Source organism: Corynebacterium sp. HMSC05D08, from assembly GCF_001807215.1.
In the GTDB taxonomy this organism is placed as follows: Bacteria; Actinomycetota; Actinomycetes; order Mycobacteriales; family Mycobacteriaceae; genus Corynebacterium; species Corynebacterium striatum.
On sequence record NZ_KV788323.1, the window covers coordinates 110,147 to 166,398 of the forward strand.

The 56,252-nt window shown below is 58.6% G+C and carries 40 protein-coding genes, 3 tRNA genes and 1 other RNA gene (1 of these 44 cut by a window edge); 27 read left to right on the forward strand and 17 right to left on the reverse strand.

Annotated features, from left to right (window positions below; translation table 11 throughout):
- The 6 genes in view from HMPREF3148_RS04915 to HMPREF3148_RS04940 are tightly spaced (at most 12 nt apart) and all read left to right on the forward strand, a layout consistent with a single transcriptional unit that may run on beyond the window.
- Positions 1 to 2,714, forward strand: the 3' portion of a protein-coding gene (locus HMPREF3148_RS04915; RefSeq protein WP_049151571.1) for a hypothetical protein. The gene continues 154 nt to the left of window position 1, outside the view; the window shows 2,714 of its 2,868 coding nt (coding positions 155-2,868); the start codon falls outside the window, past its left edge; its stop codon occupies positions 2,712 to 2,714.
- 12 nt (positions 2,715 to 2,726) lie between these two features.
- The gene (locus tag HMPREF3148_RS04920) at positions 2,727 to 4,967 is read left to right on the forward strand and encodes a SaeA-related protein (protein ID WP_049151572.1); all 2,241 of its coding nucleotides are present in this window, start codon (positions 2,727 to 2,729) and stop codon (positions 4,965 to 4,967) included.
- Positions 4,967 to 6,574 (forward strand): GAP1-N2 domain-containing protein, encoded by a 1,608-nt coding sequence (locus HMPREF3148_RS04925; protein WP_070508819.1) that lies wholly within the window; start codon positions 4,967 to 4,969, stop codon positions 6,572 to 6,574. Before HMPREF3148_RS04920 ends, HMPREF3148_RS04925 begins: the two co-directional genes overlap by 1 nt.
- Complete coding sequence (locus tag HMPREF3148_RS04930) at positions 6,567 to 7,526, forward strand: hypothetical protein (protein ID WP_049145448.1); 960 nt, start codon at positions 6,567 to 6,569, stop codon at positions 7,524 to 7,526. The genes HMPREF3148_RS04925 and HMPREF3148_RS04930 overlap by 8 nt, the downstream gene beginning before the upstream one ends.
- Positions 7,526 to 8,539 carry a TRAFAC clade GTPase domain-containing protein gene (locus HMPREF3148_RS04935; RefSeq protein ID WP_049151573.1) on the forward strand — a complete coding sequence of 338 codons (1,014 nt, stop codon included), beginning with the start codon at positions 7,526 to 7,528 and terminating at the stop codon, positions 8,537 to 8,539. Before HMPREF3148_RS04930 ends, HMPREF3148_RS04935 begins: the two co-directional genes overlap by 1 nt.
- Positions 8,536 to 9,063 (forward strand): hypothetical protein, encoded by a 528-nt coding sequence (locus HMPREF3148_RS04940; RefSeq protein ID WP_049062221.1) that lies wholly within the window; start codon positions 8,536 to 8,538, stop codon positions 9,061 to 9,063. Before HMPREF3148_RS04935 ends, HMPREF3148_RS04940 begins: the two co-directional genes overlap by 4 nt.
- A gap of 54 nt (positions 9,064 to 9,117) precedes the next feature.
- Here the strand turns inward: HMPREF3148_RS04940 and HMPREF3148_RS04945 are convergent, their stop codons facing one another.
- Positions 9,118 to 10,554 (reverse strand): hypothetical protein, encoded by a 1,437-nt coding sequence (locus HMPREF3148_RS04945; protein ID WP_049151574.1) that lies wholly within the window; start codon positions 10,552 to 10,554, stop codon positions 9,118 to 9,120.
- A gap of 52 nt (positions 10,555 to 10,606) precedes the next feature.
- Here HMPREF3148_RS04945 and gluQRS point away from each other — a divergent pair, with 52 nt between their 5' ends.
- The 3 genes from gluQRS to HMPREF3148_RS04960 all read left to right on the forward strand — a co-directional run bounded on the left by gluQRS (position 10,607) and on the right by HMPREF3148_RS04960 (position 13,535).
- Positions 10,607 to 11,539, forward strand: coding sequence for a tRNA glutamyl-Q(34) synthetase GluQRS (gluQRS, locus tag HMPREF3148_RS04950; RefSeq protein WP_034657261.1), 933 nt, complete (start codon positions 10,607 to 10,609; stop codon positions 11,537 to 11,539).
- A 62-nt stretch (positions 11,540 to 11,601) separates the two neighbouring features.
- Complete coding sequence (locus HMPREF3148_RS04955) at positions 11,602 to 13,158, forward strand: cation:proton antiporter (RefSeq protein WP_049062219.1); 1,557 nt, start codon at positions 11,602 to 11,604, stop codon at positions 13,156 to 13,158.
- 44 nt (positions 13,159 to 13,202) lie between these two features.
- Positions 13,203 to 13,535, forward strand: a complete 333-nt coding sequence (locus HMPREF3148_RS04960; RefSeq protein ID WP_046645736.1) for a hypothetical protein — start codon at positions 13,203 to 13,205, stop codon at positions 13,533 to 13,535.
- Positions 13,536 to 13,556: 21 nt separating this feature from the next.
- Here the strand turns inward: HMPREF3148_RS04960 and HMPREF3148_RS04965 are convergent, their stop codons facing one another.
- The gene (locus HMPREF3148_RS04965) at positions 13,557 to 15,548 is read right to left on the reverse strand and encodes an acyltransferase family protein (protein WP_049151575.1); all 1,992 of its coding nucleotides are present in this window, start codon (positions 15,546 to 15,548) and stop codon (positions 13,557 to 13,559) included.
- A 482-nt stretch (positions 15,549 to 16,030) separates the two neighbouring features.
- Between HMPREF3148_RS04965 and HMPREF3148_RS04970 the strand changes: the two genes are divergently transcribed.
- From HMPREF3148_RS04970 to HMPREF3148_RS04980, 3 genes are read left to right on the forward strand one after another with little or no spacing between them, the layout of a single operon-like run.
- Complete coding sequence (locus HMPREF3148_RS04970; protein ID WP_049151590.1) at positions 16,031 to 18,604, forward strand: YhgE/Pip domain-containing protein; 2,574 nt, start codon at positions 16,031 to 16,033, stop codon at positions 18,602 to 18,604.
- A complete protein-coding gene (locus HMPREF3148_RS04975) occupies positions 18,604 to 20,652 on the forward strand; it encodes a YhgE/Pip domain-containing protein (protein ID WP_049151576.1) in 2,049 nt (682 codons plus the stop codon). The genes HMPREF3148_RS04970 and HMPREF3148_RS04975 overlap by 1 nt, the downstream gene beginning before the upstream one ends.
- Before the next feature lie 21 nt (positions 20,653 to 20,673).
- The gene (locus tag HMPREF3148_RS04980) at positions 20,674 to 21,198 is read left to right on the forward strand and encodes a methylated-DNA--[protein]-cysteine S-methyltransferase (RefSeq protein ID WP_049151577.1); all 525 of its coding nucleotides are present in this window, start codon (positions 20,674 to 20,676) and stop codon (positions 21,196 to 21,198) included.
- Positions 21,199 to 21,280: 82 nt separating this feature from the next.
- Here the strand turns inward: HMPREF3148_RS04980 and HMPREF3148_RS04985 are convergent.
- Together HMPREF3148_RS04985 and HMPREF3148_RS04990 are read right to left on the reverse strand one after the other, a co-directional pair.
- A tRNA-Ser gene (locus tag HMPREF3148_RS04985) sits at positions 21,281 to 21,369 on the reverse strand.
- Between the two features lie 341 nt (positions 21,370 to 21,710).
- A tRNA-Ser gene (locus HMPREF3148_RS04990) sits at positions 21,711 to 21,799 on the reverse strand.
- 184 nt (positions 21,800 to 21,983) lie between these two features.
- On the opposite strand from HMPREF3148_RS04990, the gene ffs reads away from it, so the two are divergent.
- The 6 genes from ffs to recR all read left to right on the forward strand — a co-directional run bounded on the left by ffs (position 21,984) and on the right by recR (position 27,831).
- Positions 21,984 to 22,080: signal recognition particle sRNA small type (ffs, locus tag HMPREF3148_RS04995), an RNA gene on the forward strand.
- Positions 22,081 to 22,180: 100 nt separating this feature from the next.
- Positions 22,181 to 23,452, forward strand: coding sequence for an aspartate aminotransferase type Ic (locus tag HMPREF3148_RS05000; protein ID WP_049151578.1), 1,272 nt, complete (start codon positions 22,181 to 22,183; stop codon positions 23,450 to 23,452).
- A gap of 183 nt (positions 23,453 to 23,635) precedes the next feature.
- On the forward strand, positions 23,636 to 23,998 hold the full coding sequence (locus HMPREF3148_RS05005; RefSeq protein ID WP_220182252.1) for a suppressor of fused domain protein: 363 nt from the start codon (positions 23,636 to 23,638) through the stop codon (positions 23,996 to 23,998).
- Between the two features lie 56 nt (positions 23,999 to 24,054).
- On the forward strand, positions 24,055 to 26,661 hold the full coding sequence (locus tag HMPREF3148_RS05010) for a DNA polymerase III subunit gamma and tau (protein ID WP_049151579.1): 2,607 nt from the start codon (positions 24,055 to 24,057) through the stop codon (positions 26,659 to 26,661).
- Between the two features lie 64 nt (positions 26,662 to 26,725).
- Positions 26,726 to 27,076, forward strand: a complete 351-nt coding sequence (locus HMPREF3148_RS05015; protein WP_049064510.1) for a YbaB/EbfC family nucleoid-associated protein — start codon at positions 26,726 to 26,728, stop codon at positions 27,074 to 27,076.
- A gap of 98 nt (positions 27,077 to 27,174) precedes the next feature.
- Positions 27,175 to 27,831 carry a recombination mediator RecR gene (gene recR, locus HMPREF3148_RS05020; protein WP_070508821.1) on the forward strand — a complete coding sequence of 219 codons (657 nt, stop codon included), beginning with the start codon at positions 27,175 to 27,177 and terminating at the stop codon, positions 27,829 to 27,831.
- A 124-nt stretch (positions 27,832 to 27,955) separates the two neighbouring features.
- On the opposite strand, the gene HMPREF3148_RS05025 is transcribed toward recR, so the two are convergent.
- The 6 genes from HMPREF3148_RS05025 to leuA form a co-directional block, all read right to left on the reverse strand.
- Positions 27,956 to 28,735, reverse strand: a complete 780-nt coding sequence (locus HMPREF3148_RS05025) for a type 1 glutamine amidotransferase (RefSeq protein WP_049151580.1) — start codon at positions 28,733 to 28,735, stop codon at positions 27,956 to 27,958.
- On the reverse strand, positions 28,728 to 30,014 hold the full coding sequence (locus HMPREF3148_RS05030; RefSeq protein ID WP_005530352.1) for a Mur ligase family protein: 1,287 nt from the start codon (positions 30,012 to 30,014) through the stop codon (positions 28,728 to 28,730). The genes HMPREF3148_RS05025 and HMPREF3148_RS05030 overlap by 8 nt, the downstream gene beginning before the upstream one ends.
- A gap of 45 nt (positions 30,015 to 30,059) precedes the next feature.
- Positions 30,060 to 31,640, reverse strand: a complete 1,581-nt coding sequence (locus HMPREF3148_RS05035) for an exonuclease domain-containing protein (protein ID WP_049064506.1) — start codon at positions 31,638 to 31,640, stop codon at positions 30,060 to 30,062.
- Positions 31,641 to 31,696: 56 nt separating this feature from the next.
- Entirely contained in the window at positions 31,697 to 33,298 is a 1,602-nt protein-coding gene (locus HMPREF3148_RS14125) for a hypothetical protein (RefSeq protein ID WP_049064504.1), read from the reverse strand.
- A 268-nt stretch (positions 33,299 to 33,566) separates the two neighbouring features.
- Positions 33,567 to 34,448, reverse strand: coding sequence for a hypothetical protein (locus HMPREF3148_RS05045; RefSeq protein WP_005530346.1), 882 nt, complete (start codon positions 34,446 to 34,448; stop codon positions 33,567 to 33,569).
- Between the two features lie 79 nt (positions 34,449 to 34,527).
- Positions 34,528 to 36,345: a 2-isopropylmalate synthase gene (gene leuA, locus HMPREF3148_RS05050; protein WP_070508823.1), complete on the reverse strand. Its 1,818-nt coding sequence runs from the start codon at positions 36,343 to 36,345 to the stop codon at positions 34,528 to 34,530.
- A gap of 340 nt (positions 36,346 to 36,685) precedes the next feature.
- Between leuA and HMPREF3148_RS05055 the strand changes: the two genes are divergently transcribed.
- A complete protein-coding gene (locus HMPREF3148_RS05055; RefSeq protein ID WP_049064500.1) occupies positions 36,686 to 37,852 on the forward strand; it encodes a mannosyltransferase family protein in 1,167 nt (388 codons plus the stop codon).
- Between the two features lie 42 nt (positions 37,853 to 37,894).
- On the opposite strand, the gene HMPREF3148_RS05060 is transcribed toward HMPREF3148_RS05055, so the two are convergent.
- On the reverse strand, positions 37,895 to 38,752 hold the full coding sequence (locus HMPREF3148_RS05060; protein WP_049064499.1) for a DMT family transporter: 858 nt from the start codon (positions 38,750 to 38,752) through the stop codon (positions 37,895 to 37,897).
- Between the two features lie 301 nt (positions 38,753 to 39,053).
- On the opposite strand from HMPREF3148_RS05060, the gene HMPREF3148_RS05065 reads away from it, so the two are divergent.
- Positions 39,054 to 40,319 (forward strand): aspartate kinase, encoded by a 1,266-nt coding sequence (locus HMPREF3148_RS05065; protein ID WP_049064497.1) that lies wholly within the window; start codon positions 39,054 to 39,056, stop codon positions 40,317 to 40,319.
- A gap of 29 nt (positions 40,320 to 40,348) precedes the next feature.
- Positions 40,349 to 41,386: an aspartate-semialdehyde dehydrogenase gene (locus HMPREF3148_RS05070; protein ID WP_049064495.1), complete on the forward strand. Its 1,038-nt coding sequence runs from the start codon at positions 40,349 to 40,351 to the stop codon at positions 41,384 to 41,386.
- Positions 41,387 to 41,483: 97 nt separating this feature from the next.
- On the opposite strand, the gene HMPREF3148_RS05075 is transcribed toward HMPREF3148_RS05070, so the two are convergent.
- Positions 41,484 to 42,803 carry a YkvI family membrane protein gene (locus HMPREF3148_RS05075; protein ID WP_049064494.1) on the reverse strand — a complete coding sequence of 440 codons (1,320 nt, stop codon included), beginning with the start codon at positions 42,801 to 42,803 and terminating at the stop codon, positions 41,484 to 41,486.
- A gap of 376 nt (positions 42,804 to 43,179) precedes the next feature.
- On the reverse strand, positions 43,180 to 43,746 hold the full coding sequence (locus tag HMPREF3148_RS05080) for an RNA polymerase sigma factor (RefSeq protein ID WP_049064492.1): 567 nt from the start codon (positions 43,744 to 43,746) through the stop codon (positions 43,180 to 43,182).
- A 157-nt stretch (positions 43,747 to 43,903) separates the two neighbouring features.
- Here HMPREF3148_RS05080 and HMPREF3148_RS05085 point away from each other — a divergent pair, with 157 nt between their 5' ends.
- Together HMPREF3148_RS05085 and HMPREF3148_RS05095 are read left to right on the forward strand one after the other, a co-directional pair.
- Positions 43,904 to 45,451 carry a catalase gene (locus HMPREF3148_RS05085; protein ID WP_049064490.1) on the forward strand — a complete coding sequence of 516 codons (1,548 nt, stop codon included), beginning with the start codon at positions 43,904 to 43,906 and terminating at the stop codon, positions 45,449 to 45,451.
- A 335-nt stretch (positions 45,452 to 45,786) separates the two neighbouring features.
- On the forward strand, positions 45,787 to 47,214 hold the full coding sequence (locus tag HMPREF3148_RS05095; protein WP_049145413.1) for a YhgE/Pip domain-containing protein: 1,428 nt from the start codon (positions 45,787 to 45,789) through the stop codon (positions 47,212 to 47,214).
- Between the two features lie 446 nt (positions 47,215 to 47,660).
- On the opposite strand, the gene HMPREF3148_RS05100 is transcribed toward HMPREF3148_RS05095, so the two are convergent.
- Positions 47,661 to 47,737, reverse strand: a tRNA-Pro gene (locus HMPREF3148_RS05100).
- A gap of 76 nt (positions 47,738 to 47,813) precedes the next feature.
- Positions 47,814 to 48,701, reverse strand: a complete 888-nt coding sequence (locus HMPREF3148_RS05105; protein WP_049145410.1) for a metallophosphoesterase — start codon at positions 48,699 to 48,701, stop codon at positions 47,814 to 47,816.
- 33 nt (positions 48,702 to 48,734) lie between these two features.
- Here HMPREF3148_RS05105 and HMPREF3148_RS05110 point away from each other — a divergent pair, with 33 nt between their 5' ends.
- Positions 48,735 to 49,199 carry a GatB/YqeY domain-containing protein gene (locus tag HMPREF3148_RS05110; protein ID WP_049145407.1) on the forward strand — a complete coding sequence of 155 codons (465 nt, stop codon included), beginning with the start codon at positions 48,735 to 48,737 and terminating at the stop codon, positions 49,197 to 49,199.
- A 72-nt stretch (positions 49,200 to 49,271) separates the two neighbouring features.
- Here HMPREF3148_RS05110 and HMPREF3148_RS05115 read toward each other — a convergent pair whose 3' ends face one another.
- Positions 49,272 to 51,713: a transglycosylase domain-containing protein gene (locus HMPREF3148_RS05115; RefSeq protein WP_070508825.1), complete on the reverse strand. Its 2,442-nt coding sequence runs from the start codon at positions 51,711 to 51,713 to the stop codon at positions 49,272 to 49,274.
- A gap of 228 nt (positions 51,714 to 51,941) precedes the next feature.
- On the opposite strand from HMPREF3148_RS05115, the gene HMPREF3148_RS05120 reads away from it, so the two are divergent.
- Entirely contained in the window at positions 51,942 to 52,265 is a 324-nt protein-coding gene (locus tag HMPREF3148_RS05120) for a WhiB family transcriptional regulator (RefSeq protein WP_034657256.1), read from the forward strand.
- Positions 52,266 to 52,322: 57 nt separating this feature from the next.
- Positions 52,323 to 53,435 (forward strand): replication initiation protein, encoded by a 1,113-nt coding sequence (locus tag HMPREF3148_RS05125; RefSeq protein WP_246818803.1) that lies wholly within the window; start codon positions 52,323 to 52,325, stop codon positions 53,433 to 53,435.
- A gap of 102 nt (positions 53,436 to 53,537) precedes the next feature.
- Here the strand turns inward: HMPREF3148_RS05125 and HMPREF3148_RS13145 are convergent, their stop codons facing one another.
- On the reverse strand, positions 53,538 to 54,440 hold the full coding sequence (locus tag HMPREF3148_RS13145; protein WP_080548630.1) for a trypsin-like serine protease: 903 nt from the start codon (positions 54,438 to 54,440) through the stop codon (positions 53,538 to 53,540).
- 118 nt (positions 54,441 to 54,558) lie between these two features.
- On the opposite strand from HMPREF3148_RS13145, the gene HMPREF3148_RS13150 reads away from it, so the two are divergent.
- Positions 54,559 to 56,055, forward strand: coding sequence for an LGFP repeat-containing protein (locus HMPREF3148_RS13150; protein WP_083287712.1), 1,497 nt, complete (start codon positions 54,559 to 54,561; stop codon positions 56,053 to 56,055).
- Positions 56,056 to 56,252: the final 197 nt, after the last annotated feature.

Consider the following 56,252-nt stretch of genomic DNA (forward strand, 5'->3'; position numbering starts at 1 on the left):
AGGGCACGCCACGCATTTCCACGCTTGACGACGCCCTGCATCGCCACGAAGGAGACATCCTTCTGGTGGTTCTCGATTCGATGGATGAGGCGCAACCCCTGCAACCAGAGGCGTTGTCGCAGTGGGCTGCCGCGGTAGATTCCCGCATCGTGCAGGCATCCAACCAGCGAGTGCGCCTCCTGCTTTCGGCGTTGCCATTGCGCAACGTTCACATCGAGCCCTTGCAGGTGTGGGAGAACCTGGTGCTCTCCCCGGAAGAGGGCGGCACTCCTTCGTCGACGCGTATTCGCCCGATTCCGCGTTCTGAGGATGGCTTTGAACTGGCCCAGTTTGCTGCGCCTGCCGTGGCATCTATCTTCGGCCTCTGGCGCGGAATGCCGCAGGCTGCGGTGTTTGATCCAGACACCGGCCGCCTCATGGAGACGGGCAACCGCGAGAACTTCCGTTTGGTGCGTGCATTTCACCGCACCATCGACGCCAGCGCGGTTGAGAACGCGGTCAAGGATCGCGTGTTCAATCCGAACCGCCCCTTACCACGCCCGCAGCTGCGCAACAACAGCCATGCCGAGCGCGTCACTGATCCAGCGAGGCTGACTCAGTACTACTCCGACACGCTTTTCGCGATGCACGGGAGTTCGCTGCTGTCCCCTGAAATCCCGTTGGAGTCGCCTAAGACGCAGAAGGTCAGCGCATGGGCTGCCCTGCGCGATAACCTGCGCCTGTACTGGGCCATGGTCATCGGCAAGCCGCAGGATTGGGTCAACAGCCACCGTGGCACGGTCAACAGTGCCACCGCGGGCTTCCTTCAGAACCTACTCTATGGCCAGAATTCCAACATGGAAGTCGTTCTGGATGGCCACTCTGGTAAGGGCAATGCTGTGTCTATTCAGCAGATGCAGCAGAAGAACCAGCGCACCCTGGCTGAGGCGCAGAAGGTGCAATTCGACATCGGCCAGGCGCCGCAGCTGTCTGGTATGTGGGAGGCCTACCACGACTTCGCCCTTGGTTTGGTTGATGGTCAGTGGAAAGAAGACGCCACCTTCACCCCGCAGAAGGGCAGCCAACAGGAAGTCCTGATCGTGCAGTATGGGCAGCAGTCCGTGCCAGACATGAGCAACTCCTTCCTTGGTTTCCATCCGCTGATGCACCGCACCGTGGGCTACAACAACGAGTCCGAGGCTAAGGTGGCCCCATTCGACCCGATTGCGGCTGAGAAGTTCGCAGCAGACCTGGACTGGACCAGCCAGGTCGCGCAGAACACGGAAGTCAACCGCAAGAAGCAGGAATTCGCTGCGTGGCGCAATCAGAACCAAAACAGCTTCGCCTGGAAGGTCGGTACTGGCTTGGCACAGCGCCTTGGTGTCGCTCGCCAGCGCGTTGATTTCTACGAAACGGAAGCACGCAGGCTGCGCGAGGAAGAAAAAGGCTTTGCTGTGCGCGACTTCAACGATGAAAATCGACGACTCACGAACAAGCTGCGTGCGTCGTGGGGCATCCTGACTCTTGTTCTGGTCGTGCTGTTCTACATGTGCTTGGCCAATTACAACCCAGATGTGAAGATCTGGGATGGCATGCTCACTCTCGATTGGCGTTGGACCACCTTTGGCGTGATCCTTTCGATCATCCTCTTCCTTTTATTGACGTGGCTGATGTTCACCAAGGCACAGCGCGAAATCTACGATTACGTGCAAATGCAAAAGCTCAACCGCCAGAACCAGGAGATTGCCGCGCGCAACATCGTGTCAGCAGCTGCCGACGTCGACCGCATCCTCAACGCTTACAGCCAGTTCCTCAGCTGGTCCGCAATCCTTGGACGTGCCATCTACGCACCGTTCGGGCTTAAGTCCACCACGAGTGATCACCTGCGTACCCCAGAGTCTGGCTTGCCGGATAACGCGCGAATCGGCCAAGCGCAGGTCTCGGAAGATGAAACCAACCGCATGGCTGAGGAGATTCGCTCCCAGGTTTATTTACGTGACTGGGCGCACAAGTCCCTGCGTTCGCTCGTCGATTACATGAACTCTGTCTTTGAGCGCAATCAAGTAGGCCAAGGCTCGGTACAGCTCAGCGCTATGTGGGGCATGCGCGGCGAAAACTCTAACACCCAGCTCGACCTCATCTCACGCCACCTAGATCACCCACTCATGGCTTCCCGTGATGAGAAGCCGCAGGTCTGGCACAACGTGATTACGAATCCGCGGATGGCTGGCAGGCTGCAGCACTACCTGTCTTCGGTGACCTTCTTGGATGAGAATCGTCGTCAGACGCAGTCCACAGAGCAGTTCCTGGCGGGTATGAGCCAAGAGAAGGGGGCAATGCAGGCCTTCAGCAACGAGGCCCTGACCACCCTGGGTGCTTCGGCAGGCTACACCGAGATTGACCCTGACTACACGCGCACTATTGAGGTGGACAGCAATACGGAGCTGACCAGCCAGCTCTCCCGTTCTCTCACTGTGGTCCAGTTCGGCCGTATCACGGATTTCAAGTACCTGGTGCCGAAGGAAGAGCGGCTGGAGGAAGCGGTGCCATCAGCGTTCTTCGAGGATGCGCTGAGCGATCTCGATGACACTGATCACATCGATTCTTTCAATAATGCTTCTCAGGTTCAGCCTGGGTACAGCTTTGGAAATGAGACCAGCAATACCGCAAATCCTTTTGGTTTCGGTCAATCGCAGCAGCCACCATCGCTCGATGATCTGGACGATACGTTCTAGGAGCGAAGAAAGATGACGCAATCCCAGCCAGCAAAGATCACGGATATTCCGCTGTCACAGCTGATGCCTCTGCACGCGATGCGCAGCGTTAGTGCCGACGACGTACGTAACGCATTGTCGCCTGAGTTTGCTCAGTTCGCTGAGCAAATCGCAGCAGTGTTCAGCGGGGAGAGCGTGGAGCATCCAGAGCTTTTTGCGCGCAACCTCAACCCGGAGCCACAGGCGGAGATTACCGGAAACTTTATCCAGTCCGAGACTTCGGAGATCAAAGATATGAGCCCCCACAACGAATCACCTCAGCCACAGAAGCCCAAGAAAGTGTTTGACTGGGCAGCAGAGTTGGCAAAACTGGAAGCGGCAAAGGATTCTCGCACCCAAGTTAACGAGGATGATTACACCAATCTCCCTGCATCTGCTTTTAAAGTGCCCTATAAAGGCCGCCAGGCTGCGGGCTGGGTTGCCCCAGAGATGCACTACGAGATTGAGATTCCCGCTGCACAGCCCCAGTCGGACATACCGGAGGAAGAAGCGTACGGCTACGAACCGTCGGTGGAGGAGAGCTCCGATGCGCGCCACCCCGTGCGTATCTGGTGGGAGCCGCTGGAGTGCCAGCCAGGAGAAATGGTTCTCTATCGAGTGGTAGCTGACGACACAGAGATGATCGAGTCGCCAGAGGCGGGCGAGACTCTCATGATCACTGAGGGCTTCGCATACCGTGACCACAACCCAGGCGAGTCGGGCCTGCGCCACTATTCGGTGTGGGCGTACAAGGGCAAAGACCTTGGGGAGATCATCAGTGCGCAACCGGTGTTCATGGGCGAGACCGCGGTGATCTACCCGCCGGTCAACGTCAAGGTCACCACCATCAAAGGCGCGATTCAGGTCTCTTGGGATTTGCTCGATGGCCATGAGGGCGCCGTCGTGTACGCGTGCAAAGACAACGAGCGTGACAAGCTTTCCCCACGCTTTGAGCAGGACATTGAGGCCAGTGGACGCAAGGCTACGATCCGCGTCCAGGAAGCCGGCCAGACCATGGTCGTGTCTTTGCTGGGGCAGGCGCAGTTCCGCAGCAACACGTTGACGAGCGTTAATGAAGCCGCGGTCCAGCACCGTGTGAAGCTGGCCAGTGAGCTCGAGAAGATGACCATTACTCGGTGCGAGCGTGTCACGGTCGAAGGTCATGACAATATCGACATCGATTGGCGCTCGCCAAAGACCGGCGAGGTCAAGATCTATCTCACGCCGCATGCGCCGCTGCCGGAGCTGCGTACCAAGGCCATCGATAAGTCCTACGTGGAGAACGCGTTTGCTGACGCCGTGACTGAGACGCGCGGCGTTGCTCAACCGGATTCGCCGCAAAACACCACGGTGGCGTGGCCCCCGGATTGGTACGAGGTGTACATCACCCCGGTGAACTTCAACGAAGCTGATGCTTGGGTGGGCGAGTCAAAGGTTCTGCAGCGCGTCCTGCCCATCGCGGAGAATGAGGTCCGCCTCATCGAGCGTGTGGACAGCCAGCTCATCTCCTTCAACTGGCCACTGGGCGCAACCATGGTGGAAGTTACCACCAACAGCGGCACGAGCACGGTGCGTGAGGAAGACTACGAGCTGCAGGGCGGCATCCGCTTGAACCTGGAGCGCCACAGTGACCGCGTGCGTCTGCGTCCTTACGCGATGTACGCAGGCGAGCGTACCGAGGCTGAGGAGCGCATTCTGGAATACGCGGGACTTCGGACAGTCACGTATGACATCCTGTATGACTTCCGGACTCGCCAAGTTGGTGTTTACCTCTCGAGCTTGGACAGCGGCGACAAGCGCCCATTTTCTTGCCAGGTTGTCTACAACCCAGAGCGCCTTCCGCTTTACGCTGAGGATGGTTACCCGCTGAAAATCTCCGGCACCAATACGGCGACGTACACAAGCCAGGGACTGGGACAAAGCACGTTCCAGAACCCCGACTTTGTTGTGGAGCTCGATGAGCGCACGCTGCGCGGTGGCTACCTGCGCTTGTTCGCGGTTGATGGTTTCAATTCGATGGACAGCGGATTCGACTCCTTTGGGATGGGAAGCAACGACGTGTTTAATTCCTTCAACCAGAGTGGATTCGACTCGTCGGAGTTCAATTCCGAATTCAAGGTGAATGACAAGGCCGTCGTGGTGGAGCGCAACGTGGCTAGCCGCTTGTTCTTCCCGGCGAGTGCTTTTAACCAGCAACCGGTTGATTTCAACGACTATCAGAAGGGGCAGCAGTAATGGGCGGCGCATTTAGCTACGCGTCCTTTTCCCGCGGAAACGGCCGTGCCGGTGGTTGGGGAGTGGGCTCCAAGGTTGGCGATATCTCGTCAGAAGAGCTCCAGGAGCTCATCACTTATGTCCCGACCACGCTGAACACTGGAACTCGCATCCCTGACTTTCCGTCCGCGCAGGAGCGTGCAGAGCTGGTGCACCGTACCGCTGTATTCACGCTGACTGAGGAAGGCGAGAAGTGGGTCACCATGGTCTCCGTTCCGGCGGGAATCGATGCCACGGGACGCGGTGGAAATGTGTTCACGTACACCTGCGTGACGGACGGCGGAATTCCGCCGGCGCCAGCCCAGGTACTGTTCTCCCCAGACGTGCCCACTCCTTTCTCCATCTTCGAGGTGGACAAGGTACAAATCCCGGAGAAGATCGTGCGCAAGGGCCCGCTGGCTATTGATGCACTTATCGACGACTTTCTGGCTGGCGAATTCCAAAAACCTGCCACTCTTCCGGCGCCATTTAAGTCCGTGACCCCCAATCCGGACACCGGCTACAACGCACGTTTGGTCAGTGCCATGGCGCAGGTGCTTTCTTCCAAGAAGAAGTCACTAGTGGTACTCGTTGCACCAGAAAATCAGGCGGCATTGTGGATTGCCGCAACCGCCCGCGAGGTCGGCGAGCAAGGCTTCGGGTACTCCACGTTTGAAAAGCCAGCGGGTATCGCTGAGCTGCCGCTGGGCGCTTCGACCATGGTCGTCGTCCCGGAAAGGGAAAAGCTACGCCTGATGGAGATGGTTAAAGCCGGTGCTATCCCAGGTAACCCGGTCGTCTTTGTTCTGGGCGCGTCCCTGCCCGATATCAGCGCCTATGATGACTCTGCCGTGCAGCCGCAACAAAGCACGGTGGCGGAGCAGTCGCGCCCTTTTGGCGAGCCACAAGCTCCGGCCGCTGAAGCTTCACCATTCCTGTCAGAGGCTCCGCGGTCACCGCAGCCGACCGGATTTGCAGAGCAGCAGCCACTCGGTTCCTATAACGCAACGAACCACAATCCTTTTGCTGACGTCTCTGCTGCTCCTACGCCGGTCAATCCGGCGCCAGAGACCCCTAAGACCCCAGAGTCCACAGTTCCAGTGAACCCGGCGCCGGTGCACCCACCGGTGGAACACCGGGCGTCGCCAAGCGCACCTCCGCGTGCCAATGCATGGGTGCCGCCGCTGACTCAGGAAGAAATCAAGCACCTATATAACTACGATCCGGCGTGGTGGCTGGAGTACCTGAATGCCAACCGTGGCCGTGCTATTCACCTCGCGATTCTGGATCGCTCCTGTTACCCAGAGGGTTACTACACCCTCGCCTTGGCTGCGGCAATTGCCTCCTGGGTCCAGCTGTTCGAATCGCCTTATAAGCTCCTCGTTCGCGAAATATTGCGAGGTCTCGACGACGACACAATCGCGCAAGCGCGTGCTCTCGTGGTTGAGCGGTTTACCGGGGTCATCAGATTAGACCGGTGCAGAATGGGTATCGGTTCCCAAAGCGATCTGGGTCGCTTCATCAAGGAAATTGCTGAAGAGATTGCTCGCAACGTCCAAAGCCAACGGAAGGTAGAAGACTATGGCTAAATACACTTTGAAGGATGGAGATTCCCGCTCCATTTCTATGAATGACAGCATTCGTGTCGAAGCCTTCGAGATTGGTGCAGGTGGCGCGAGGATTGAGCTGGAGATCATTGGTGAAGGTGCGGATTTTAGTCGCATCGACAAGATGTACTACATCATCCACAACATCACGGAACGCGCAACGATTCAGGTGAAGCCGTCTGAGGCAGCAACCTACGGCCAGCGCACCGAAATCCGCTTGAGCATTTCCAATGGCGAGGACACCGTTAGCTTTCCGCGTGTGCTTATCGATGGTGCTGAGGACAGCTCGGAACGCCTGGCTGAGCTCACCGCTGAAGGTGGACGCCTCCGCCTCGATGCCTTCGGCTCTTCTGAAGGCGTGGGTATTACCGACTCCGCGCGTGAGGTTCGTTCCAAGATGCGCCGTGCCGCGGTGAACGACGCCGAGCTGAAGAACGCCACGGCAATCATCGACAGTTCCTCGTCCATGCAGGTCAACGTCAACAATGAGGCGCTCGATCTGGTGGCTAAGTACATCAATGCCCTCGCTGATTCCTTCAGTGGCTTTATCGCAACCGATGGTCGTGAGCGCACTGACCAGCACGTGGTGAGCGAATTGCGCAACTTCATCCGTGGCGTCATCGAAGCCGGTGCTGACCGCGTGGGTCAACGCCGTTGGCGCAGCGAGGATCTCTCTGCGAATTCCTCACTGTTTATCTACGTCACTGATAGTCCAACGGCGCAGATACTGAAAGGCGATATTCCTTCGGTGGTTATCGTCGTCAGCCCGATCGCTAAGCAAGAGGTCGAACTTGCCAAGGTAACTGCAGGGGACCACGCGGTGGCCTTCGTTGTTATTGACGCCGAGGCCGTTGAAAAGCAGGGGAGCGAGTTCAACCAGGACCTGGCACGCCTGTCAGATCAGGTCGCCGAGATGCTCAAGGAGGAGTACTAATGGCTAGCTTGGCAGCATGTCCGTGGACGTTCCGTCCACTGGAAGAAGGCGCTACCGTCAGCCCGTATAACAACCGTGAGTTGTTGCCCAACTGGACCGAATCCGTGACCCATTGCGTGGCCATGGCAGGTGCTCGTAACTCCGGAAAGTCTCTGTATACCGCCGTTATGGTCAAGCAGCTCAAGCAGCTGGCGCATAAGCACAACCACTCCGTATTCGCAGCGGATCAGTCCACGGAGCAGCGCTTCCAGGAAAAGTACGAGCAGCCGCTCTTCCAGGAAATGAAGAGCATGGACCCAACTCCGAGCGCGGTGGCTACGGACGCGTATCAGCGTGACCCGCTTATCTTCGATCTTGGCCAGTGGCCAGATCCTGAAGGCACGATGCGCACGAATTACCTTGTGTTCCGCGATGTCGCAGGTGAGGACTTGGAGAACTTGCCGGAGCGTGAGGATGACCGTGAGGCGCTGTCCTTCTTCAAATACGCGGACCTCGTGATTTTCCTCTTCGACCCGCTCCGCGAGCGAGAGATCCGTGACTACCTGCACGGTTTGGTTCCTGACTTCGGCGAGCTGGGTGCGGAACCAACCCGCGTGCTGGAGAACCTCATCACCCTCATGGGCGAGGGCTCCCCACCACCGCTGGCGGTGACGATTTCTAAGTTCGACACGATCCAGAAGCTCGAGCAGAACCCGAATACGCAGTGGGCCAAAATCATGGGCAACACTGGTGCCGCGTTCCGTCGTGACACCGGTTGGAACTTCTACTTCGATGATGCCACCATCTTGAGCTACGAAGTTGACTCGCTGCTGCGCTTCCTTAAGGCCAACGACCTCATCAATATGGTCAACAACATCAGCCAGAATGGACGCCAGTACTTTGCGGTCTCTGCATTGGGCGAGGCGCCAACTGGCCGGCAGCTGGCGCGTAGCGGCATCGCGCCGTTCCGCGTTCTTGATCCTCTACGTTGGATGCTCAGCAGCCGCGGTGTGTTTAAGGATGATGTGCAGTGACTTTCGGCAGCCCGCGGGGCAATCAACAGTTCGGTTATCCGCCACAAGGAGGGCAGAGTAACCAGGGGTTTGGGGCGCCGGCTGCGCCCTTCAGCGACTACCGCTTTGGGCAGGTAGCCGAGCAGGAGCAGGTAAAGCGCAAGGCCGCAGACATGAGCGCGTGGCGCGCGCCGTGGACGCTGCAGATTACCGCGCTCATCGTCCTCGGCATCTCCTCCTACATTGTGTACTACGTCTTCGAGCTCGTGGCTTCGGAGCGGGTGTCGGAATCCCTGAATCGCATCGAGCGACTGGCTACTGAGCTGGGTGTTGTGCTTTCCATCGTCGTGGTTGCGTTGTGCGCTCTGAGCGTTTACGTGTTGCATGCGCAGCATAAAGCGCGCATTTGGCTTTCTGCGGTCCTAGCGCTGGTGGTGCTCATGATTGTGTTACCGCACGTATGGCCTATTTCCTTGGCCGCAATCGTGGCCATTGTGCTGCTGTGGCTGCCAAGCAATAAGGAATGGTTTGGCTTCACGAGCTAGATGCTTGTAAGCGAACAGCACGTGCGCAGTTTGGCATGAGGAGATGACTCGCCGCTAGGCCTTCTTGGCCAGGGATGCCATGGCGTCGTCATTTCCGGCGGCGGAGAAGAGGTTGTAGGCAAAGTGGTAGCGCTGGCGTGCACTATCCGCGTCGTTGGCGAGGGCATAACGATCTCCCAAGAGCTCGGCGACCTCGCCGAGACCATTGAAGTCGGCGGGGGTTTGGGCTAGCTCCACTGGGTGCCGCTCGAGGAAGTCCATCAGGATCTGTGTGGATTTGTACAGGTTGTTTGCCTCAGTGCGCAGCGTCTCAGAAAACAGCACGGTCCACTTAGCGGCTACGGAAAGCCCCGTGTGCTTGAGAGCACTGACGTAGCGGGAGGCGAGGATATCGTGCGCTTCACTAAGGTCAGACTGCATGAGACCAAGAACTACTTGCTTGAGTAGCATCTCCAGCTCGCGTTCTTCGTTGCCGTCACGGGCGTGTTCTTGGGCGGCATCGGCGTAGAACTGGGCGCGGATTATTCCGGAGGGGTCCGTGATATTGCGGGCTGCATCTTCGTAGAAGCGCGCCAACATGGCGATGGGGAGTTCGAGGTATTCCCGCCGCTTGTGGTTGCGGCGCAGGATCTTGTAAGACTCCTCAGCGACGACTTCGCGGGCTTCATCCGAAGTGGAAGCCCACAACGCGCCAACTGCGGATTCGAGGAGAATAGTCAGTGCCTCTTTTAGCTCCGTGTTTGCGCTGGAATCGAGGCTTGTGGTGGGGGCTGTGACCTGCAAGGGGCCAGCAAAGGCAGAATTTAGGACCGCATGGTTGATAGCGACGAACTCGGACGCGTGTGACTGGGCATCGCCAGATTTGGCAGCGTCGAGTCGTGTGCGCAGGCCAGCCAAAATTTGTGCGAGGCTCTGCGCCCCAGCCTCATCAGAGTCTGTCGTTTCCCCCGGGGTAGCAACTGGGTGGATGTTAGTTTCAGGCGCTGCTGCCGCCTGAGCGGCGGCTGTTTCCTCGGCTTCTCTTTCAGCTTGCTCGGTGGCCTTGCGTTTCTCGAGTTCGTTGAGCTCGGTGAGAATGGAGCTGTTGCCTGCAAATGCGGCCTTTTCCCCGAAGGCGCGGGCGTTCTCAAACTCCTCGAGTTTCATGAACTCATCGGCCAAGAGGGCGTAGCCGCGGCTTGCTAGATCAGGCTTACCCGTTAGGATGCCGATGCCAGCGATGAGTAGGCCATTGGTTGAGTCAATCGGCTCGGAATCATCGAGTAGGGAGGCGACAAGCAAGCTATGCGCTTCTAGGAGATCGGCGGCAGGCTGTGCGTCTTCAACTGCGCCGGTGAAGCGACCATCCACAATAACTCGGTCGATACCTGCTGTTATCTCTTCAAACTCGGAAGCGGGGAAGCCATCTTCGGGAGAGAACATTTTTGCCGAATCCAACAGTGCTGCTGCGCGCTCGGCATCGAGGAGAGGGAATGTCACGTCGGTAGGCATGGGACAGATTTTAGTGCAGGAGGAGACAAATTTCGCTCGTACACTAGAGTCCATGAAAACCGACACCCCCGCGGGGCGCTACGCCCCGAGCCCCTCTGGGGATCTCCATTTTGGAAACCTGCGCACCGCCCTGTTGGCTTGGCTGTTTGCCCGTTCTACAGGCAGGCGCTTTGTGGTCCGAGTCGAGGACGTTGACACCCAACGCTCATCGGAGGAGTCGGCGCAGCGCCAGCTGGAAGATCTACAGGCTCTTGGCATCGATTGGGATGGCGAAGTCATCCGCCAACAGGATCGCTATGCCGCCTATGCCGAGGCTCTGCGCCAGCTTCCGCACTACGAGTGCTTCTGCTCCCGCAAGGACATTCAGGAAGCCTCGCGCGCCCCGCACGCCATCCCCGGGCAATACCCTGGAACCTGCCGCAATCTCACGCGCGCAGAGAAAGAAGCTAAGCGCGCTGAGCTCGCGGCCGCAGGGCGCGTGCCTTCCTTGCGGCTTGCCGCAGAGGTCTCCGAGTTCACCATCCATGACGCATTGCATGGGGATTACACCGGAGACGTGGATGACTTCATCCTGCGCCGCGGCGGGCTGGTGGCCGACGTTGCTAACCCAGATACGGACTGGGCTTATAACCTGGCGGTAGTGGTCGATGACATTTATCAAGGCGTCGATCAAGTCGTGCGCGGTGATGACTTGTTGAGCTCTGCACCGCGGCAGGCGTACTTGGCCTCCTTGCTGGGTCAACCGGCACCCGAGTTCGTCCACGTTCCGCTCGTTTTGAACGAGGAAGGCAAGCGCCTTTCAAAGAGGGATGGGGCGGTGACGTTGCGGCAGCTGCTCGAAGAGCAGAGCCCAAGCGACGTCGTGGCGCACATGGCCGAATCCCTAGGCTATGAGACACGCAGTGCGGCAGAGCTCCTGGACCAGTTCGATCCCAGCTCAGTGGGGACTGAGCCCTATATCTGGATCAACTCTTCGATTCATTAATAAAGCGCGGACTATTGTTAAAGAAGTAACTAAATTATACGGTCGTGTTCGGAGTGATTTGAGTGGAAGTGCTACTGGTCCTAATCGGTTTGATGTTGTTGACCGTGATCGTTGTAGCAGTAGGTGACAAACTCGGTCTGCCGTGGCCAGCGCTCCTTTCTATCCTTGCCGCCTTATCGATGTTCATCCCGCGGCTGCCTGACTTCACGATTCCCACTGACCTGATTCTTCCGGTGTTCCTGCCGCCGCTGCTGTGGGCGCTGGCAAGGAGGACCTCCTGGGGAGTTATCCGGGAACAGTGGATGACAATTCTTAGCCTGTCCGTCCTTCTCGTGGTGGCAACCACCATGGCAGTAGGCATGACCGCATATGCTTTCCTGCCGGGCATCTCTCTTGCTGGAGCGATCCTCATCGGCGCCGCCATTGCCCCGCCCGACCCAGTTGCAGTGGAGGCAGTCGCCGAGCCCGCAGGCATTCCGCGCCGTATCATTTCCACGCTGCAGACTGAAGGCCTCTTTAATGACGCGGCGTCGATTGTCGCTTTCCACCTCGCGCTCGTGGCAGTCACCGATGGCTCGAACATGTCCTGGGCAGACGCGGTCACGAGCTTCCTCTATTCCGCAGTCGTCGCAGCAATCCTGGGCTGGGGAAGCGGCCGCCTTGCCTCCATCTTCATTGCCAGAGTGCACGAGGTCGTGGCCCGCAATGCGCTGACCTGGGTGATTCCCTTCGCTGTCTATGTTGTTGCGGAAGAACTCCATGCTTCAGGCGTCATTGCTGTGGTGATTGCCGCAGTTGAGCTGCACTCGCGCGCGCCCATCCAGGCCGAGGATAGGCTCTCCGGCCAGTCCTTCTGGGAGACCATCGAGCTGCTCTTTACCGGCGTGGCCTTCGGCCTCATCGGCATGACGGTAAACACTGCGGTACACGAGGCAGGCGCCAACCTGGGCCACTCCGTCATCGTCGGCATCTTGCTCTCCTTGGTTGCCTTCGTTGTACGCCTGCTGTGGATGTGGGTCTTCTACCTGATTAACAAGAAGCGCGGCAAACCCCGCCTTGCCCCGCTGCGCCTGCAGGAGGTCCTCCTCATGACCTGGTCCGGCATGCGCGGGCTGGTCACGCTGGCCTTGGTCTTGTCCATTCCTAGCGATGCCATCGCCTACAGCGATGAGCTTTCCGTCATCGCGCTGACCGTGCTCGTGATGACCATGGTGATTCCAGGTCTGCTGCTGCCATGGCTCATGAAGCGGTTGGATCTCACCACGTACTCGCAGGCGGCGTCGGACAAGATGCGCACCGAAATCACCAGCCGTGCGCGCAGGGCCGGAATCCAGTCCTTGCGGAAGAAGTACCAGGAATTGGATCCTGAGATCGCAGCAAATATCTCGCAGTGGTTCGAGGAACGCCTTGGTGAAGACGAAGACGGCGATGACGCTAGTACGCGTATGCAGAAGGCCATTCAGGCCCGCGACGTCGCCATTGCGGCGCGCCGGGTAGCACTGGCTGGTGCGCAGCAGGAGCTGCTGCGCCTGCGTCGCGACCGCAACTTTAACCCCATGATCGTGGATGAGGTGCTCGAAGAAGTCGATCGTATGACCCTCGGAACCAAGACTCACTAGGCTGGGCAGCCGGAACCACATCGCCTCGTACAGGAGCAACACGCATGAACGCATTTGAGTATGCCCAGCTAGAAGACAGCATGGACTACTTGTACGACTTTTTTGATCAAGACTTGGAATCCCGCGTACGCACTGAACGTGAGTACCTGCCGGAGTCCCTGCAGGATCTGCTCGGGGACCATACGGTGTTGGACTACATTTGGCTGTGGATTAAAGAGCCCGGCCCCAACGGTTTCAAGCAGTATCTGCGCGACGGTGAATACTCTGAGGCCGAAGTCGAAGAGGCATTTTTGTGGACTCGTAACGAGTGGGGCTACAACACCCCACCTCATATTGAATGGTTAAAGGCCGATGGCTACGAGCCACCGGCCTTCTAACGAGCGCTTTTAAGAAGCTTCTTAGTGCGTGGGCTGAAAGTCCACGGCCACGATCTGATTGTCCGGCTTGGAGCCGTCAGCAGGGAATGCCAGCGCGATTGCCTTGGCAAAGTACTCGGCGCGCTTCTCGTTGCCTTCGGTGGAGTAGTGCACGTCGTCGCCCGGCAGGAACCACTCAGTGTGCACGTCAGAGGCCCAGTCATAAACCACCAGGTTGGGGTAGCGGTCGCGTGCGCGCAGCAGGGCCTCGTTGAAAGGCGCCATGTTGGCGTTGGCGTAAGCACCGGAATCCAGGTTGGTCTTGGCAGTCGGCCACATCACGGGGGCGTCGCCAAGCACCTGCATGATCTGGTCCACGCGCCAGTCTTCCTCGCCGGAACCGCCCACGGCACGGTTGGCGGCGTCGTTCACGCCAGCGCCGATGACCCAACAGGATTCCGCGCCGTAGCCCTGGCCCAGCAGCTGGTTGACGGAGTCGAGGATGGTTGGATCCCCCTCGAGGGCCTCAACGGTGGAGCGGGCGCCGGTGACGTCTGCGACGACTTCTTGAGCGCCGACGTTTTGGTAGGTTACCTGGGCATTGAGCGAAGGATCGGAGATGTAGTCGTCGGAGAACATGCCGATTGACGTCGAGTCACCTACGTGAATGACGGTGGTGCAGCGCGTCTTGCCTGCTTGGGAAGGATTCGGGGCTGCGAAGCTAGGATCCGCGCTTGACGACGCCGCCTCTTCCGGCGCCGCCGCATCGGGTGCCTTGTTAGCAGGGCCGTTACCGCCGACCTTCAGGCCCATCTGCTGCGAACCAGCTGGCTGCTCCTTACCTAGGGTGTCGTTCCATGCGGCCGGAATGCCCATAGCGACCACTGCCGCCAGCACCGTGGCTGGCACGGCTAGGGCAATGCGTGGCGTGCCCAGAGCCTTGCGCTCAGCCCACCAGTTTTTGATGGGAGCAAACACGCCGTTGCGGCGAATCGGGTCCTCCACCAGGGACCAGGAAATTGACGCCAGCGCGATGGCTACGACGGTGACCAGGATGGGGTGCGCCACCGACCATTCCGGGATGAACACGATAGCGGGCAGGTGCCAGAGGTAGATGCCGTAGGAGCGCTCACCGATCCAGCGCAGCGGCGCGAGGCCAAAGAACTTGGAGAAGAGTGTGCGCTGATCCAAGGCCGCGGTGATCACGGCCACGCTGGCAACAGATAGCGCAAGCAGGCCCCAGTTGTAGAGGTGCGGGGAGTAGTCGGTCAGCCACCAGTAGAGGAAGCCGATACCCACCGCGCCCAGCAGCGCGCACGGAATGGTCAGGGCGCGCGGCGGGATGCGATAGCCTTTGTCCTTGGTTAGCGCGATGGCCAGTGCGGCGCCGAAGAGGATACCGCCGGCACGAGTATCGGTGCCTTCGTAGACGCGGGTGGCGTCAGCGCCGGTGTTGAATAGGAAAGCCATCCAGCCGAAAGAGACCGCGGCGAGGACGAGTGTGGCCGCAACCAGCGGTTTGCGCTTGCCGCGCGTGAGCTTGAGCAACACGAACAGTACCAGCGGCCAGAAGAGGTAGAACTGTTCCTCCACGGACAGGGACCACATGTGGTCGAGCGGCGCGTGGCCGGTGAAGCGGTCGAAGTAGGACTGTCCTTCCAGGATGACATGCCAGTTGTTGACGTAAAACAGCGCGCTAAGTGCGTGCCCGCCGGTCTCGCTGAGTTTCGCGCGATCGAAGAAGATAGTCAGTAGCAGCACCACAGCCAGCATGAGCACAACCGCAGGGACCAGGCGGCGGAAGCGGCGCAACCAGAAGGTTGGCAGGCCCAGGCCCTTGTTGCGCAGGTGGCTGCGCATGAGGTTGGCGGTAATCAGATAGCCAGAAAGCGTGAAGAACATGCCGACGCCCAAGTAACCGCCGGGCAGCCAAGCAGGATTCAAGTGATAAGCCAGAACACCGAGTACGGCGACAGTGCGCAGCCCGTCAATAGCGGGGACATATGACGTGTGTGAATCGACCGGTCTTGGCATCCGGAATTCTCCTCCGGGGGAACAAAGTTAAGGGTGGGGTGGATTGTGAGACCTCATTACTTTAAACCTCTGTCTGGACATTTTGGTGTTTTGGGCGGAATACTCCCCGCCGCATGGAGGGGCGCAGCGTGTTCGGTACGCCGAGCACTAGGGCATCGTGGGTATTGCGCCGGTATGTGCGGCATTTCACAAAAATTGATGAGAGTGACGAGTCGAGGGTGCAAGCTTACGGGATTTTCGTTGCGCCCCGCTGCAAGCTTGCACGCCGGAAGTGATAGTCTACACTCCGTTTATGGCTAGGAGCTTGGTAAATGGGAATGATGCTTGACGGGGAAGTCCGAGCGGCGGGAGCCGGTAGAAACTTAGGAAAATCGAACAAAATCACTCCCGCGTAAATAATTTTTGAAGTAAATTTCATCCGCGCCTTGAAATATAAAGCCGCTGGTTAACCCGATTGTCTAAAGCTGAGTAGTGTGTTCTTAGTGCGTTACGCTTGGCAGATTTTTACTCGAGACATTGCCCGTCTCGGTCGCACTAAAAAGGCATGGATCATCCTCATCGGCGTGGTCATCACACCTGCCCTCTACTCGTGGGTGAACATTGCAGCTTTTTGGGGCCCGTACGGAGCAACCGAAAACATCAAGGTCGCCGTTGTCAATGAGGACAAGGGCGGATTTTCTGACGTCACGGGCCGTATCGATGTAGGAAAACAAGTAACAGAACAGCTCCGCGAGAACCACCAGCTGGGCTGGCAGTTCCTCGACGCAGAAGCTGCAGAGAGAGCGCTCGAACGCGGCGATACCTACGCCACCATCACCATCCCCTCCGACTTCAGCTCGGAGCTGCTGGGCGCGCTTAACGGGCAATACACCCAGCCGGCCCTGGAGTATCGTGTAAACGAAAAAGCCAGCGCGATCGCCCCAAAGATCACCGATACCGCTGCATCGAGCCTGGATAAGCAAATCACCTCTGCGTTCAAGGAGCAGGTAGCCGAGGCCGCGGCCTCCAACGTGCGCGACGAGGGAAATAAATTCCAGAACAAGATTCAGCAGTCTCGCCAGCGCTCTGAGGGCGCCTTCGATAAGGCCGCTAACAATATTGAATCGGCACGCAGCGATCTGCAGCGAGTAGGCGATAAGCTCGGCAGCGCCCAGACCTCTATGTCGGGCGCCAAGCAGACGCTAAGCGACGTCGAGCAGGCCATGGCGGATGCGCAGGCTGCGCTGGGGGACGTCCAGGGCATTATCTCCGATGCTCAAGGTAACGTCACCGGCTACACTGACTCGCTAACCTCAGCCTTTGTGGAGGGCGCGACTGGCCTGGCGGGAGGTACGTCCCGTGCTCAGGAATCGGTCGCCGACATCACCGCACGGCTGGACCAAGCTAATTCGCGCTTCAACTCTGCAACCCAGCAGACTAACGACGCCATCTCTGCTGGCGACAAGTCCATCAAGCAACTGCGCGGCATTGTAAACTCGCCCGCGATTTCCCCTTCGGTAGCGGGCCCACTGAACGACGCCATCTCCACCCTGGAAGATGGCAACGCCGCGAACAAGCAGCTGTTGGGCAACTTGCAGGCGCTCAGCAATGACAGCAATGAAACGGCCAAGTCCATCAAGTCCACCGCGGACGCGGTCAACCAGGCCGCGCAGGACACAAAGCAGACCTCGCAGGCGTTGTCGGATGCTGTGGACAAGTCCGTTCCCGAGCTCAACCGCGCAATGAGCAACTTGAGCTCCAAGGTGGGTGGATTCTCGGCCATGCTGGAGACCCAGAAAGCAACGATGAAGGAAGCGCAACGCTTGGTCGACGGCGTCGCCAAGCAGCTCGGCGCCACCCAGGAAGCGGTGAGGTCCTTTGACTCCGACCTGGCTTCCCTTGAGAAAGGCGTGGAGGGCGCGCGCGATGACGTGCGAGCCATCACTGCGACCTCACGAACCAAGGAACTGCAGACCATTACCGGCCTGAACTCCGAGGAAATCGGCAACTTCTTTGCCGATCCAGTCGAGGTCAAGAGCGAGCCCGTCTATCCGGTGGGCTCCTATGGTTCCGCGATGGCCGCGCTGTTTACCAACCTCTCCCTGTGGATTGGCGCCTTCGTGCTCATGGTCATCATCCGCGTGGAGGTGGACCTCGAGGGCTTTAAGCGCCTGACCGTGGGACAGGCCTACCTCGGCCGCTTCATGCTAATGGCCTTGCTGGTTCTGGTGCAGGCCGTCATCGTAACCGTGGGCGACCTCGCCATCGGCGTGCAGACCGTCAGCCCGGTGGGCTTCGTGGTCACCGGCATGCTGATCTCTTTGGCCTATCTCAGCATCATCTATGCGCTATCGACGGCGCTGGGCCACGTGGGCCGCGGTCTCGTCGTGGTGCTCGTCATTGTGCAGATCCCTGGTGCCTCCGGCTTGTACCCGATTGAGCTGATGCCGACCTTCTTCCGTGCGATTTATCCGCTTTTGCCGTTCTCCTACGGCATCGACGCAATGCGTGAGACCATCGGTGGCTTCTATGGGCTGCACTACTGGAAGTTCATGGCGGTGCTCGCGCTCATGTTCGTGACCTCCTTCATCCTGGGTCTTATCGGCCGTCGCAGCTTCGCGCACTTCAACCTGCTGTTTAACCGCGAGTTGGCCAAGACGGATCTCATCGCGGCGGAAAACGTGCAGATTGTCGGTGATGGCTACCGCTTCGCCGACGTCATCAAGGCGTTGCAAGGCAAGGAAGAGTTCGCGGCCGACTTGGAAAAACGCCAACACGACTATCTGCACTGGATTCGCATTGCCGCCGTGGTGGGCTTTGTGGGCATGGTGGTGCTGGGAATCATTGCCGCGTTGGTTCCTTCGCAGAAGCCGTTCCTGCTGGGCATTTGGACGCTGTGGTGCCTGGTGATTCTGGCCATCGCGGTCACGCTTGAGTACCTGCGGCAGAGCCTGGCTCAGTCCGCGGAGCTCGTGGACCTGGACGAGGAAGAGCTGCAGCATTCTGTCGCCGCACGTGGCGAGGGCGTGCATTCGGCAACGTCTGCCGCTTCCGTTTCTGTTGAGGAGGAGGAGTAATGAAAAAGATTGGTGAAATCTTCCTCGACGATCTCCGTCGCGCAACGAAGAACGTGATGGCTGCCGTCATCCTCTTTGGCCTCGTGGTCATTCCGTTGCTGTTTACTTGGTTCAATGTGCTGGCCAGCTGGGATCCCTTCTCCAACACCGGTCAGCTCAAGGTCGCTGTAGCCAGCGAGGATACCGGCTACAAGAGTGATATCTTCCCCGTTCCGTTGAACGTGGGCGAGCAGGTGCTCTCGCAGCTGCGCGCCAACGACAAGCTGGACTGGATCATTACTGATCCGGAGAATGCACTAGACGGAACTAAGTCCGGCGAATACTACGCCGCCATCGTTTTGCCGGAGCACTTTAGCTCGGACATGATGACCTTCTACGCGGAAGGCGCCAAGCCGACTGAGATCTCGCTGTACACCAACGAGAAGAAGAACGCGCTGGCGCCGAAGATCACCAACCAGGGTGCGGAGGGTGTTTCCTCCCAAATTGCGGAGTCCTTTACGCACACGCTTGGCGACGTCTCCCTCGGCCTCATTTCCTCCCTCGACGACTACCTCAACCAAGGCGATACGCAAGCGGCCCTCAAACGTATCGAGACTCGCGCCGACGGCATTGAGGCGCAGCTGCACACCGGTGCGCGCACGGCGCGCTCCATGGCCAGCCTCGTGGACTCTTCGGTGCCACTGGTGGAAAGCGCGCAGCGCATTGCGAATGCCCCGCGTCCTTCGCTTGATGCGCCGAGCGGCGAGCTGAACCTTTCGACCGAATCACTCGACGCCGCACTCTCGCAGACCGCGGACAGCTACGACGTCGTCCGCCAGCGTATCGATGCCCTTTATGATTCCGCCTCCACCTCGCGAGCCTCGATGCAAGCAACGCTCAACACCTTGGCGGGGCAGGTTCAGGGCCAGATTGACGCCTACAAGGGGCTGCGCGACCGTATCAACACCGACGTTAAGCCGGTGCTGCCTGCGGAGGCCGCCCAGCTGACCAGCAACTTGGATGAGGCGATTGCCGCACAGGAAGCGGTGCATTCTCGCCTAGTCGCCGCAGCCAACGCGCCGGGCACCGAGAAACCGGACTTCTCTGCCATCGACCGTGCCAAGGAGGCAATTGAGAGAAGCCGCAACTCCCAACTGCGCACCTCGGTGGGGCAGTTGCAGTCCTCCTTGCAGCGAGTTGGTCAAGACATTGGTACGCAGGGATCCGGCATCAGCCTCGATACCGAGACTCTGACTGGCGCGCGCGATGCCCTTACTACGTTGGCCTCGGAGCTCGACAGTGATGGCGAGCGCTTCGGTGAGCTCAAAGACGAGCTGGGCAATGCCCGCAAGACAGGCGACTTCTCCAAGCTGGCCAAACTGGTGGGCTCCAACCCGGACGCGTTAGCCGGCTTCATCGCCTCGCCGGTTGCGGTTGACCGTCAACCGGTCTACCCAGTCGCAGCATTCGGCGCTGGTATGGCGCCGCTGTACACCACTCTGGCGCTGTGGGTGGGGGCGCTGCTGACGGCGGTCACTTTGCGCACGGATGTCACTGATAAGTCATATTCTGTGGTGCAGCGCTTCTTTGGCCGCTTTGGAATCTTCGCGATGATCGGCTTCCTGCAGTCCACGCTGCTCTCCCTGGGCCTTATCTTCTTCGTGCAGCTAGAACCCGCACACCCGTTCTTGCTGTGGCTTGCAGCCTGGGTTTCTTCGACCGTGTTCATGATGATCATTTATACGTTCGTGGTTTCCTTCGCCAACGCGGGCAAGGCGCTCGGCGTGCTCTTGCTCGTCATCCAGGTCTCTAGTGCGGGTGGCGCCTACCCGCTGCAGCTCCTGCCGGAGTGGTTCAAAAACATTAGCCCGTGGTTGCCGGCGACGTACACGATTCGCGCCTTCCGCGCCGCTATTGCTGGCGTCTACCACGCGGATTACTGGCTCTCGCTGCTGGTCTTGCTCCTCTTTATTGTCCCAATGCTCTTCCTTGGCATCGTGCTCCACAAACCGCTCAACGCCTACACCACCAACCTCAATGCAGAGTTGGCAAAGACCAAGCTGATGTAGCCCCGCATTAGAATCGCCGGCATGGCATCTACACCCCGCTCAGTTACCTATCGTTACGTCGACTCGCCTGTGGGCGAACTCCTCGTGACGGCGACTGAGCGGGGTGTGGTCTATCTGGCCTTCGCATGTGAAGACTCTGCGAAAGTGCTGGCACGTCTTAATGAGAAGATCGGCCCGGTGTCCAAGGGCACCAGCCCAGAACTGACTCTCGCCGTAACGCAGCTCGCCGAGCACTTCGCAGGCACGCGTCGGACATTTACCGTGCCCATCGATGAGGCCCTCACCTCGGGCTTCCGTCAGCGCGTGCAAAGACTCCTGTCGGACATTCCGTACGGCGCAACCTCCACTTATGCCCAGCTTGCCGATGCTGCCGCAAACCCCAAGGCCGTCCGCGCCGTGGGCAGCGCCTGCGCGCGTAACCCCGTGCCGATCATCGTGCCGTGCCACCGCGTATTGCGCAGCGATGGCAGTCTGGGCGGCTACCGCGGCGGCGTGGCCGCAAAGGAGTTGCTGCTGTGCTTGGAAAGCGGTGCGCTGGAGTTCTGACCTTCTTAGGCCCCTTGTCAGCGCTGCAGCTCCTGGCTGCTGAAAACGAAACATGGTCCCAGCTCCGAAGAGCTGGGACCTGTGGCGGAGGATAGGGGATTTGAACCCCTGAGGGATGTGACTCCCGCACGCGTTCCAGGCGTGTGACATAGGCCGCTAGTCGAATCCTCCGTTGGAAAACATTATCAGCCTTGTCTGGAGTGGCAAAATCCGCAGGTCAATAGGGGAAGATGGCCCTCAAATCGCGCAGGCCGCCCGCGAGCCACGCGGGCCGAGCGCAAACCATTCGGGCTGAGCGTGAATCCCGCGGCCTGAGTGCAATCCGTGCGAGCCCAGCGTCCAAATGGTGAGGTCACGTCCAAATGGTGAGGTCGACCCTTTACGGATGGGGGTGCTGTTAACTGCTGGGGCTGTTGAGTGGCGAACTCACCATCTGTACCTCACCATTTGGCCCTTCCGTGCCGCCGGGCCCAAAAACGTAAATGGTCCCAACTCCGAAGAGCTGGGACCTGTGGCGGAGGATAGGGGATTTGAACCCCTGAGGGATGTGACTCCCGCACGCGTTCCAGGCGTGTGACATAGGCCGCTAGTCGAATCCTCCGTTGGAAGACTCTACACGAGCAGGCCCAAAGGAAAAATTCGTACACCGCACGCCGGGTGGGCCGGCCTGCGTCCGGCACTAGTGGGGCACCCGTAACAGTGGCCATAGTGGTGGGAGGAGCGGGGCCGCAGCGACGGAAAGAATAACGGTTTGCCGCGAGCGTGGCTAGCACGCTAGGCTTATCGGCAGGATTCCGCGTGGCGTCCATCCTCTGAACTCCCCCAGGGCAGGAATGCAGCAAGGGTCAGGAGGCTCTGACGGGTGCGCGGGGTCCCTTTTAAGTTTTCTGGGTGATAAACATTACAAAAGCTGCACGCAAGCGTTAGTATTGGTTGCCATATATTCGCAACTACCCGCAACTAACCCGGAAGGTAGACAGGAATGTCGCTGCTCAATCTCGAAAAGTCCGAACTCGATGACCTCGCAACACAGGTCCGTAAGGACTACGAGGAGCTCAAGGCCAAGGGCCTGAAGCTCGATCTGACCCGTGGCAAGCCAGCCAAGACCCAGCTGAGCCTGTCCAACGACCTTCTTGAGTTGCCGGGCGCCGGCAACTACACCGACGCAGCGGGCAATGACCTGCGCAACTACGGAAACCTCGAGGGCATCAAAGAGCTTCGCGAGCTGTGGGGCAAGCTGACCAACACCAACCCAGACCTGCTGCTGGCCGGTGACTCTTCTTCCCTGAACATCATGTTCGACCTCATCTCATGGGCCTTCGCCTTCGGCACCAACGACTCCGAGCGCCCGTGGTCGCAGGAAGAAAACATCAAGTGGATCTGCCCGGTTCCGGGCTACGATCGCCACTTCGCAATCACCGAGCACTTTGGCTTTGAGCTCATCTCTGTGCCGATGCTAGAAGACGGCCCTGACGTCAACGCCATCAAGGAACTGGTCAAGGACCCACAGGTCAAGGGCCTGTGGACCGTCCCGATGTTTGGTAACCCAACCGGCGTCACCATCTCCGCAGAGGTAGCCAAGGAGCTGGCCTCCATGGAGACCGCCGCTGCTGACTTCCGCATCGTGTGGGATAACGCTTACGCCGTTCATACCCTCACCGACGAATTCCTAGAGATCCTGCCGATTCTCGACATTGCCGCAGAGGCCGGCAACCCGAACCGCTTCTGGGCCATGTCATCGACCTCCAAAATCACCTTCGCCGGCGCAGGCGTCGCCTTCTTCGCCTCCTCCCGCGAGAACCTCGACTGGTACCTCTCCCACGCCAAGATCCGCGGTATCGGCCCGAACAAGATCAACCAGCTGGCACACCACCAGTTCTTCGGCTCTGCAGAGGGCGTTCGCGCGGTCATGCGCCGCCACGCAGCGCTGCTGGCGTCGAAGTTCAACGCGGTCCTGCGCATCCTTGAGTCCCGCCTCGGCGAGTACGAGATTGCCAAGTGGACCGAGCCAAAGGGCGGCTACTTCATCTCCCTCGACGTCATTGACGGCACCGCTACCCGCGTCTGGGAGCTAGCCAAGGACGCCGGCATCGTCCTCACCAAGGCCGGTTCCGCGTTCCCGTACGGCGAGGACCCGAATGACCGCAATATCCGCCTCGCTCCGTCCCTGCCTCCGCAGGAAGAGGTTGAGACTGCGATGGACGGCGTCGCCACCTGCGTCCTGCTCGCCGCTCTGGAGAAGCTGGGGGCTTAGGCCATCAATTCCGACGAGACTGCTTATTGGCTTGACCAGGCCATCCCCGCCCAGCTGGAGTTTAAGAACGTCGAGGGGCGCAGGCTCGGTTTAGCTGCGCTTGACGACGCCCAGTCCCTCGCCGTCACCACCACCTTCGGCGACGTCGACACGGGGCTTAAGCATGCGGAGCAGGGGGTCGACGTGCGCTGCGAGCTGTTGACCGTAGCGCGCGCCACCCAGCCGGAGGTGGCTGCGGCAGTCGTCGCGGCCGCGGACAAACTCACCAAGGCCAAGGGCCTTTTGCCCGCGCAGCCAGGCGTGATGCTGCCGGAGGTCCTCGCCGAAGATTCGCTGAGCGTGCACCATGGCCTGCTCATCGCTCCTTATCTGTGGGGCGGGCAGGTCCCGCAGCTGCCCGAAGAAGGTCGCTTGACGCTGGTGTGCCAACTGCTCATGCTTACCGACTCGGAGTATGCGTACGCGGTGGAAGAAGGCGTCGCCAAGCTGCAGGAAGCAGTCGCCGAGCAAGGCGTGGACATCCTGGATTGGAAGCGCGCCGGTTAGCTTGTTCCGCCCGCAGCGGGGGAGAGTGTCCGCGGCAGAATGTAGACTGACTAACCGTGGCTCTATACCGGAAATATCGTCCAGCAACTTTCGCGGAAGTGGTCGGCCAAGAGCAGGTCACCACGCCTTTATCCGCTGCCCTCGACGCAGGGCGAATCAACCATGCTTACCTCTTTTCCGGTCCGCGCGGTTGCGGTAAAACCTCTTCTGCGCGCATCATGGCCCGTTCGCTCAACTGCGAGCAGGGGCCGACGTCCACGCCGTGCGGAGTGTGCGATTCTTGTGTGTCCCTGGCCCCGGGCGGCCCGGGCAATCTCGATGTGACGGAGCTCGACGCGGCGTCACACAACGGTGTTGAGGACATGCGTGAGCTGCGCGACCGCGCCTACTACGCGCCGGCGGAGTCGCGGTATCGCATCTTCATCATCGACGAGGCCCACATGATTTCCGCCTCGGGTGCGAATGCTCTGCTCAAGGTGGTTGAAGAGCCACCAGAGCACGTCATCTTCATCTTCGCCACCACGGAGCCGGAGAAGATCATCGGCACCATCCGTTCGCGTACCCACCACTACCCGTTCCGCCTGCTGACCCCGCCCGCGATGAAGGGCTTGCTGGAGCGCACCGTGGCTGCTGAGGGCGTGCACGTGGATGACACTGTGTACCCCATGGTCATTCAGTCCGGCGGTGGTTCCCCGCGTGACACGCTGTCCATTTTGGACCAGCTGCTCGCGGGTGCGGGTCCTGACGGGCTCACTTACGACGTCGCCCGTCCCCTGCTGGGCGTGACCGATCTCGGTCTTCTTGACAACACGATTGAGGCGCTGGCTAACCAGGACAAGGCGGGTTTGTTCACGCTTGTCGACGATGTCATCGAAGCCGGCCACGAACCTCGCCGTTTTGCCATTGATCTGCTCGATCGTCTGCGCGACTTGATGATCCTGCAGGCCGTTCCGGGTGCTTTGGAAGCCGGGTTGGTCTCCGCTCCCACCGATCGCGGCGAGATCCTCCTTGCCCAAGCACAGCGTTTCACCGGACCGCAGCTGGCCTACCTGGCTGAGACCGTAAACAGCCGTATCTCTTCGTTGCGAGGAGCGACTTCGCCGCGCCTCCTGCTGGAGATTCTTTGCGCTCACTTACTCGTGGGCTCGGCTCCGGCAGCAGCCGCGGCTGGCCAGCCGGCTGTGCTGCCCACGGGCATGCCTGCTGGCTCACCGCAAGGTGCCTCCGCTGGAACGCCTGCTGCCGGCCGCGCAAATACCGCAGCTTCCAACCAACCTGCACCCGCTACTGCCCAAGCCCAAGACCCAGCAGCCGCAGCTGCCGCCATTATCGCTGCCCGTCGCAACCGCCAGGCGCAGCAACAACAGCAGCAGGCCCAGGCGCCGCAGGCTCAGCCGCAGCAGTCCGAGCAACAGCCAGCCGAGCGCGCCGAACAGGCGCCTCAGCAGCGAACCGAGACTCAACCTGCACAGGAGTCTGCTCCGGAGCCAGCCAAGGAACCGGCACAGCAGTCTGTTCAGGAACCAGCGCAGGAACATGCAGTTGATGTCGCGGAGCAAGTGCGTTCGCAGTGGTCGAACCTTCGCGCGGCCGTGGGGCGTCGCAACAAGGTTGCAGAGATCATGCTCGCTGAGGCGCGCGTGCTTGGCTTCCGTGATGACACATTGATTCTGGGACACACCACGGGTGCCCTTGCGGAGCGAATCAATTCGCCGTCCAACAACGATGCGATCGTGGCAGTTCTTAAGGAAGAGCTGCGCCGTGACATCAAGGTCAACTGCATCATCGGCACCAACCCGAAGGCAGCAGGCTTTAGCGAAAGCACTCCGCGGCAGCAGCCAACGTGGAACCCAAACCAGCAACAGCGCGAGTCCGCTGAGCCAGAACAGGAGTCTGAGAGGCCTAGTCCGCAGGCTGAACCCGAGCAGCAATCGGAGCAGTCTGCCAGCGCATCTCAGCCAGTGCAGCCGGAACGACCACAGCTTGCGGCTCCGGAGACTGGAGGAGCTGAGGTGGCAAGCGCTGCCGATAACGCTTCTCCGAACGCTTCTGCGTTTGCATCTGATGATCCGTGGGGAGCACCGCGACCTATCGGCACGCAGAACAACGAGCCTGCTCGCGAAGAGAGCCCCGGGCCAGTGACATCGGCTGCGGCATCGGAGGCTGCGGCGGCGGCCACAGCGGCGGCAAGCGCGCATCAACCTGCACCGCAAGCTACTCCGCCCGCGCAGCTGCAGGCCCCGCGTCAGCAAGTGGCGAAGCCGGCACAACAGTCATCCCAGCAGGGTGGTGACTGGCGTTCGCGAATCGCGCAGGCCTCCCAGGTGGCACAGAAGCGTGACGAGGAATTCAACAAAGTTCCGCATTTCGGCAACGGTGTACCGCTGCCGCCCGAACCAGCGCCGGAAGACGATTTTGAGGCACCACCAGAGGAGTACTATCCAGCTGACCCGCAGCCCAGTCAACCGGGGTTGGGGCAGCAGAACCAGGAGATGGGGGCGTCGGCAAGCACTGCGCAACCACCGCAACAGACCTACTCACGCGATGACGAAGAGCGCGAGATGATGGAGGAAGCTCAAAACGCCGGTGAGATGGATCATCGCAGTTCAACTGAGGTGGCGATGGAGCTGCTTGCCAAGGAACTCGGAGCACGGCGCTTGTAGGCGTGCATCTGTACACTTGGCGGGTAGCAAAAACTTAGAGAACTTACTTTTGAAAGGACTTTCCATGACTGACCCAATGTCCCAGGCAAATGACATGAACGATCTGCTCGCACAGGCTGCCCGCGTGCAGGCTGAGCTGCAGAAGGCACAGGAAGAAATCCTCGCCGCGCAGGTTGAGGGAACCGCTGGCAATGGCCTGGTTAAGGTCGTTATGACTGGTGGTGCTGAGCTCGTTGACCTCCAGATCGATAAGTCCGTTGTGGACCCTGAGGACGTTGACACCCTCCAGGACCTCGTTATCGGCGCTTTCAAGGAAGCACACGCTGCGGCTGGTCGTCTCGCACAGGAGAAGATTGGCCCGCTGTCCCAGGGCATGGGCCAGGGTCAGCAGGGCTTTGACGGCTTGTCTTTCTAGGATGTCTTCGGCGGCAATCAGTAGTCGCACGTTAAACTAAAAGGTCGTTGTCCCGGTTCGGGGCGGCGGCCTTTTGTCGTTAATTATTAGGGAGAATCGTGTTCGAAGGAGCTCTGCAGGATCTCATCGACGAGTTTTCACGCCTGCCTGGCGTGGGCCCAAAGTCGGCGCAGCGTATCGCTTTTCACGTGCTGCACATGGATCCAGAGGACGTCGATCGCTTGCAAAACGCCCTCGGTGCGGTGCGCGACGGCGTGACTTTCTGCCGCATTTGCTGCAATATCTCCCGCGAAGAGGTGTGCCGCATCTGCGTGAATTCGCAACGCGACGTCTCGACCATATGCGTGGTTGAGGAGCCTAAAGACATCCAGGTCATCGAGCGAACTGGCGAGTACAATGGCCGCTATCACGTGCTGGGCGGTGCTTTGGACCCCTTGGCCAACGTCGGCCCGAAGGACCTTAATATTTCTGCGTTGTTGCAGCGCATCGGCGGTGTGCTGCCGGACCGAGAGCTGGCGGATTCCACGCCGGACGCGCCGTTATATGACACGACGCCGGAGATCAAAGAGGTTATCCTCGCCACGGACCCGAATACCGAGGGCGAGGCCACCGCGGCATACCTGGTCCGCTTGCTGCGAGACTTCCCTGACCTAAAGATCACCCGCCTCGCATCCGGCATGCCGCTGGGTGGCGACCTTGAGTTCGTGGATGAACTGACGCTGTCCCGCGCGCTGTCGGGTCGTTTGACGGTGTAGCCGTCTTAGCAGCCGCCCTAATTGCCTAATTGTGGCGCTAAGTTGCTCGAAAATGGCGACGATTTGGCATTTAGGGCGGTTAAGGCAAGCCGCGAGCGTCAGCTGAGCGCCCGCAGTTGCGTGACTAGAGCTGCGAGCGCGGCGGCTTCGAAGCGTTGAAGCGCTCGGTGCGCAGCTGCGACACGGCTGGGATGTCGAGGGGCTCGAGATCTGCCAAAGCGATCCCCTGAGCCTTGGCTAGCAGCAGGTCAGCGAGCTGCGGGTTGCGGGCTAGTGCTGGTCCGTGCATGTAAGTAGCGATGACGCTGCCCTGAACGGCGCCTTCGGCTGTGCGCTGCTCGGAGGCATCGGCAAGGTCCGCGGTAGCGGCAGTGTCGGCATTGCCCTGTCCGCGAATCAGCTTGCCCAGCGGCTGCGCAGCCGGGCCCAGGATGGTCGCGCCCATGTGGTTCTCAAAACCGGTGAGAGGCTCGGTGAGTTCCGCAGTGATGCCAGCGCGGGTGGGCTCAGAGGAGACCTCGCCGATGGCGCGTTCGGCCATGGAAGCGGTGGTGGCGTCGATAAGCCCCACGCCGTCGATAATGCGGCCGGAGGCGCGGAAGGACTCACCGAGAACCTGTAGGCCTGCGCAAATGGCGATGATTGGGCGGCCTGCGTTGGCCGCACGCGTGAGGCCACCGTCTGCGATGAGGTGCTCAGCAGCGAGAATCTGTGCCACGTCCTCGCCGCCACCAAGGGTGTAGACGTCGAGGGAATCCGGCACTGGCTCGCCCAGCTTGATCGGGATGATGTCTGCCTCGAGGCCGCGCATGCGGGCGCGCTGACGCAGGACTAGAGCATTGCCATCGTCGCCGTAGGTGCCCAAAACATCCGGCAGGATGAGGCCGATCTGCAGCTTAGTCATTGGTGGTCTCCTTTGCTTCGCGCTCAAGCGCCTTCTTTAAGTCGCGGAAAGCGGTGTAGTTAGCCAGAACCTCGATGCGACCCGGAGGGCAGGCCTTGATGGCCTCCAGCGGATCGCGGATGAGCTCGTGCGAGATATCGGCATAAACCAAGCGCACGGCCAGATCGGTGCCGCGCTCGCCGGAAGCTTTGACTGCCAGCTTCTCAAAGTCCTCGAACTTCACGTCCCACAGCCAGGACATGTCGATGCCGTCAGCGACGTGGCCATTGGTGGCGATGACGAGGCCTTCGGCGGTGCGGTCCACCATGGACAGCGCCTCTTGCCAGCCGGCCGGGTTCTTAGCCAAAAGCAGGCGAATCTTCTGGTTACCAAGGGTGATGGTGGAGTAGCGGCCGGCGACGTCGGCAACGGACTCGGTGGCGGAAAGCGCCTTGTCGAGGTCCACGCCGAATCCCTCCACGGCAGCAGCGATGGCCTGGGCGGCGTTGCCGCGATTGGCGCGGCCAGGCAGGGCGAGGTTCAATGCACGCTCACCTTGCGGAGTGTGGAGTCCAGCTTGGTCCACGGACCAGGTGGGAGCGGGGCGGCGGAATTCGCGGCCGTCGGCAAGCGGCTTGACGGCACGCCAATCCTCACCGTCGCGAATGATGTGGCCGCCGGTACGTGGGCAGGTCACGGATTCGCCGAGCCAGCCGGCACCAGCGGACACCCAGATGACGTTCTTGGCGTCGTATGCCACGGAGGTCATGAGGACGTCGTCGCAGTTAGCGATGATGAGCATGTCCGGGTGCGCCTCAACCGCGCCGCGCAGGGCGCGTTCAATCTTGTTAATCTCGCCCACGCGGTCCAGCTGGTCGCGGGAGAGATTCAGCAGCACCAAAGCCTGCGGGTTGAGCTTGTCCGCCACATGCGGAACGTGCAGCTCGTCGACCTCGAGGACGAGGCGGCTGGCGTTTTTACCGGCCAGCAATGCAGAGATGATTCCGGCATCCATGTTGTCGCCACCGTCGTTGGTGGCCACGGTGTGCTCAGCACGCACGGCGGCGGCGAGCATGCGGGTAGTGGTGGACTTGCCGTTGGTGCCAGTAACCAGGACTGCGGGGCGGTCGCTACCGAGGTGGGCCATGATCTGTGGGTCAATAGCGCCGGCAACGAGGCCACCAATCATTCCGCCTGCTCCGCGGCCGGTGGCGCGGGAGGCGGTGGTGGCCAGCTTGGCGGCGGTAGTGGCGGCGTTGGTACGCAGAGACTGCAACGTGCCAGAAAGGTTAAAACTCATGCCCCTAGGGTAGTCGCGTCAGCGCACCGGACGGGACTCGCGCGCCTAGTTTTGTCCGGAGTTTTGATTCTTTGCAGAGTTATTCCCCGCAGAGTTGTTCCCTCCGCGGCGTCCGCGTCCGCCTCGTCCGCCGCGGCGGCGACGTCGCTTGTTGCCATTCCCAGAGCCGGACTTGTCCTGCGGTTTGGTCTGTGGTTTGTTCTGGGGGTTGTGTTGCGTGCTGTGCGCAGCATCCTGCTTGTTCTCAGCAACTTGTGCATTGGGATTGGCTGGCTTGCCTGTTGCGGAGGAAGACTTGCGGCGGGAGCGGCGTCGGTTAGCGTTGCTCGAACGGCGATTGTTGCTGTTCGGAACGTGTGCGTGTCGGCTCGACTGCTCCTTCTTTGGCTCCGGCTCCTGGGCCTCCTCGATGCGTTCGAGTGCGGCGAGGAAGGCCGTGTCAGACATCAGGGGGATGTCCTTGCGGTGCGCGTGCATCGGTTTGCCCACCAGGTCAGTGGTCACGTTGCAAACCACCAAGGAAGTCTCACGGGTCAGCTTTTCCGAGTAGTTGAGCTCCTCACAGGCAAGCGCAGAAATGATGGTGTCCGGATCTTCTAAGATTTCCGGGGCGACCACGATCTCCATGCCACGGCGCAGCTCCTTGCCCGGCTGGTACTTGCCCGGGTTATGGTGCTGCCGCGGAGCTTCCGCGGCGTCGACGCGCACGTGTGAGCGCTGCAGCCCAAAGCGGTCCGCGCGCAGTTCGTCAGGTGCGTACGTACTCAGCGTCTTGCCTGCTTGGAGGCGGTAGAGGCGGTACAGCAGGTGCGTAGCCTCACGGGAGGTCTCCGCCTCGCTGCGCTGCGCGCGCTGCGTAGTTGCGGTGGGTGGTGGTACATCGAGTCCGCTGCGCTTGGCGACGGCCGCCAGCCTAATGTCGTTCTCCCACACCCCCTGTCGGCGCGCGGTGGCGAGAGTATCCACGATGGCGACCGGGGTGGGAACGTGTCCGACCTTTTGACGGCGACGGCGTCCCTTGTTGCGATTGCGGTTGCGCGAACGATTCTGACGGGCCGCTGCCATCATGGCGCGGCGGGCCTCGGACACGACGAAGCCCCAAGTGAAGGGGGTGTCGTGGACGATGAGCGTGCGGCCGTCAATAAGCCGGTCCAAGGGCTTGAGAAGGCGGGAGAAGGCTTGGCCTCCAGCGACCTCTTCGGGCGTCAGACCATGAAGGTGGCGCGGACCGGGGTCTATGTCAGGGTTGATAACAGCATGGAATTCCTGGCCGACTTCGCCTTGCGCGTTGAAGGTTAGGGCGTCGATTGCAACGAGCCGAGCCGTGGAGGGGTGAATGCCTGTGGTCTGGACGGTGAGCGCGACGAAAGGATGCGCGGCCACGGCCTCGGCTTGCGCGATTTCTTGCGCGCTGGGCTCGCGGTGGTTGTGCGCTGGCTCTTGCTCAGTGGAAGCAGGGGTGCTGGCCGCGGAGTTTTGCGCCTGCGGCCCAGGCTTAGGCGGTTGTGCTTGCGGCTTGGGGCCGGGTTTCGGAGCGGAAGCCCGGCCGGGAGTGCGCGGGTGGCCAGTGGCCAGCGCAGCCGGAGAAGGCGCGGGGGCTGAATCAGGGCCGGGGGTCATGCTCATTCTTATCAGTGTAGTACCCAGACCGCGCGAAACCGCTCAACGGGCGAGCGTATGACTTAGGGGCGGATGATGATAGTTATTACCGTCGTTGTAACCTGCCTAGTCGGTGTGGCCGGGCTTGAGGGCTGCGTAGGTTCTGGCTGCTTGGTCGACGGTGGCGTGGTTTGCGGCTTGCTCGTCGGTGGCGTGGTTCGCGGCGTGGTCGACGGGACGATCTCGGGCGTAGGCGGCTGCGGAGTGCTTGGTTCGCGGCTCGTAGTAGGGGCGTCGGTGGTGGACGGATGGTCGACTGCGCGCTCCTTGGTATACACAGTGCTTGGGGGTGCGGTTGTAACCTCAACCGAAGGTGCCGGGCCGGTGGTCTCTGACTTGCGGGGCGCAGTAGTACGAGGTGCAGGTAGAACTACAGCAGTTTCAGTGACCTGCGGTACGTCTTCGTTTGCAGGCTCAGGCGTCGGTTCAATCGCCTTCGCCTGGATGCGCGTAGCTACGGTTCGGTGCCCATTTTTGTTGGAAGCGGAGTCAGAGTCCTCTTCAATAGTGCGGAATCCTCCTCGGCTTTCGGTGCCAGGAGCTGTAGCAACGGATGAGCTGGAATGGGACTTATTGCCCAAAGTATCGCGGGACGGTGTGACTTCGTCTTGGAAGGAGGAATCGTCGAAGGATTCTCCCTGTAATGCAGCTGTTTCCTCGTGTTCCTGCTTGTCTACAGAGAACATGGAAGCTGCAAAGTTTGCCCCGCCACCAACAATGACCGCGGTACTTGCAGCCGCCACCAGCTTCAAACCAATGTTGCTGCCCATGAGAGCCGTAGAAGCAGTTTTGGAAGTCATTAGGGCTGCAACTTGATTGTTGGTGGACCCGAAGAAGTGGATGTTTGCGTGCTCTGCTGCCTCTGCACGTGCAGCTGTAACAGCAGAAAGGCCCATTGACGCTGCGGTGAGGGTGCCAGCTACGACTGCGCGATTAGCTTTATCCTCAGCATCGGCATAAACAACCAAGCTCGGCTTGGATTCCTCCATGCAGTAGTAGGCGTGAGCGACTGCAAGGAGGCCGTTTTGCTGATACTCCAGCACCGTGTTTGCAAGGCGACGGGCATCTTCGCGGTCCAGAGAGGCAATTTGTACTCCGTCGACGAGAACAGCTACAGCGCGGCGGCCAAGGAAACGGCGGGCGTGGAGCGTAACGAGGAAGTGCTCGGCTCCCTCGGGGAGCACGTCCATTTTTGGTTGAAAATTAGTGATGGTTGCAGGGGTTGAACCCGGCAGCAAGGCCCACCGCTCAGCTGGGGGGTTATTTGCAGGCACGCATAGGCCCGGGGCTGGGAGCTGAACGTCAAAGGAAGGCCACTGTTCGCCGTCCATTTCGACCATCGCGATGCGAGCGGTGACGTGTGGATGCAGGCCAGCATCAATGATCCAGTCCAGCTCGGTATAAGCGCTGACGTCGCTCTTTTCGAGGTGGCCGATCGTGGTGTCCTGATAGCGGACCCTGAAGCCTTCTTTGGAGGAACCGCTCAAATTGACCTTGATTTCTGGTTGATCGGTGCCCGTTTTTTCCATAAGGTCCACCAAGAAGTCAGGGTTTACTTCTTGGATGGGAATGTTATTGACATTGCCAAAACCATGGTCAGGGACCATGTAGTTGGTCGACTTCATCAATATTCGCCTTCTTATAGGGGGTACCGGCTGAGCCAAAAAGTCGGGGTTCAATAAAACTAAGTATTCAAATACTGCAATCACCGGCAAGCATTGGGGTGGAGTTGCCGGTGACAGCTTCACTATTCACTAAAATGCACGCAAACGTTAGTGATCTGTAGAAATCTTACTTCGAAAATGAATAGTTTTCAAACGTATAAGCTGGCCTTTAGCTGGGACTATTGACCTTTGCGAGTGGGGGAAGCATATTACGCCTAACGAATAATGTTTAGTGGGCAGCCATATATACAGTTGACAAAATTAATGCAACGACAGTCAAAATAATAAGAATGAGCCAGAGTTTAGGACTGCCCGGCTTGGGTGATGCATCACCTTTTGTGCTGGGGAGTCGATCGATGCGGGAAAGGTCTGTATCGGTGATGGCTTTAAAACTGGCCGTCTCGAAAGTCTCGGCGGCAACGCTAGTGGTGGCGGTACGTTCTGCTAAAAGACGTTCCTGGCCCGTTCCCTCCCGCGATTCTTGGGAGACGGCGTTAGAGGCGTAAATGTTAAGCACGCGCCCGTTTTGGCGGGGGTAGTGGTAAGCATGCGCTAGTGTGGTCAGCCCATCTGCGGCATTTTCTGTGATGATCGCAGAAAGGTATGCGGGGGCGTCGTCTAGCGTTGCGATGAATTGCGGCCCTAAGTATGCGCTGATGCTGTGGGGATCGGATTCGGCGGTTCGCAGGGTGACAAGAAGGTGGATGCGGCCGTAGTGTGGAATATCCACGTCGTCTGGAATGTCGTGAACGCTTATAGCGGGGGCATAATCCAGTATTGCCCACGGGGAACTCGGCGGGTTATTGGCGGGCAAACATAGGCCTGGCCGTGGTAGAAGGATGGCGGGCTGGGTGCCGTGGAGAAAAGTGACGGCGGGGGTTAGGCCGGCGTCGAAAAGCAGCTCAATTTCTGGATACTCTGCAGCATCGCGGGCAGCGATCGAGCCCAGCTTCTCTTCGCCGGACATGACATCCCACCCGCCGTTAGTCAGACGCGTGAGGGAAACGAGTTGCTTCTCAGGATCGGAGGGCGCGGTAGCGGCATCCCAAACGGGAAGCGACTGAACTGCGCCTAGGCCAAGGTGCGGGATGGGATACAGGGGAGAAGTCATGTTTCGACTTCTACCACCTAAACCGTATCCGCGGGGCTTTGGCCTAGGCGCGCAGTCGGGGAGGGGTGTGCAGATGCGGCTAGTTCAGTGCGCGGTTGACCGCAGAGTTGATGGCGAAGATCGAGGCTCGAGTGGTTGAGCCTGCGATGCCCGCGCCCCACACTTGGGTGCCGTTGACATCGGCAGCAATGTAACAAGCTGCTTCAGCGTCGTCACCAGCGGTACGGGACTGCTGGGAATACTCGATGACCTCGAAGTCGATGCCGAGGTGTTCCAGAGCGTTGGCGTAGGCCGCAATCGGGCCGTTGCCGTGGCCGGAGATGACATGTTCGGAGCCGTTGTACTCGACGGTTGCCGTGACCTTTGCCTCCGAGTCGTCGTTAGGCGAGTTATCGATCTGGAAGGTCTTGTGCGCCAGCGGTGCTTCGCGGTCCAGGAACTCGGTGGCGAAGATGTCCCACATGTTCTTGGAGTTGACCTCGCCGCCTTCGGTATCGGTAACCTCCTGTACCACAGCGGAGAACTCCGCCTGCATGGCGCGCGGCATGTTGATGCCGTGATCCGTCTTCATGATGTAGGCAACGCCGCCCTTGCCCGACTGCGAGTTCACGCGAATAACAGCCTGGTAGTCGCGGCCGACGTCCTTCGGGTCGATGGGCAGGTAAGGAACCTCCCAGACGGTCTCGCGCAGCTCGTCCCAGGAGACCTCGGTGTTGTTGGCGCCAGGGCGAACCTCGTTGGCCAGTGCATCCAGACCCTTGTTGATGGCGTCCTGGTGGGAACCGGAGAAAGCGGTGAAGACCAGCTCGCCGCCATAGGGGTGGCGCTCAGGAACGCGCAGCTGGTTGCAGTATTCCACGGTCTCGCGGATGGCGGGCAGGTCGGTGAAATCGATCTGCGGATCGACGCCCTGCGTCAGCATATTCAGGCCCAAGGTGATGAGGTCCACGTTGCCGGTACGCTCGCCGTTACCGAACAGGCAGCCTTCGATGCGGTCGGCGCCCGCCAGGTAGCCCAGCTCGGCTGCGGCGATGCCCTCGCCACGGTCGTTGTGCGGGTGCAGGGACAGGATGATGGAGTCGCGCTTGGCAAAGTTGCGGTGCATCCACTCGATGGAGTCGGCGTAGACGTTCGGGGTGATCATTTCCACTGTGGAAGGCAGGTTGATGATCATCGGGTGCTCCGGGGTGGCCTCCATGATGTCTACGACGGCGTCGCATACCTCGACGGCGAAGTCCAGCTCAGTGCCGGTGAAGGACTCAGGAGAGTACTCCCAGCGCCAGTTGGTGTCTGGGTAGTCCTTGGCGATCTCCTTGATGAGCGCGGCGGCATCGGTAGCCAGCTTCTTGATGGCCGGGCGGTCCTTGCGGAAGACCACGCGGCGCTGCAGCTTGGAGGTGGAGTTGTAAAAGTGAACGATGACGTTCTTGGCGCCTTCGCAAGCCTCAAAGGTGCGGCGAATCAGGTGCTCGCGGGCCTGAACCAGAACCTGGATGGTGACGTCTTCAGGGATCTTGTTCTGTTCGATGATTTCACGCACGAAGTTGAAGTCCGTCTGAGATGCGGAAGGAAAACCTACCTCGATTTCCTTGTATCCCATCTTGACCAGCAGGTCGAACATGCGGTGTTTGCGCTGCGGGCTCATTGGATCGATCAGCGCCTGGTTGCCGTCGCGCAGGTCCACAGCGCACCACTGTGGGGCGGAGATGATCTTCTTGTCAGGCCAGGTGCGGTCCGGCAGCTGGATATCCTCGACCTCTTCGGCGAAGCTCAGGTAGCGGTTAACCGGCATCGAGGAGCCGCGCTGCTTGTTCCATGCGGGTTGGTTCTCGCCGAATGGGCCGTTAGGAGTGGTGATCTCGCGAGGTGCAGAAATGAAGGAATCGTTGGGAGACATGTTTTATAAGGTCCTTGAAGGTTTTGAAAGGTTTGTGGAAGCTGTGTCTCACGGCCAGCTGTGGCAATGGCGGCTGAATGCGCATCACTGAACACCGCGACGGGACGCTGGCCGCAAGATTATCAAGGCCTAATTCCCGCCGCGGCAAATAAGGAGGAGGCTCAGCCGCGTAGTCATGTGGACCACACTAGCGTGCTTCCCATTCCGTGGCAAGTGTTCCCATGGGGTGAGATAAATGAGGGTGTGGCTTGGGGGAGGAGAATGCGAAATCTGGAAGACTCGTCCAGCCTAATGCGGCATATTGCCGGCGGCGGGCGCTTAACCTATAGCATTATCCATTGTGGAGAACGCGAGCAAAACAGGTCTCGGTGAGGAAGCGGAAAGCAATGCGCTTGGCGACGTCGTCAAGCACGAGCGTCAGCGCGATTGGATCGCGGCCCTGGGCGTGGGCGTCCTAGGAAACATCCTGCGCATTGCTGTGCTCGCTATGTTTGCCAAGGCCAACGATGATAATTTGTGGGGCCTGCTCAATAAATGGGACGCCGTATATTACACAGAAATTGCACGCGCCGGCTACTTCAACGCCGATATTGTGGCCGAGGGCAACGTTTATGAAACGACGATGGCCTTCTTTCCGGGTTTTCCTTTGCTCATTAAGCTCGTCAGTTTCCTGGGATTTTCGGAACCCGTCGCCGCTATCCTCCTGAATTTTGTGTTTACCGTGGTCATGGCCGCGGGTGTTATGGCAATCGCGCAGCGCATGGGTGCGGACTTCAAGGCACGCGTGGCCGCAGCAATCGCGGTGACCTCAGCGCCGATGTCCATCGTCTTCGCGATGCCGTACACGGAGGCGCTGTTTGGTGCGCTGACAATGTGGGCGCTCGTTGCGCTCATTGACCGGAAATGGCTGCTCGCGGGACTTTTGGTTTTTGCGCTGTCTGCCGTTCGTCTGACCTCGGCGGACGTGATCTTGGTCTTCGGCGTGATTGTGCTGTTGTGGGGCGCACGGGAATGGAAGGCGTGGGTGGCGCTGGTGGCCTCGGCGTTGCCGCTGCTGGGTTATCTCACGATGGCCAACCACTACCTAGCTGCCGCCGGTGGATATTTTGGAATTCAGAAAGAACACTGGAATTCACAGTTCGACTTCGGCGTGGCCACCTTTGAATGGGTTAAATCCACGCTGATGACCGCGGATCACGCAGGATTTCTGCTATCTACCTCGGTCATCGTTGGCGCTCCCATTCTGTTGGTGCTTGCCTGGCGCAAGCTTCCGCTGCCGGTGTGGCTCTTTTCGGCAGCGCTCATAGCTAACGTGCTGCTCTCGGACGGAATCATGCACTCGCGCCCACGCCTTCTGCTTCCGGCTGCCGTGCTCTTTATTCCGTGGACAATCGAAATGAGTAAGTGGGCAAGCTCCCGTCAGATGGCTTTTGTAATGGGCGCAGTGGTGCTTGGTGGCGCCTGGTTCTCGGCGCACATGCTGGCTGTTTTTGACTGGGCGATTTAGCAGTTTTGAAGGGGCGATTTATAACGCGCTGGCCGGGCCGAGCTAATTATCGGCCTGCACTTGGGCACGTCCCACTGGCCGCCGAGAGAGGACGATCGTTGCTAGAATCATGACGGCCAAGGCGGCGGCCATCACGGACCAGCCCGTGATGGAATCTACTTGGAATTCCTCGCCGAGCACTACATAACCCAAGCTGAAGGCGATGATGGGCTCCATGATGGTCATGGCAGGAAGCGACTGCGCGAGCGGGCCGGCATGAAAAGAATACTGTTGTAATACCGTGCCTGTTCCAGCCAGAAAGACGAGGCCGTATAGCTGCCACGATTGCGCGAGCTGCCACAGCCCATCGTTGGTGAAAATGTCCACCACGGACTTGGACAAGAGTGCGACGTAGCCATAGAGCGCGCCGCAGGCTGTTCCCAGGGCGAGCGCACGCCGGGCACGGTAGCGCCAGGCGAACAGACCTAAAAGGGCCAAACCAGCGGCACCACACACAAGCGGCGGCCACCATTCATTGAGGGAGGGACGGGGATTGCCGGCAGTGGGGCGGCCGTAGACCACCAAGACGCCCACAGCGATTGTCAGCGCCGCGCACCAGAAGGTCTCGTGAAATGACAGCGCACGCTTGGAGTACCAGGCGGAAAGGGGGAGCGTGAACATGAGGGAAAGCACCAAAATGGGCTGGACCACCAGCAGGGTTCCGAATCCTAAAGCGATGATTTGCAGGCAATAGGCCACCACTGCTCCTAGGGTGCCGACCCACCATAAGGGGTTGCCCATGGCTGTGCGCATGACGGAACTTGACGCTTCGAGAGCGATCCGGTGGCGGATGACGGTTCCCCACGCCACGGTGAGGGCCGAGGCGAGGGCGAAGAAGACCGCCAAGAGATTGCTGAACACCCCACCACCGTACTCAAGGCGCCGTGAATATAACGAATGATTCAGGCGTGTGTAGTGATTTCTGTATATGCGGGCAGCTGCGGGGTTGCTGCGTTATGGTGGCGGAGCGGCGCTAAAAATACGGCGCAATGCATGCTTGGTGAATAAAAACACTTTGATCCCCTTCACATATTGTGAAAGGAAGTACCTCGCCGGGGTAGCATGGACAACTGACTAATGCACGACAGGTATAGCAGGGCTTATCGGCCCTGTGGCTATAGCCTGTCGCGGGAAACGCACAGTGAAAGGTGGATATCCCAACGTGGCCCTGATCGTTCAAAAATACGGAGGCTCATCCCTCGAAACCGCGGAGCGCATCCGTGCTGTCGCCGAGCGCATTGTGGCTACCAAGAAGGCGGGCAACGACGTGGTTGTTGTCTGCTCCGCCATGGGGGACACCACCGATGAGCTGCTGGATCTGGCAGCCCAAGTAAACCCGGTGCCGCCGCAGCGCGAGATGGACATGCTCCTGACCGCGGGTGAGCGCATTTCCAACGCTTTGGTGGCCATGGCCGTGGAGTCCTTTGGCGCGGAAGCTCAGTCCTTTACAGGCTCCCAAGCTGGCGTGCTTACCACTGAGCGCCACGGCAACGCGCGCATCGTGGACGTCACGCCGGGCCGCATTACTGAGGCTCTGGAACAGGGCAAGATTTGTATCGTCGCTGGTTTCCAGGGCGTTAATAAGGAAAGCCGCGACGTTACCACCTTGGGTCGCGGCGGCTCCGACACCACCGCCGTGGCCCTCGCGGCGGCGCTGCAAGCCGATGTCTGTGAGATCTACTCTGACGTCGATGGTGTTTATACCGCGGACCCACGCATTGTGCCGGATGCGCAGAAGCTGGAGAAGCTCTCCTTCGAAGAGATGTTGGAGATGGCGGCCGTCGGCTCCAAGATTCTTGTCCTGCGCAGCGTGGAATACGCCCGCGCATTCAACGTACCCCTGCGAGTTCGCTCGTCTTATTCAAACGACCCCGGCACCTTGATCGCCGGTTCAATGGAGGATATCCCTGTGGAAGAAGCAGTACTCACTGGCATCGCGACCGATAACTCTGAAGCCAAGGTTACCGTCTTGGGCATCCCGGACCGCCCGGGTGAGGCAGCGAAGGTGTTCCGCGCCATCGCCGAGGCCGAGATCAACATCGACATGGTCCTGCAGAATGTCTCTTCCCTGGAGTCCGGCACCACCGACATCACCTTCACCTGCCCGCGTGCCGATGGCCCGCGCGCGATGGAGATCTTGACCAAGCTCAAGAACGAGGGTCACTGGGCAAACGTGCTTTACGACGACCAAGTGGGCAAGGTTTCCTTAGTCGGTGCAGGCATGAAGTCTCACCCGGGTGTTACCGCAGACTTCACCGAAGCGCTGCGTGACGCCGACGTCAACATGGAGCTTATCTCCACATCCGAGATCCGCATCTCCGTGCTCGTCCGCGAGACTGACCTCAATAAGGCGGCTGTGGCATTGCACGAGAAGTTCCAGCTGGGCGGCGAAGAAGAAGCTACCGTCTACGCTGGTACGGGCCGCTAAAAACATTTCAGGGAAAGAAGGAAATTTTCATGACCACCATTGCAGTCGTAGGAGCTACCGGCCAGGTAGGACGCGTAATGCGCTCCATCCTTGAAGAGCGAAACTTCCCTGCGGATAAGGTGCGCTTCTTTGCGTCACCGCGCTCTGCTGGCCAGGAGCTGGAGTTCCGTGGTGAAAAGATCGTGGTTGAAGATCTCTCCCAGGTCACTGAGGCCTCCATTGCTGACGTAGACATTGCTCTGTTTTCCGCCGGTGGCGCTACCTCGCGCGATTGGTCCCCGGTCTTCGCCGCTGCTGGTGCAACTGTAGTGGATAACTCTTCTGCATTCCGCAAGGATCCTGAGGTCCCGCTCATCGTGTCTGAGGTAAACCCGGAGGAGGCAAAGAATCCGCCGAAGGGCATCATTGCTAACCCGAACTGCACCACCATGGCCGCAATGCCGGTTCTTAAGGTCTTGCACGATGCTGCTGGCCTGAACCGTTTGCACGTGTCTTCTTATCAGGCAGTTTCTGGCTCTGGCTTGGCTGGCGTTGAGGCCTTGGCCAAGCAGGCTGCCGAGATTGGAGATCGCAACGTAGAACTCGTCCATGATGGCTCTGTTCTGGAGGTCTCTGAGGAAGAGCTTGGCCCATACGTTGCTCCGATTGCCTTCAACGCGCTGCCTTTTGCTGGCAACTTGGTTGATGATGGCTCTGAGGAAACCGATGAGGAGCAGAAGCTGCGCAACGAGTCGCGCAAGATCCTGGGTATTCCTAAGCTCAAGGTTGCTGGCACCTGCGTTCGCATCCCGGTATTTACCGGCCACACCCTGACCATCCATGCGGAGTTCGACAAGGCAATCACCCCGGACGAGGCACGCCGCCTGCTTGCCGACGCCCCCGGTGTCAAGGTCGTCGACGTTCCAACCCCGCTTGCTGCTGCAGGCATCGATGAGTCCCTGGTGGGCCGCATCCGACAGGATCAGTCCGTGGATGACAACAAGGGCCTCGTGCTGGTTGTCTCCGGCGATAATCTTCGCAAGGGCGCGGCTTTGAACACGATTCAGATTGCTGAGTTGTTGGTCTAGCGCGCGGACCTAATACAAAGCCATAAAACACAGAAAGGAGCTTGTACATCCAATAAACGGATGTACAAGCTCCTTTTTAGTTATTTACTTCGGATTCTTACTTTGGGACTTCCGGCTTGGTGTGCTCGACGAAGACCACGGAAGGATCAGGATCTTCACGGTCGTATTCGAGCTCTTCATCTGCCTCGAGCTCCTCGTGGATTTCTTCGGCGATGGCGTCCTCAAACTCGTCGGTCTTCATATTGGAAGCGGCCGCGAGCTTTGCGAGCTCCTTCTGATTCTTCTTGGTGAATCGTTGACGCGGGTCTAGCTTGCGCTGGACCAAGATGTGCGCACGATGACGGCGCTTGCTCTCCGACGTGATTTTGTCACGATTGGTGATCCATTTGAACACCATCACAGCGATCATGAGCAATCCCAAGTAACCCAGGACTGGGTAGACATTGCTGACCAGGGACTGGAAACCAATGAAAGACAAAACAAAGCCGATTACACAGGAAGCGGCATAAACAGGGTAGAAGAGCTTTGGCTTCTTGCGGGTTAGTCGCTTGCCCAGCGCATAGAACATTCCGACCGCGGTGTTGAATACCATGCCGTAAATAACGAACGTCATGATGTAACCGAGCGACGGATTAAGAGTGTTGATGAGTGCAAGCACCGGTAGATCCTGACCATTGACCTGCGGCGCCACCATGAACAAGGAGACAACCAAAAGGGTGAGCAGGATGAGGTAGATGATGCCGCCAATAAAGCCGCCAATTCCTACTGCGCGGTTATCAAGGATGTTGCCGCCAATGACGATGGACATGGACACAGCACACATAACGTTCAGGCCGGTGTAGTTCAGTGCAGCAAGCCACCAGTGAGAAAGGCTGGTGTCGACGTTGTTGACGGCAAAGTCATTGAGCTGTGCGAAGTCAACGTCAGCAGTCGCGATGGTGTAGCCGGTGGCCAACACAATGAAAAAGATGACGAACGGCGTGATGGTACCGATGACGGTAGTGACTCGGTCGACGTCAAGTAAGCCCACGAGAAGAACCAGCACCAACATGATGGTCGCGCCGATCCACAGCTTGACCTCGGGGAACTGCTGACTGATGGTTGAGCCGCCACCAGCAAACATAACGAAGCCGATGGAGAAAAGGGTCGCAATGGTGGACCAGTCGAGAATCTTGGATGTAATCGGTCCCGAGATTTTGTCATACACTGCGGTGTGCTCTGAGGCCTGGAAATAGGAGCCCAACTGCAAAATGGCGATACCCGTGATGAGCATCAAACCTGCGGCTAAGGCGACGCCCCAGAATCCTTGGTTTCCAAAGGCTACGAAGTACTGCATCGCTTCCTGGCCGGATGCAAAGCCTGCGCCAACAATGACGCCAATAAACGCCATGGAGATAGCCAATGCACGTTTCAGCATGAGGAGATTTCTCGCATTCCCACACGCGCCGAGCAAAAGAAATGCGCGCGTCTTATCGCGCGCTGGGTCGGGTCGACTGTCGATTTGTCACGTGTGTCTTTAACCAGGTTACTTTCGTTTGCCTGGGAACTGCCAGCCAAATAGTGGTTATTTCGTGAAAAATTATGAAATCCGTTCAGTATTCAGTCCCAAAAGCGCAGGCTTTATGGCCATATCGCGGTGCTGATAACTAGTAGATAACGATTTCCTTGTACTTGGGAATCCTGTGAAGCTCCAGCGGTGGTTAAGTAACAAGCGCCGTTGTGTGTGCAGCCCTTCTCGTAGGTGGTAGGCAGCGGCCACCGTCTACGTGTGTTCACCTTGTGACCGCAGGCTATTAGTCTGTGGAAGGATCGGTTCCTTCAATAAGGTCCTTGCGAGCGCGAGCCACGCGCGAGCGAATCGTGCCGACGCGCACGCCGGCGATCTTGGCTGCTTCTTCGTAGGTGTAGCCCAAGACCTGGGTGAGGATGAGGGCTTCGCGGCGGTCGGCAGGGAGGGCGTCGATAAGCGCACGTGCGTCGATCCAATCGCTCCACGTGCCTGAATTCTCGATTGCTGGGGCCTGGGCCGCCGCGTCCTCATACTCCGTGGCGGACTTGCGCGGGCGAGCCATGTCGTGCCGGATGTTGTCCACCCAGACCCGCCGTGCCAGGGATAGGAGCCAGGTGCGTGCCGACGAACGCGCAGCAAAGCGGGGGAGGGCACCAATGACCCGCAAATAGGTCTCTTGTGTGAGGTCATCGGCGATTTCCGGGCCGCCTAGGTGGGCGAGTAGCCGCCACACGTCGTCCTGCGTGGATTTGATGAACTCCGTTAGCGCCGCGCGGTCGCCACGACCAGCCCTGAGGGCAAGGTCGGTGACGCGTGCGTCGTCATGTTCGGAGTGGTGTTTCACCACCATGAACTTACCAGTATGACAGTTGATTCAGACTTTGCTGTCAATACTTATCAATTTGGAAATTTCTGTTGCAGAAACCTATTAAACACGGTAGGCTATTACTTGTCCGTGATTGATAATCGACCCCAATTATCAACTATTTTCTTTTAGGAGGCTTTCCATGACTAACTCCGAAGCTGACAAGGTGCTCAACAAGGGTCAGCGCCCAGCGGGCGGCCCAAACACCACCAGCCCCTCCGGTCAGCCGATTGCGACCGAGAACACCAGCATTACTGCCGGCCAGAATGGCCCTGTTGTTCTCAATGACATCCATCTGATCGAAAAGCTCGCCCACTTCAACCGCGAGCGCGTGCCAGAGCGCACGCCGCATGCTAAGGGGCATGGTGCCTTCGGTGAGTTGCATATCACCAACGATGTTTCCAAGTACACCAAGGCAAAGCTCTTCCAGCCTGGCACCGTCACCCCGATGATGGGCCGTTTCTCCACCGTTGCTGGTGAGCAGGGCTCCCCGGATACCTGGCGCGATGTGCATGGCTTTGCCCTGCGCTTCTACACCGAGGATGGCAACTACGACATCGTGGGCAACAACACCCCAGTCTTCTTCCTGCGTGACGGTATGAAGTTCCCGGACTTTATTCACTCCCAGAAGCGCCTTGGTGTCAACGGCCTGCGTGACGCGGATATGCAGTGGGACTTCTGGACCCGCAACCCCGAGTCCACCCACCAGGTCACCTACTTGATGGGTGACCGTGGTACCCCGAAGACCACCCGCCACCAGAATGGCTACGGTTCCCACACCTTCCAGTGGGTCAACGAGGAAGGCGACGCTTTCTGGGTTAAATACCACTTCAAGACCCGCCAGGGCGTGCAAAACTTCACCGACGCGGAGGCAGGTGAGATGGCCGGCAAGAACGCCGACTACCACCGCGAGGATCTCTACAACGCCATCGAAGAAGGCGACTACCCAATCTGGGACGTTAAGGTGCAGATCATGCCGCTCGCTGAGGCAGCTGAATACCGCTTCAATCCGTTTGACCTCACCAAGGTTTGGTCCAAGAAGGATTACCCGCTGGTTGACGTTGGATACTTCGTGCTCAACCGCAACCCGCGTAACTTCTTCGCCCAAATCGAGCAGGTTGCTCTGGATCCATCCAACCTCGTTCCCGGCATCGGCCTTTCGCCGGACAAGATGCTGCAGGCTCGCGTCTTTGCTTACGCTGACCAGCAGCGCTACCGCATCGGGCCGAACTACAAGCAGCTGCCTGTAAACCAGCCGCTCAACGCAGACAAGGTCAACACTTACGAGCATGAGGGCAACATGCAGTTCCTCTTCAACGCTCCTGAGGATCCTGTCTATTCCCCGAACCGCCACGCAAAGGGCGGCGGCTACCTGGATGGCGACGTCAACGACCGCTCGGTGCAGGAGACCGTCACCGCTCCGGACCTCTACGTGAACCCGGACCCAGCTGGCTTGGACCTTGTCCGTGCGCCGTACGTGCACCACGCTGAAGACTCCGATACGGTTCAGGCAACTGACCTGTATGAGAACGTCTACAACGATGACGAGAAGGAGCGCCTGGCGGACAACATCACCAATGCAATGGCTGGTGTTTCCCCAGAGACTGAGGAGCGCGTCTACGCCTACTGGGGCGCCGTTTCCCCACGCCTAGAAAAGCGCGTTCGTGAGCTCTTCGCTGAGAAGAACTAGCATGTAATACAACCTCCTAATCACAGGCCTGAGCGTGCACTGCCATAGTGTCGCTCAGGCCTCGTGATTTCATGCCTTCGACGTCATAGCAGGGGCCCTGCATGCCGCTACTAGTGGTCTCGCTAGTGGCGGTTTCTTTTGCGGCCGTGTTGGATTCGGCGGCAGCGAACTGCAGCTCACCTTCTGCAGTGTCTTTGGGGGAGCAAGCGGTGAGAGGAAGAAGTACGGCTAGTGGGAGAATCAGTGGGCTGAAGTTTTGGGAATTCTGTATCTTTGCCCGGCTTAAAACGGCGCGCCTGCGTTGTTTGCCGTGGTGGTGGCGATATTTTGAAAGGATGAACTCGCGTCTCGCTGAATCGACTTCCCGCCCCTCCCGCACGCGGGGAATCCTGTTGTGCATTCTCCTCATTCTGCCGTTACTGGCGGGCGCGGCTATTGCTGGCGTCACGGGTTGGGATCCGGCCCGTGCCTGGTCGAGTGAGGGCACGGGTGCGCCCTCTGCCGCTAACGCTGATTCCGCAGCGCTTGGCGACGCCGCCCGCGCCGCCAGCGAAGCCCAAGCCCAAGCCGGCTTTCTTAAGTCCGGTACTGGCCAGCTCGCGACAGGAACTGGCAAGCTGAAGGAGGGGGCGGACGGACTTGGAGGGGGCGTCGACAAGCTGAGCTCCGGCTCGCAGGAGCTTTACGACGGCTTGGTTCAATTGCAATCCGGCACGGCACAGCTCGGCAACGGCGCGACGGAAGTGGCAAACGGTGTGGGTGCTGCGGTGGACCAGATTGTGGGGCTAAAGGTGGTGCAAGGCCAGCTGTTACAGGCCATCGATGGCACCGTTAAGGATCTAGAAGGCAATAACTCCGCAGAGGCGCGCAATATCAAGTCGCAGCTGGCTGACCTGCGTGTCCAAGTAAACAACTTCCAGCTGGATCAGAATCTAACGGACCAGCTGACCAGGCTGAAGGAGGGCTCGCGTGAGATTTCCAACCAGTTGGCTGTAAACGGCTATGGCTACCACGACGGTGTATACAAGGCTGTCGAAGGTGCAAAGCAGCTCAACGATGGTACGAAGCAGCTCGATGCCAAGGTCGATGAGGCGCTGAGCGGCGTAAAGCAGCTTGATGATGGCGCGAAAAAGGTCGACGGGATGGCAAAGCAGAACCAGTCGAAAGTACAAGAGGTGCAGCGCGCGCTGCCTGCGCCGACGGGCGGAGTCCAAGACGTGCGGCTGCTAAGCCCCGTGGTGGCCATGTTGATTGCGGTAGTGCTGACGCTGGGTGGCGCTTGTCTGGGGGCTTTTGTGGTGTGCTCGGGTCGCAGTCCGTGGTTGCCGTTGTTCGGTGGAGTAGTGGTGTTGGCAGTTTTAGCGGAGATAATGTTCTTCCTGCTGGCTACGGGTCCGACTGGTGAGGCCGCGCTGTGGGTTGGCCTAGCCGCAGTGGTGACGAGCCTTGCGTCGGCGGGGCTGACGACGGCCCTGCTGCGCTACTTTGGCAAGGTGGGCGCGGGCCTGGCAGTTGTGCTTGGTCTGGTACAGATTGCTGCGGTGGGCTGGTTCTGGAAGTCCGCTGTGGCGGCAGCTGTGGTGGGAGGAGCCTGGAAGGTTGTTATGGGCCTGCTTCCGCTGCATTGGACTACCTCGGCTCTGACCGTGGCGGGTAACGGTGGCGACCACATGCTGCTGTGGACGGCGTTGGGGGTACTTGGTGTAGTTTCGGCATTCTCATTAGGTGTTATGAAGCGCCCAACTGAAAGTTCTGAAATCTAAAAGTCCCAGGTGGCGAACCCTTTTGGTCTATGAAAATGTAGTCCAAATAGGTATTGGTTCAGAGATTTCTGTGAATGTCTTGGTTTGGTTAACGTTCCATGATGAATCAGTGCTAGGGTAAAATTGCTCACAATGCCTACTTAGGGGGTAGGCAAACGGTTTCTCCAATCCGTTGTGAGTGATAGGGAATAGGGGCGACGCGGCTGCTGTAGGGGCGCCGCGTCGTTTCCCGTTTTATTGCTTTCTGGGGGCTTTTCGTTCGCTGGGATGCGGTTGCGTCCACTCGGATCTGTGGCCTATCTGCGTAGTTGACAACGAGGGTGTCATTTCTTGCCTACGGGCGTGCTTCGTTGTCAGTTATGCAGATCCGGGAGTCCAAGCCCGCAGTCCAAGCCCGCAGTCCAAGCGCAAAAGAAAAAGCCCGACTAGAAACCTAGCCAGGCTGATGGTCGGGATAACAGGATTTGAACCTGCGACCTCTTCGTCCCGAACGAAGCGCGCTACCAAGCTGCGCCATATCCCGGAAAACCGCTTTAATCGGTACCCGAATACTTTAACGCAGCCTGAGCGTCAACCACAAAACGCCAGTTGAACGCCACCTAGCGTTCGGTGATACGCAGCAGGGTTGCCGAGGGGCGGCAGAATATCCGCACTGGCGCAAACTTCGAGGTGCCCAGGCCATTCGAGACGTGCATTTTCATTCTGCCGAAGTCGTGGAGGCCCTGGACGCGGGCACGGTCAATGCCGCAGTTAGTGACCAGTGCGCGGGAGCCCGGCAGACAGATCTGCCCGCCATGCGTATGGCCAGACAGCGAAAGCTGGTAGCCATCAGCCTCAAACTTCTCTAGCACGCGCGGCTCCGGAGCATGCAGCAGCGCCAATGCCAGGTCAGCGTCCTCGTTCGGTGCGCCGGCAATCTCGGAGTAATCATCCAGGTCATGGTGCGGATCATCAACACCCGCCACCGCCAGCTTTACATCGCCGACCTTGAACTCCACGCGGGCCTGGTTGGCGTCGTGCCAGCCGTGCTCAATAAACGCCGCACGCATGCCCTTCCAAGGCAAGTCAACATAGGAGGGCTCGCGTTTCTTTCCAAACAAGTACTTAAACGGGTTGACCGGGCGCGGTGCCCAGTAATCGTTAGTACCAAAGACAAACAAGCCCGGGCGGCTCAGCAGCGGGCCGAGCGCACGGAGAGTATCCGGTACGCCACTTTGGTCGGAGAGATTGTCGCCTGTGTTCACCACCAGGTCTGGGTCCAAGGAATCAAGGCCTGAGACCCATTCAATCTTCTTTTCTTGCCCCGGAATCATGTGCAGATCCGAGATGTGCAGGATGCGGAATTCTTCTTTCCCACGCAGCGTCCCCTTTGGGAGTAGCGGGAGCGTGTATTCCTTCAGCTCAAACTTGGTCAGTTCGGTGTAACCCCACGCCAGGGTGCCTAGGCCGGCGGCAGCAATGCCACCGATAATCGGGAGTATCTTCACCCCACACAGCCTACCTGGCGTAGATTGAAGAATATGAGCCAGCTTAAAGAAACCATTCGTGCAGATCTGAAGACCGCCATGAAGGCCCGTGAGAAGGAGCGCACCAGCGCCATCCGTTCGCTCCTCGCCGCCATTCAGGCCGAGGAAACCAACGGTTCCCGCCACGAGCTCACCGACGAGGACGTACTTAAGGTAATCGCCCGCGAGATCAAGAAGCGTCGCGAGTCCGCCGAGGTTTATGCAGAAAATGGTCGCCAGGAGCTGGCGGACGCCGAGCTTGTCGACGTCCCCTTCTTCGAGGCGTACCAGCCGGAGCAGCTTGACGACGCCGCCCTAGACGCCCTCGTCAGCGAGGCCATCGCCGAGGTCGAGGCAGACTCCGGCGAGGCTGCCACCATCAAGCAGATGGGCAACGTCATGAAGGTTGTCACCGCCAAGGCTGCTGGCCGCGCCGACGGCAAGCGCCTATCCAGCGCAGTCAAGGCCAAGCTCGCCTAAGACGCAAAAAGAAATCCCGCCGTCTTCCTGCACTAAGCAGAGGAGACGGCGGGATTTTCAATGCGCGTGTGCCTAGAGGCCGAAGAGGTCGCGCACGCTGTCGGCAATGGCGTCGATGTCCTCCTGGCGAATGAGCGGCGGGGGATTGCCTTGCCGCTGGTTACCGAAAGGATCCGGGGCATGCTGATCGCCACTGGTTTGATCGGTCTCCGCGCCTCGGCCACCACCGTTAGAGGAAGGCGGTGGTGCGGAAGAAGTGCCGTCGGAAAGCTGCAGCGTGATTTCCGAGCCCTTCTTTAGCCCGTCTGGACCCGTGATGGCGCGGACCACGCGGCGGTAGGGAACCCCGTTGCCCTGGACCTGCGAAACCTTGACTTGGTAGCCCTCGGATTCGAGCTTGGAGCGAGCCTCGCTCTCAGACTTGCCGCGGAGGCCATCGAGGAGGGAGTTGACTTTGCCGTCGTCATAGGCCTTGTCGTAATCGGGGACCGTGCCTGAGGCCGCGGCTGCGACGGATGAAGCCATGGAATAGAAGGTGCGGGCAGGCTCGAGGCCGCCGAAGAGGTCGCCATAACCGCACTGGCGGACTGGGCTGGTGCACAGTGAAGTCGTGGTGGTTCCGTCATTGTAGATGTAGGGAGCCGCAGCGATTCCGGAGTTGAATCCCAAGAATGCGGAGGACTGGTTGGACTCGGTGGTTCCCGTCTTGGCGGCTGCCTGGCCACTAAAGCCCATCATCTTGGCGGAAGCAGAAGCCGTGCCCTTGATGGTGTCCGCAGTCATGTTGTTGGCCAATGCGTTAGCGATGTTCTTGTTCAGCGCGCGCTCACAATTCGGCACCTTGAGGTAGACCTCATTGCCGTCTTTGTCCGTGATCTGCTTGATGGGGTTGGGCTCGCACCACATGCCTTCTGAGGCCAACGTAGCGCCCACGTTGGAAAGCTCAAGCGGATTCACTGCGGTAGGGCCGAGGGTGTAGGAGCCAAGGTTGGATTCCTTGATGTGCTGAGCGATCGACGTCTCTTCGTCGTAGCTGCCCTTTTCGTCGTAAGAGCGCAGACCGAGCTTAACCGACATATCCACCACGTGCTCCACGCCCACCTGTTCGATGAGCTTGATGAAGGTGGTATTCGGTGAATAAGCCAGCGCATCTTGCATCGTCATGGTTGCGGCATAGTTGCCTGCGTTCTCAACGCAGTAGCGATTAGCCGGGCAGCCTGCCGCGCCGCCGGAGCCGAGTCCCTCTGCTTCATAGCGAGTGGGGACGTCGAGCTGGTTCTTGATGCCGTAGCCAGATTCCAACGCGGCTGCCGCGGTGAAGACCTTGAAGACCGAGCCGGCACCGTTGCCCACCAATGAGTGGGTCTGCGGGAGCATGGTCTCGTAGTTGTCGAGGTCCAAACCGTACTTGCGAGAAGAGACCATAGCGAGCACTTCGCGAGTGGACGTGCTGGGCTTGACTACGTTCATGACCTCAGCGACACCCGGGGTCTTAGGGTCTGTCTGGGATCGCACTGCGTTGAGCGCCTGGTCTTGGACATCAGGATCGAGAGTGGTCTTGATGGTGTATCCACCGCGTGTGAGCTGCTCGCGGGAAATTCCCTTGCTCTCTAGATATTCGATGACGTAGTCGCAGAAGAAGCCGCGGTCTTCTGCGCTGATGCAGCCGTTGGGGAGGAGGGAAGGGCTATCGAGCACGCCCAAGTCCTGCTTGCTGTACTCATCAGCTTCGGCCTGTTCGAGAGCGCCATTATCCACCATCGACTGGAGGACCACGTTGCGGCGGTTAATGACCTCCTGCTCGTTGGTATAAGGGTTCAGATACTCGGAAGACTGGACCATTCCGGCTAGCATCGCCGCTTGGGGCACCGTGAGCTCAGAGGCATGGATGCCAAAGTATGTGCGTGCCGCGGCTTCTACACCGTAGGAGTGGTTGCCAAAGGGGACGAGGTTTAGATAGTTGGTGAGGATCTCGTCCTTGTCCAACTCCGCATCGAGGTCGGTCGCCATGCGCATCTCGCGCAGCTTACGGGGAATGGACTGCTCGGTTGCCGCGGCGCGCTCTTCATCGGTCTTGGCGTTAACCAGTAAGAGATAGTTCTTGACGTACTGCTGGTTAAGCGTGGATGCGCCTTGGGAGACTCCGCCTGCTGCTAGGTTGCTCCACAGCGCGCGAAAGTTGCCCTGGAAGTCCACGCCTTCGTGCTCGTAGAAGCGACGATCCTCGATAGCCACGATGGCCTTCTTCATGGGATCGGAAATCTTGTCGGGGCTCACCGGGTGACGGCGCTGCTCGAAAAGATAGGCAAGGCTGTTGCCTTTGGTATCCAGAATGGTGGTTACGCCTGGGGCGTCACCAGCAGTGAGATCCTGTAAGTCGGACTGCATGGTGTCGTTGGTACGGGCAACCGCCACGCCAGAAAGCCCCGCAAAGGGGGCAATCACTACGGCGATGAGAACTCCCGCGAGGACCGTGGAGAGGGCAATTTTTGCCAAGGATTTGATGACAGTCACGTTGAACACCCTACGTGGTGAAACTGTGAGCGGGGAATAGCAGACTCCCCCCCCTAAAGTGTGACGTGTTAGACAAGTGCTAACGCGTGTGAATACACTTACCGTTGTTACATAATATTCCGCCTGATGAAACATCATACAACGAGCGATATGTCGCGCGTATGGTATTTCGTCAAAATTGTTCGCAAGACTAGCGGGATAGGTAGTAGAGGAAGGAGCTACCCAGCCATGACCGTAAGCCTGAAGGTGACGGGTCCAGCCAAGTCGGTAAGTGCAACCGAGCGTGGTGAATGGGTAACTCAAGCTAAGTGCCGCAACGGTGACCCAGACGCACTCTTCGTGCGTGGCGCCGAGCAGCGTAAGGCCGCGGTCATTTGTCGCCATTGTCCAGTGCTTAATGAATGCCGCGCAGATGCACTAGACAACCGTGTTGAATTCGGAGTGTGGGGCGGTCTGACGGAGCGTCAGCGCCGTGCACTCCTGCGCAAGAATCCGCACATTACCAGCTGGGCGCACTACTTGGCTGAGGGCGGCGAACTCATCGGAATCTAGGGAAACCTAGAGCGTTATTTACGCGTCATTTTGGCTGTTAAACCGTACGTTCGCGACGTGGTGCGCTCACTGATTACTCATAGCGTCGGGTCGGCATGGGTGGGTATTAACCCAACTAACGGAAAAGCCCAGTTCATATGGATTATTGACCCTGTCTACGCTGACCGTAACGGTAAATCTGTGCAGATGAAGTTGCTGGCGGCGACTACGCGTGTGCTGGGTGAGCTTTTAGACCATGACCCGCACTTTTCCCATCGCTTTAGCCGCCACCCGTTCTATACCGGCAAGGCTCCTACCGCTTATCGTTGGTATAGGCAGCACAACCGGGTGATGCGTCTTGGAGATTTGATAAAGCAGGTGAGGGATATGGCAGGACACGACCAGTTCGACCCCACTCCACGCCAGCAATTCAGCTCTGGCCATGAACTCATTAACGCGGTTAAGACCCGCCGTGAGGAAGCCCAGGCGTTTAAAGTGCTTGCCCAGGATGTAGACGCAGAAATTGCCGGTGGACTCGACCAGTACGACCCGGAACTTATCGACGGTGTGCGTGTGCTCTGGATTACCCAAGGCACCGCAGCACGCGACGAAACCGCCTTTAGGCATGCGCTTAAGACTGGACACCGTCTGCGCCAGCAAGGCCAACGCCTGACAGACGCAGCAATTATCGACGCCTATGAGCACGCCTACAACGTCGCACACACCCACGGCGGTGCAGGCCGCGACAATGAGATGCCGCCGATGCGCGACCGTCAAACTATGGCTAGGCGCGTGCGCGGGTATGTCACCCAGTCCAAGAGTGAGACCTACAGCGGTTCTAGCGCGCCAGGTAAAGCCACCAGCAGCGAACGCAAAGCACTAGCCACCATGGGACGCAGAGGCGGCAAGAAAGCAGCAGAACGCTGGAAAACAGACCCTGATGGTAAATATGCGCAAGCTGAGCGCAAGAAACTAACCGAAGCAAACGCAGTCAGGACTATCTCAGGCAAGGCGTCGAAGGCTCAGATTGCTGCCTGGTTTTACTCCGCATATGCACAAACGAAGGCATGGCCGTTGGTCAAAGAAGCCGCAAGCGAGTTTAACGTGTCCGAAAAAACTGTGCGTAGAGCTGTGAAAGACGCAGGGATTGTTTTACCGCGAGGGCGCACTAAAAAACTGGACAGGCCGTAAGCAATATACGGTTCCCCTGTCGTTAGGCAGTTAGATAAAAACTCACTTGAAGAAAACCTTGGAGAAGATAGGGGATCTGGTTCTCTGGTCGCTAATAATTTGCTACTGCTGTGTGCTTGATAGAGAAGAGAGACTAAATGAGCTCTTTTCTGGGGAGGAATCATTGTGCGGATTTTTCGGGTTGCTCACATCTGGGAAAAGGGTAGCTGCGTGTTTCAGGCCCGTGTTTGATTTGGCTTTTTCCTGGTCTGTGAAACTCGAATTGCTTTGCATCGTTTCTTTAATCCAGGGGATCCTTGAGACAATGTTGGTGTGCCACATGGGGCGGCCTTTCCCATCATTGCATTCTGGGTTGAATCCGCCGGCGGTGTGCACCGCGTAGAGGATGTTGTCTTTGTAGATGGGGGCTCCTGAGTCTCCGCCACAGGAACGTGAAGTAGTTGAGGATGTTCCTTTGAAAAGGTCGGTGTATGTAACGTTCCCGAAATTCAGGGAGTTAACTTTTTCAGAAATGACTGTCAACGCTGAAGAGGCATAATCATGGGGTTGCGCGTACCCGGTAAGTACGGCTTGATCTCCAATGGTTAACGGCTCATTAGCGAAAGTGAAGGCATCTGCGTGGATTCCTTCGCCTACTTTGATTAGGGCAACATCATCGTTTGATGATTTGGTATAGATAGCAGCGATACCTGCTACTTCACCATCTGATTGACGGAGAAAACCGTCCATAAACGGTGCGTTAGATACGCAGTGATGTGCCGTGAGCCAGAAGCTATCTCCTAGATAGCTTGCGGTGCAGTCGCGTCGAATGCGGGGTTCTTGTGGATTATCCAGGCTTGGGATTGCTGACCATAAAGCAGCAATCCGGTTATCGTTTACCGGTACTGTGCTACTTGCTTGTAGAGAAGCGAAATCACCATTGGCGTCCTGGGCTACAGCAGGAGAAGCACCCAGTGCGGTAAATGCGCAGGTGAGGATTATAAGACTGGTTTTAGCTATTTTCATGGTTACCCGACGAGATTAGAAAGGAGAACTTTTTCGCTTAACCAGCGTAGCCTGCCACCAAGCTATAAGCTGACCTAGTAGAACAACTCCTTGTTTCACTCTCATCTAAGGACCGCCAATGAAAGCTCTCTCACGCAAACTACTTGCTTTCGTCTCAGCAAGCTTATTAATCAGTACCACTCCCGGTACTGCAGTCGCGCAATCATCTTTTTCTGATTCATTATCGTCATCAGTGTCACAGGATACTTTTCCTGCTGATCCTAGTGAAAATACCGTAGAGGCAATCGACAATAAGGAAACGTCAGATGAATACCCCACTCCAGTACTGCCAGAGTGGGCTAAGGGGGCCTCGTCTGAAATTGTAGAAACTGAGCTTTCACCGGAAGAAGTCTCCGAGTGGACTCCGACGAAATCTCCTAAATCTACTGTACGCCCTGGAGAAATGCGTAGCGATAGGGAAGAAATACCGGGTGATTTCACCAAAGAAGAGGCGGATCTTGCAGAAACAAAAGAAGCACAGCTGCAAGAAGAAGATAATCCGACCCTAAATTCTGCCCCAGGTTGCAAAGTTTACTGGCCTTCTCCTTTTGAAGTATGCGGTGCAATCCGGGAACTTTATGATTCCATTGGCGGACCGAAAAGCTTTCTGACGTTTCCTAAAAGCAACGAACTAACTAATCCTGACGGTATTGGTAAAAGGTCCGAATTCGTCAACGGGTTTATCTATTGGCATCCAAAGACAGGCGCTCATACTGTTAGCATTCCTGCAACCGTCGTGTGGGCAAAGCATGGTTGGGAACGCGGACACTTCGGGTACCCAATGACTAATGATATCGCTCTCGGAGAGGGTTGGTATAAGCAGAAATACCAAGGTGGCTACATCTACACACGAAACTCCATTCCTGCAGTACAAGCAGGAATTCAGGGGCGAATATATGACAAATGGCAGGGCATGGGAGCCCAAAAGAGTACCTTAGGTTTCCCTATCAGCAGCGAAGAAAAAACACCTGACGGGATCGGGCGATACAACCTTTTCCAAAAAGGAATTATGGTTTGGCACCCCAAATTCGGCGCTCACGCTATAACAGGCGATGTGCTACTCCAATGGGTGTATTCAGGCGCTATTGATGGAGATGTCGGCTACCCTATTGGTGACCCCGGAGAAAGTGACAGTGACGGTTGGAAGGAACAAAAGTTTGAAAAAGGCAGCATCCACGGTAGCCAACTAGACAAATTCTTTCCTGACTTTATGCCTGGGGCAGGACTCGAACAAGATGCACCTACCCTACAAGGCAGTGGAATCGCTGGAGGCAATGATTATACCGATCAGGTGATGATGGCTACGCATGACCGATGTGGGGTTCCTGTTGTGCTACGACGGGGATGGTATGAACCTGATGCCAAAACACGTCCATATGGCCCTTGGGGTTACGACAAGATTCGGCACAAACATGGAATTTGGAACCTTTACTCGATTAGGCAATACATTCAAGGTCTGTGCGAAGCCAGGATGGAAAACGCGGACCGCATTTATGAAGCTCCTATTTATGAAGCTGTCCGCACTAATGATGGAAAAAGGTTGGATCTGGAAGATCATTTGAACTTCGGGGAATAGTAGAAACTACTATTCACATTGAAGGTGCGCAAGAGACCCGTGGGTTGAAGACACTTTTCCCGCTGCGTGGTTCCAATGGTGGTAGTGACGTAGCTCCTCGGTGGTTTAACTTGGAACACAATATCGACTAAAAGACGAAGGGGCTAGTCTGTCTGACTAGTTGTGTGATGTCTAGTGACTTCTTGGACTCGGAGTCC

Bases quoted from the DNA above. Each gene is read 5' to 3' on its own strand.
- HMPREF3148_RS05070 (WP_049064495.1), top strand. From the start codon at position 40,349: ATGACCACCATTGCAGTCGTAGGAGCTACCGGCCAGGTAGGACGCGTA.
- HMPREF3148_RS05025 (WP_049151580.1), bottom strand. From the start codon at position 28,735: ATGACTAAGCTGCAGATCGGCCTCATCCTGCCGGATGTTTTGGGCACC.
- HMPREF3148_RS04935 (WP_049151573.1), top strand. From the start codon at position 7,526: ATGGCTAGCTTGGCAGCATGTCCGTGGACGTTCCGTCCACTGGAAGAA.
- HMPREF3148_RS05120 (WP_034657256.1), top strand. From the start codon at position 51,942: ATGACCGTAAGCCTGAAGGTGACGGGTCCAGCCAAGTCGGTAAGTGCA.
- HMPREF3148_RS05080 (WP_049064492.1), bottom strand. From the start codon at position 43,746: ATGGTGGTGAAACACCACTCCGAACATGACGACGCACGCGTCACCGAC.
- gluQRS (WP_034657261.1), top strand. From the start codon at position 10,607: ATGAAAACCGACACCCCCGCGGGGCGCTACGCCCCGAGCCCCTCTGGG.
- HMPREF3148_RS05075 (WP_049064494.1), bottom strand. From the start codon at position 42,803: ATGCTGAAACGTGCATTGGCTATCTCCATGGCGTTTATTGGCGTCATT.
- HMPREF3148_RS05015 (WP_049064510.1), top strand. From the start codon at position 26,726: ATGACTGACCCAATGTCCCAGGCAAATGACATGAACGATCTGCTCGCA.
- HMPREF3148_RS14125 (WP_049064504.1), bottom strand. From the start codon at position 33,298: ATGAAGTCGACCAACTACATGGTCCCTGACCATGGTTTTGGCAATGTC.
- HMPREF3148_RS04920 (WP_049151572.1), top strand. From the start codon at position 2,727: ATGACGCAATCCCAGCCAGCAAAGATCACGGATATTCCGCTGTCACAG.
- HMPREF3148_RS05045 (WP_005530346.1), bottom strand. From the start codon at position 34,448: ATGACTTCTCCCCTGTATCCCATCCCGCACCTTGGCCTAGGCGCAGTT.
- HMPREF3148_RS04945 (WP_049151574.1), bottom strand. From the start codon at position 10,554: ATGCCTACCGACGTGACATTCCCTCTCCTCGATGCCGAGCGCGCAGCA.
- HMPREF3148_RS04965 (WP_049151575.1), bottom strand. From the start codon at position 15,548: ATGCCAAGACCGGTCGATTCACACACGTCATATGTCCCCGCTATTGAC.
- HMPREF3148_RS04925 (WP_070508819.1), top strand. From the start codon at position 4,967: ATGGGCGGCGCATTTAGCTACGCGTCCTTTTCCCGCGGAAACGGCCGT.
- HMPREF3148_RS05095 (WP_049145413.1), top strand. From the start codon at position 45,787: ATGAACTCGCGTCTCGCTGAATCGACTTCCCGCCCCTCCCGCACGCGG.
- HMPREF3148_RS05000 (WP_049151578.1), top strand. From the start codon at position 22,181: ATGTCGCTGCTCAATCTCGAAAAGTCCGAACTCGATGACCTCGCAACA.
- HMPREF3148_RS04975 (WP_049151576.1), top strand. From the start codon at position 18,604: ATGAAAAAGATTGGTGAAATCTTCCTCGACGATCTCCGTCGCGCAACG.
- HMPREF3148_RS13145 (WP_080548630.1), bottom strand. From the start codon at position 54,440: ATGAAAATAGCTAAAACCAGTCTTATAATCCTCACCTGCGCATTTACC.
- HMPREF3148_RS05030 (WP_005530352.1), bottom strand. From the start codon at position 30,014: ATGAGTTTTAACCTTTCTGGCACGTTGCAGTCTCTGCGTACCAACGCC.
- HMPREF3148_RS05035 (WP_049064506.1), bottom strand. From the start codon at position 31,640: ATGAGCATGACCCCCGGCCCTGATTCAGCCCCCGCGCCTTCTCCGGCT.
- HMPREF3148_RS04930 (WP_049145448.1), top strand. From the start codon at position 6,567: ATGGCTAAATACACTTTGAAGGATGGAGATTCCCGCTCCATTTCTATG.
- HMPREF3148_RS13150 (WP_083287712.1), top strand. From the start codon at position 54,559: ATGAAAGCTCTCTCACGCAAACTACTTGCTTTCGTCTCAGCAAGCTTA.
- HMPREF3148_RS04960 (WP_046645736.1), top strand. From the start codon at position 13,203: ATGAACGCATTTGAGTATGCCCAGCTAGAAGACAGCATGGACTACTTG.
- HMPREF3148_RS05085 (WP_049064490.1), top strand. From the start codon at position 43,904: ATGACTAACTCCGAAGCTGACAAGGTGCTCAACAAGGGTCAGCGCCCA.
- HMPREF3148_RS05110 (WP_049145407.1), top strand. From the start codon at position 48,735: ATGAGCCAGCTTAAAGAAACCATTCGTGCAGATCTGAAGACCGCCATG.
- leuA (WP_070508823.1), bottom strand. From the start codon at position 36,345: ATGTCTCCCAACGATTCCTTCATTTCTGCACCTCGCGAGATCACCACT.
- HMPREF3148_RS04980 (WP_049151577.1), top strand. From the start codon at position 20,674: ATGGCATCTACACCCCGCTCAGTTACCTATCGTTACGTCGACTCGCCT.